Genomic DNA, 55,275 nt, shown 5'->3' with positions numbered 1-55,275 from the left:
GCTGTTTGATCTTTATATGTCCCGACACCACGGAGGGTGCGCATGACCAGCCCCATACAGACGGCAACCATTGCCGCCCTCAGCTCTGACCGTTGCTGCTGGAAAGAGGCGACCTTTAACGATGGTCTCCAGCATAGTCGGAGATTTGTCCGCGCCTATCGCAGAGTGCAGAAGGCAAGGGCCACCACCCTCAAAGACCTGCAATGCAAGGCCCGGCTGGTCCTGCTGACTTCTGATGATCCCACCAGCATGGAGGCCAGCTTGGCGCACGATGTGCTGGCTTACGTGGGGGCAAAAGCATGACCTGCAAAACGCCAGAGGCAACGCCGGATAAGCGCGATCTTATCCTAGCCGCCAGTCAGGACCTCAGCGCCATTTCTATCTGCCTTGGCGCCATAGGCGGGGATCTGATGATGAACCCCAATGCCCCTAGACGGCTGCCGGATGGGGTGGGGCATGCCCTTGAATGGCTGAGTGCTGAGATCGAGCGCCGGTGCGCTTTGATTGATGAGGAACTGTCGTGAGCGCGCGCAATATGGTTGGGGAGGGTGTCGCACTGGCGCGACAGATATGCCCTAAAATCCCACCAGAAGCTTGTATGTGACTTTTTGTCACATCTCATGTGTGAGGGCACCCAACACACGGCAAAGGTGCTGTGTACGCCAAAAAAAACGAAAACGAAGATATAATGCCTTTCCCACGCGCGTGCATCGCTGCTACATAGAGAGAAGAGAACAGAGTGAATACGACGCGGGCCTGCTGCTTTACTGGTTGAGTGGCGGGCCGTCCAAAAGAAAAGCCACCCAAGGCGCGCCAACGCCCAGAGTGGCTTTTCCGAGGATTAAGCGTCATTGCTGGACGGTACGGTGGTTGAACCGGAGCGTGTAAGCAAGGACACAAAGCCTTTTGAGAGCGGCTTGTAACCTTTTCTTACATGTACCTGCTTGCTGAGATAAAGTGTTAAGGTGGGGGTTATCCCATTTTTTAATGCATAGCTCAGCTAAACCTTCGTTCCGTTCGGCACCCATCAACCAGCCGGACGAGTGAAACATGGCCGCAGAACACAAAGATTTTCTATCTCTCACAGAAGCGCTTGCCGTACTGAATAGGGAACGCTTGGCGCGTGACGCCAATGCGCACTGTTACGCGCCGTCCACGGCTTATGGATATGCCGCAGCAGGCCGTATCCCTGCTGAACGGAGGGGCCGGGCCTATTTTGTGCGTCGGTCTGATCTGCCCGTTGTTGCTGACCGCCTGCCGCTTGGTGGCCGTTGGCCCTCCGCCTCCGTGGTATGAGGGGCAGCCACCATGAGCACAGCAGATCATAATCAGGACGCCCCTCATTACGTCTCTATGGAGGCATGGCTCGCCCGCACAGGCATGTCCCGCACGGACACGTACCGCAAGCTGGGTGAGGGCGTTTTGAAGGCCAAGAAAATTGGACGCAAAACGGTCATAGATTTCCGGGTTGGTATGGCATGGATTGAGTCCTTGCCTGACGCTGAGATCATCACGAAATAAAACGGCCACCCGTCATTTCTGAGGGTGGCCGTTCCGTGTTCTGTACAAGAAGTAATCGCTATCTCCTTATACAGAATGCGGCGTGATCTCGTCCAATGGAAATGGCGCTTGGTCCTGATTGCAGGACTAAATGACCATGACGGTTAAAAACCCGCTACGCCCCGACTCTGTACGCACGGGGCCAATAGACTTCCAGACAATCAACCGGGTCGCCCTTGCCGCGCTTCCGGCCCTGCTGGGGCGGTGGCTGCCAGACGGGAAAAAGCAGGGGCATGAATGGGTCGCCCGGAATCCCAAAAGGGGAGACAGGCAGCCCGGCTCTTTCAGTGTGAACCTGAACACGGGGCGCTGGGCAGACTTCGCCCAGGCAGATGCACGCGGCGGGGATGTGATCTCTCTTGCCGCCTATTTGGCCAGCATCACCCAGTACGAAGCCGCACAGGAACTGGCCAAAATGCTGGGCCTGAAAGGTGCTGGAGCATGAGCACGCTTTCATCCGAGCCCTGCACCCAAACGCCAGACCTGTTCGCCCCCCTGACGGAAGCGGAGAAAACCTCTGCCCCGGTCAACATGAGCGCCTTCAAAGAGGAGTGGGAGCCTGTTGTTCCAGCCCCCTCCGAGCCGGAAATACCCTCTGGCGCACAGGCTATGTGGGTTTACCGCAATGCGGAGGGGCAGCCTCTTTTTGCGCGTTTCCGGTACGACAGCATCAGCCAAGGCGGTCCTATAGCCAAAGAAGTGCGACCACTGACTTATGGCCGCCGTGTCTGGATGGATAAGCACAACCGGCGGCATGATGTAACGGGGTGGCACTGGAAGCAGCCTGCCAAACCCCTGCCTCTGTATGGTCTGGACCGGCTGGCGGCGCATTCAGATGCACCCGTGCTACTGGTAGAAGGCGAGAAAGCGGCTGATGCCGGGGCTTCGCTTTTTCCTGACTACGCTGTGATTACCTCCGGCGGGAGCACGTCCGCCACAAGTGCCGACTGGTCGCCGCTGTCTGGCCGGGATGTCACGATCTGGCCTGACAATGACGAACCGGGGGAGAAATATGCCCAAGCTGCCATTGAAGCGGCCCGCGATGCTGGAGCGCGTTCCGTACGAGCGGTGAAACTGCCTGATGCTCTGCCCGCTGGATGGGATGTTGCCGACCCATTGCCGGAAAGCATGGCAAGCGAAGCAGATGCCGCCGACACCCTCCGCGCCCTGTTGGACACCGCACCGCAGGCAGAGGCCAACGTAAAAATGCCCCCCGGTTATCGCATGACACCGCGCGGGCTGTATTTCACCCCAGATGCAACAGGTGACACGTTGCCCATGCCCATATGGGTATCCGCCCCTTTTGAGGTGATGGCCGAAACGCGCGATGAGGGCGGGACTGGCTGGGGAGTGCTTATAAGCTGGCTGGATCAGGACCGGCGGCGTCACCAGTGGGCCATCCCCAAAAAGATGGCGCATGGTGAAGGCAAAGAGATCGCCGGGGAGTTGGAAGATGCAGGCCTGAACTGCTCCATTTCTGCAACCCGGCTCCTCCGCCAGTTCATTGCATCCGTTCATACAAAAATCCGCCTTCGGTGCGTGAGCACTGGAGGATGGCACAAGACGGAGCAGGGGCCGGTCTTTGTACTGCCCAATGGCACAACGCTGGGGATCGGACGCAGGGCCGTGGCTTTCCAGACTACACGGGCCGCCTCTGGCGCTGAATATGCAACGGCAGGGGCGTTGGAGGACTGGAAGCGCGAAATTGCAGCCTATGCGGTGGGCAATAGCCGCTTGGCTTTTGCCCTCTCAGTAGCGTTCTGCGGTCCCCTTCTGGATATTATGGGCGAGCAGTCCGGGGGTTTCCACATCGTAGGCAAAAGCCAGTCTGGCAAATCCACCTCCCTGTACGCGGCGGGCTCCGTCTGGGGCAAGGGCGACCGTGACGGACAGGTGCGGTCATGGCGTGGCACCACGAACGGCACGGAGGGCATTGCTGCGGAAACCTCCGATACCCTGCTTATTCTGGATGAGATGGGGCAGGCCGACAGCCGGGAAGTCGGGGACATTACCTATATGCTGGCCAACAACACCGGCAAGCAGCGGGCGGGGCGTAATGGAGAGGCCCGCACACGCAAGACATGGCGTTCTTTGTTCCTATCCACGGGCGAGGTCACGCTTGCAACCAAGATGGGCGAGGCCGGACGCCGCGCAATGGCGGGGCAGGAAGTACGCCTGGTCAATATCCCAGCAGATGCAGGGGCCGGGATGGGTCTGTTTGAGGCCCTGCATGGTATGCCCTCCGCCGGTGATCTGGCCGACCATATCCGCAACGCAGCCCGTACCAGTTATGGAACTGCCAGCCATGCCTATCTTGAAGCTCTTGTGAAAGATCGGGCGGAGGACGAGGCAGGGTTGTCCTCAGGCATAAAAGGGATGGTGGGCAGCTTTGAGGTCGATTGCCTGCCCGGCGGCCCTGTGGACGGGCAGGTGCGCTCTGTGGTGCGCCGCTTTGGCCTTGTGGCTGCCGCTGGCGAAGTCGCAACGGCTTACGGTGTGCTGCCTTGGAAGCATGGCGAGTCCATAAATGCGGCTAAGGTCTGCTTTCAGGCATGGCTGGAAGATCGCGGCGGGACACAGGCCGCAGAAGACCGCGAAGCCATAGAGCAGGTCCGCGCCTTCATAGAGGAACACGGAGAGAGCCGCTTTACCCTTCTGGGTAGCCCTGATGATGAGGGGGAAAACCCCCATACCCGCACAAACTACCGGGCCGGGTTCCGGCGGCTGACAGAAACGCCAGATGGAGGGCGTTGGGAATATCTGGTCCTGCCCGAGACATGGAGGAAAGAGGTTTGCAAGGGAATTGACGCCAAGAGAGCCGCGCAAGCCCTGCGTGCCTCTGGCTATCTGCTGCCTGACCAGTCCGGGAAAATGTCTCAATCCGTGCGCCTGCCCAATATCGGAAAGGCGCGCGTCTATGTCGTGAGTAGCACGATCATGGGGGGCGACAATGCTTAACGGCTCTTCTGTGGAACTAAGCGCTCATTACTCCGGTGTTCCGGGTGTTCCGGTGTTCCGCTGTGCGGAAAATGGCGGAAAACAGTCGGTTTATCTTGGTGTACACTGGAACACCGGGAAATCTCTCTGGTGTTCCAAGTGTTCCGGCAAGCGCGCCGTCCTCCCTCATGGAACACCCGGAACACCTTGCAAAGAGAGTAGGTGTTCCAATTCTGCCGTAAGGAATTGGCCGGAAACTGCGCTTTCTATGGGGTGGAACACCCGGAACACGTGGAACACCGCATTTAACGACACCCGGAGGGCGCTGACATGGTGAGCCACGCCCTTCTTGATCTGTTCAGCCAGCATGACGGCGGGAAAGCCGATGTGCAGGCCGGGCCTCGCTCTGCCGCGCCCCCTCCGTCTGTGGATGATCTACTCAGTGAGGTGGAGCGTCTGGGGTGCCGGATTGATCTTGTGGACTGCCAGCCCGTTATCCGAGCCAACAGCGCGGCACTCACGCCTTCCCTGCTGGCTATGCTGAAAGAGAACCGGTCAGCCATCATCGCTCGGCTTAGTGATCGGGCAGCCCTAGCGGGGCCTTTATCCGCCAGCATCATCTCGGAACGCTCAGGCATCCGCAAAGACGCCGCCACCGGCAAGCTGCACCTGTTTGGCAACCCAAGCCCGGCATGGCTGAAAAAACAGGGGTGGGCGTGGGACGACAGGCAGCGGCGCTTTGTTGCCACTTACCCCCATGATCGAGCCGACCCGCGCCCATGCGACATGATAGGCGGTGGCCCGCCCCTGCCTGCCGACTACCCCGAAATAATCTTTGAACCCCAGGACAAAGGAGCAGCCTGACATGGCCGCGCTTTACACAACAGCATCCGCAATACCCGGCATTATTGCCGACCCCGCCACGCTGGCCCCACAGTCCGTACGGTGCCTGTGGATGCGCCCTGTCCTGAATAAAGACAGCATGGCCGCATTCCTTCCCTCCGTAGTTTTCACGGACGGCACGGATTGCCCTCTGGCGTGTGAAATGAACGATCTGCACGCCCGCCAGTTCTGCCAGCGCCTTGCGGCCATCCATGACTGGCCGGTGAAAGATGGCAGGGTATTGGAAGGGAGTGCTGAGGTGGCTGCTGATCGGGTCTTTGCCTCTCTGGATGAGGGAGACCGGATGGAAATGGATGGCAAAGGCTGGGTGAATATACCCGGCATGGGGCGGATGGCTGCCATCTTTGCGCATGAGGCGGGCTTGCCTCTTGGCGTGGCCGTTGAAGGCATCACCCATAAGCTGGCGCGTATGTTCGCGGATATTGAAGCTAAGGGGGCAATGCCGCCGCATGACGTAAAGAAAAACATGCGGGCAGCAACAGAGGCAGCCTGTGCGAAGCTGGCCGAACTGTATGGAGACGAGACACAGGGCCCGGGTGCAGGCAGCCTGTCACCTGCGCAGTTCGGTATTTTGGTTGCTGATTACCATTACAGCAAAGGAAGTACGGATGAACTGTTCCAGCGCGGCCTTACGGCGGCCCTTGAGGCGGGGGCAGAGGCATGGCGGGCGCAAGGAGAGGGAGAGGACGAAATGGATCAGAAAACAGACCTCATGCTTGATGCTTCCCTCCGCCACTGGTTCCGCCTGACGGGCCGGGCGGTAAGGTCGGTCTGAAGCGGAGGAAAAGCCATGGCCACATCCCCCAAGATCATCGCCCCCATATCGTTCGACATGACAACGGGCCGCATGACAGGCCCGGCTGGGAGCATAGTGCTTTCTCCAGCTATGAGGGCGTTAGCCTCGTGTTTTTGGCGGCACGGTGAAAAGACTGCATTCCCATTCAGTGTTGCTCAGGAAGTTCTATGGCCGGAGGGGGCCGCTTTGCCTGCGGACCCAGAACAGGTGTTCCGGCATGATCTGAGAGAGCTGCGTATCGTGACAAGAGCGCTCTCATTCGGGGGTGAAAGTGCTCTGGACTTCCGGCAGGACAAACAAAGGAACTGGCTGGTTACATCAAGAAAAACAGGGGGACGCCCCTAAGCGCTCGCGTGCGTGCATGCGCGCACTTGCTGCGGAAATCCTCGCGTGTGTGCGTGCCCGCGCGTATTGCGCGGAAAAGGTATGCTGGCAGAGCTCATGGCAGGCCTAGCGTTCGTTTTAAGATGGGGAATAAGGGGGGTAACGATTACAAGAAAACCGTTAAGCCGTTGTTTTTATTGTGATTTTTGGAAGGCTTTGGCGGAGGGGAAGGGATTCGAACCCTCGATACGACTTGACATCGTATAACGGTTTAGCAAACCGCCGCCTTCAGCCTCTCGGCCACCCCTCCGCCGAAGAGTGCAGACACGACGTTTGCATCGCTGCTTTTAGGGGGTTTGGCGCGTTCCGTCAAACCCCCTGATGCGTAATTTGGTGTTATTTTTTATCTGGTCGTTTTTACGCGTCCAGATGGGTCTTCAGGGCTTCGTTCACCATGGCCGGGTTGGCCTTGCCCTTGGTTTCCTTCATGACCTGCCCCACAAAAAAGCCGAACAGCTTGTCTTTGCCGGAGCGGTATTCGGCCAGTTTGTCGGGGTGTTTTTCCAGCACGGCGGTAATGGCCGCATCAATCGCACCCGTATCGGTAACCTGCCGCAGGCCCTTCTTTTCCACGATGGCATCGGGGCTTTCACCCGTTTCCACCATGTCTTCAAAGACCTCCTTGGCAATTTTGCCGTTAATGGTCTTGTCCGCAATCAGGTCCAGCATCTTGCCCAGTGCATCCGCACTGACCGGGCTGGTCTCAATCGTGTTGCTGGTGCGGTTGAGGGCGGCAAACAGGTCGCCCATAACCCACGTAGCTGCCAGCTTGCCGTCCCGCCCACGGGCCACGGCCTCGTAATAGTCGGCTACGGCCTGTTCGGCTATCAGCACCCCGGCATCGTAAAAGGCAATGCCGTATTCGGCCTGAAAGCGCGCGCGTTTGGCATCGGGCAGTTCGGGCAGTTTGGTGGCCAGTTCGTCCACCCATGCCTGTTCCAGCACCAGCGGCAGCAGGTCGGGGTCGGGGAAGTAGCGGTAGTCATGCGCATCTTCCTTGGAGCGCATGGTCCGGGTTTCGCCCCGGCCGGGGTCGAACAGGCGGGTTTCCTGATCCACCTCGCCCCCGTTTTCCCAGATTTCCACCTGGCGGGCGGCTTCCACCTCAATGGCCTGCATGACAAAGCGGATGGAGTTGACGTTCTTGATCTCGCAGCGCGTGCGGAAGGGTTCCCCCGCCTTGCGGACCGATACGTTGACGTCAGCACGCATGGAGCCTTCTTCCATGTTGCCATCGCAGGTGCCGAGGTAACGCAGGATCTGGCGCAGCTTGCGCAGGTAGGCCCCGGCTTCTTCGGGCTCACGGATGTCAGGCTCGCTCACGATTTCCATCAGCGCCACGCCGGAGCGGTTGAGGTCCACAAAGGACTTTGTGGGGTCCTGATCGTGCAGCAGCTTCCCCGCATCCTGCTCAAGGTGCAGGCGGGTAATGCCGATTTCGCGCACATCCCCGTTTTGCAGTTCGATGCTGATGGTGCCCTTGCCCACAATGGGGTGCTCGAACTGGCTGATCTGGTAGCCCTGCGGCAGATCGGCGTAGAAGTAGTTCTTGCGGTCAAACCGGCTGAACAGGTTGATCTGCGCGTTAAGCCCCAGCCCTGTGCGAATGGCCTGCGCCACACATTCGTGGTTGATGACGGGCAGCATGCCGGGGAATGCGGCATCCACCAGACTGACCTGTGTGTTGGGGTCCCCCCCAAAGGTGGTGGACGCACCGGAGAACAGCTTGGAATGGCTGATAACCTGTGCGTGGACTTCCAGCCCGACCACAATTTCCCACGTGCCGGTGCGGCCTTCAATCGTGTAGCTCATGCGCCTGCTCCCGCATGGACGGATGGCGTGTGCGTAAAGCCTGCCGCCGCTTCCAGCGCGCCGCCAATGGACAGCACGGTTTCTTCATCAAAATGCTTGCCAATAACCTGTAGCCCCAGCGGCAGCCCGGCATCGTTCAGCCCTACGGGCACGGAAAGTGCGGGCACGCCGGCCATGCTGGCGGGCACGGTAAAGATGTCGTTGAGGTACATCTGCACCGGGTCGTCCATGTTTTCGCCCTGTGCAAAGGCGGCGGACGGGGCGGTGGGGGTCAGCAGCACGTCCACGTTTTCAAACGCGTTTTCAAAGTCACGCTTGATCAGGGTGCGGACCTTCTGCGCCTTCAGGTAATACGCATCGTAATATCCGGCGGACAGAACATACGTGCCCATCAGAATACGGTTACGCACTTCCTGCCCAAAGCCTGCGGCACGGGTGGCTTCATACACACCATCCAGCGAGGGGGCGTCCTTGCGCAGGCCAAAGCGGATGCCATCATACCGCGCAAGGTTGGAGGAGCATTCAGCCGGGGCAATAATGTAGTAGGTGGTCAGCCCGTAGCGCGTATGGGGGAGGGAGACATCCACCACTTCGCAGCCTGCGGCCTTCAGCCATGCAATGCCCTGTTCCCACATGGCCACAATTTCGGCTGGCAGGCCGGGTGCGCGGTATTCCGCGGGAATGCCCACGCGCAGGCCCTTAACGCTTTTGCCCACGGCTTTGTGGAATGCGGGCACGGAGCGGTTGGAGCTTGTGCTGTCCTTGGCGTCAAAACCTGCCATGGCTTCCAGCATCAGCCCGGCATCGGCCACGCTGCGGGTCATGGGGCCAGCTTGGTCGAGCGAGCTGGCAAAGGCAATGGTGCCCCAGCGGCTGCACCGGCCGTAAGTGGGTTTAAGGCCAACAATACCGCAATAGGCTGCGGGCTGGCGGATGGAGCCGCCTGTATCCGTGCCCGTTGCGGCCAGCGCCATGCCTGCGGCAACCGCAGCGGAGGACCCGCCGGAGGAGCCGCCGGGCACAAGGGCGGTGGCCTCGTCCCCTTTGCGCTTCCACGGGTTTGTGGCCGGGCCAAAGGCGGAATTGATGTTGGCCGAGCCCATGGCGAACTCGTCCAGATTGGTCTTGCCAAGGAACACCGCGCCTGCGTTCAGCAGATTGGCGGTGACCGTGCTCTCATAGGGGGGCACAAAGTCGGCCAGCATCTTGCTTGCAGCCGTGGTGCGCACGCCCTTGGTGCAGAACAGGTCTTTTACGCCAATGGGCAGGCCGTCCATAATACCGGCCGTGCCGGCTGCGTAGCGGGCATCTGCGGCGTCAGCACTGGCCAGTACATCGGCTTCGGGCAGAACGGTAATGTAGGCGTTAAGGGCGGTGTTCAGGCGGCCAATGGCGTCCAGGTGAGCCTGTGCCAGCTCCCGCGCGGAAAACTTGCGGGCGGCAAGCCCGGCGCGGGCTTCGGTTAGGGTTAGACCGGTCAGCATTATTCCACCACCTTGGGTACGGTATAAAAGGGGCCAGATGTTTCGGGCGCGCAGGCCAGCAGGGCATCGCGGCAGTTGCCGTCGGTCACCTTGTCTTCACGCTGGCGCAGGGTTTCGGTTTCTGTTCCCACCATGGGCGGCACACCGGTAACATCCACTTCGGCAAGCTGGTCAATCCAGCCCAGAATGCCATTAAGCTTCTGGCGCGTGGCCTCCAGCTCGTTTTCCTCAAGCCCTATACGGGCCAGTTTTGCGATGCGTCGGGTGGTCGCAAGGTCTAGCGACATGAGAGTGGGCCCCTCTTTCTTCAGTCTGAATAGAGAATTGTACCTAGCATAATCACGCGGAAGGCAACATACCATGGGCATGACTCTTCTCACTCTTCCCCAATTAGCTGCCACCCTGCCCAGACATGCCCGCCTTCTGGGCATAGATCCCGGGCGCAAACAGGTGGGGCTGGCGCTGTCCGATGTATCCCGCATGGTGGCCTCCCCCTTCCAGACCGTAAAGCGCGGCAAGCTGGGGCAGATGGCTACCTTTATCCGTGCTGTTGCGCAGGAGCATGGGGTGGCGGGGCTGGTTGTGGGGGTGCCTCTCTCGCTCGACGGGTCGTTTGGTCCGGCGGCGCAGGCCAGCCGGGACTGGGCCATGGACCTGTCGGCCCAGACCGGCCTGCCTACCTGCCTGTGGGACGAGCGCCTGTCCTCCTCCGCGGTTAACCGGATGCTCATACAGGAGGCCGATCTGTCCCGCGCCAAGCGGGCGGAAGCGGTGGATAAACTGGCCGCCGCCTATATTTTGCAGGCAGCGCTGGACAGCATGCCCAGCGCCATCACGCCTTTCTGATTCCAGATTAGGGGCTTACATTTGCCACAAATGGTCCGCAAACCTAGGCATACAAGAGACGTTACAAGATATTTGAGAAGGAATACCCAATGACCAAGCAGTCGTTTGCTACCGCTTTAATGACCATGGTGGGTGCCGCCGTATTTGCTGTAAGCCTGCCCGCAGCCCCTGTGCATGCGGAAGAAGGCACTCTGACAAAAGCATGGAACTCCACCCGTCAGGGAACGGAAAAGGCGTGGGATAAAACTAAGTCCGGCACGACCGAGGCATGGGACAAGACAAAAGAAGGCACAACCGAAGCCTGGGACAAAACCAAGGCTGGCACCGACAAGGCTTGGGACAAGACCAAAGCCGGTACGGACAAGGTATGGGATAAAACCAAATCTGGCACGGAAAAGGCTTGGGACAAGACCAAGTCCGGGACCGAAAAAGCTTGGGACAAAACCAAAACCGGCACCACCGATGCAGCGCATGACGTAGGCAAGTGGGGCGAACGCACGGGCCAGAAAATCGGCAACACCAGCACCGCCGTCGGGCACGATATTCGTAACGGCTTTACGGATGATGACAAAAAATAAGGCCGGATAACTCTGGCCTGTAAAAAACCCCGCCCTCCGGAATGGAAAGGGCGGGGTTTTTTTATGGACTCTGCACGGCAGGCCGGAACTGTCCGCCCCGTATCAGGCGAAGGTGTCCAGCACGCTGGTGTCGTTCTGTGCGGAATCGGAGGCCGAACCGGAAGAACCACCCGTTGTGGTTTTGGAAAGGATGTCCCCGCTGGCATCCTTGACGATGGTTGTAATGGACCCATCGGCATTAAATGTCTGGCTTGTGGTGGTGGAAGAGGAAGAAGAGGAGGAGCTGCTGTTGCTGCTCCCCGAAGCGGAAGAGCCAGAAGCCGTGCTGGAGGAGGAAGACGTGCCAAACAGGCTGCTCACAGCACTGCTGCCGCTCAGATTTGAAATGGAAGAAGACATAAGGGATGCCTCGCTTATCAGCTGGTTTTAAAAACTCGGGGTATTGTCGATCCGGGGAGAAAGGGATGTCAATCTTTATCCGCCATGCCTGCCCTGCGGAGCATTAAGGGCGGAGTGCGGTCCGTGCGTTATCGGTCCGCGTTACGGACCCGCCAGAAGGTACGGTGCGCGGAGCGGAGCGTGCCCAGCCCTGTTTTTACGGCCTGCCAGTAGGCTGCAAACGCGGTCATGCGCGTGACCCCCATCGGTTTAAATTCTTTTTTAACCTAATGGAGAATCATGGCCTGACTATGACCCCGGCTGACCCGTGCAGGCAACCGCCCGTGACCGGACATACAGAAAAGGCGACTCCCCCGCCCCCGTGGGGGAAGGAGAGCCGCCTTTTGCCGCAGGTTCAGCCCCGTAAGGGGAGCTGATCAGGCTTTGGCTTCTTCGATCAGGATCTGTTCAATAATGTCCAGCCCTTCATCAAGCAGCGCGTCAGATGCGGTCAGGGGGGTCAGAATGCGGATGGTTGCACCCTGCACGCCGCAAGCCAGCAGAATCAGCCCTTTTTCGCATGCCTTGGCGCAGAGCTTGGAGGCAAAGCCTGCCCGCTGTTCCACACCTGCGTGGCGTTCAAGAACGTCAAAGGCGATCATGGCGCCCAGACCGCGCGGCATGCTGATGGGCAGCATGTCCGTGCGCTTGTGCCATGCGGTAATGCGTGCCTTCAGGCGTTCGCCCATGGCATTGGCGCGGTCGAGCAGTTTTTCCTCGTCAATCACGTCCAGCACGGCAAGGGCTGCGGCGCAGGCCAGCGGTGCACCGGCATAGGTGCCGCCCAGCCCGCCGGGGGGCACGCTGTCCATCAGGTCCGCGCGGCCAATCACGCCAGAGAGCGGCATGCCGCCTGCAAGGGATTTGGCAACGGAGATCAGGTCCGGTTCCACGCCGGAGTGTTCAATGCCAAACAGCTTGCCGGTACGGCCAAAGCCGCTCTGCACTTCATCGGCAATCAGTTTAATGCCGTGCTGGTCGCACAGGGCGCGCAGGTGCTTGAGCAGTGCTGTGGGGGCTACACGGAACCCGCCTTCGCCCTGCACGGGTTCAATAATAATGGCGGCCACATTGCTCGGGGCAATATCGGCAGCAAACAGGAAGTGCAGCATTTTCAGGCTGTCTTCCACCGTAATGTCATGGTCGGGGAAGGGGACATGGTACACTTCGCCCGGCAGCGTGCCAAAAGGTGCCTTGTAGGGCAGTACCTTGCCGGTCATGGCCGAAGCCAGCAGCGTGCGGCCATGGAACCCGCCACAAAAGGCGATCACGCCATTACGGCCGGTAGCGGCACGGGCGATCTTGACCGCGTTTTCGGTTGCTTCCCCACCCGTGGTGAAGAAAATGGTCTTGGCCGGGCCGGAGAAGGGCGCGCGCGCGTTCAGCTTTTCGGCCAGTTCAATGTAGGATTCGTAAGCCGAAACCTGAAACGCCGTGTGTGTAAAGCGTTCGAGCTGCTTTGCCACCGCAGCCATCACCTTGGGGTGGCGGTGGCCCACGTTCAGCACGGCAATACCGCCTGCAAAGTCAACGTAGCGGCGGCCTTCCACATCCCACAGCTCCGCGTTTTCGGCCCGGTCGGCAAAAACGGGGGTGGAGGTGGAAACCCCGCGCGGCACGGCGTTGTTACGGCGGGCCAGCAGGTCTTTGTTGGTGGTGCTCATGTCAGGTTTGGCTCCGGTTGGCGGTCATATGGTCCGGCCCGTGTTTGGGGCGGGACAAACATGTTCGTTCCGTAAGTGGTTTTATTGCACGCGGGGAGGCGCTTTTTTGGTGCGTGGGTGGTGATGAAAAATCAACACCCGATCCTTCGGCGCCAGACCCGTTCTTCTGGCAGTTTATGCCGGAGGGGGCAGGGGGGTGTCCGCCTCCTGCGCAACCTGTTCCATCAGCCATGTGCGGAAGGTGCGCAGGGAGGGTTTTTCCCACATCTGTTCGGAGGCGCGCAGCACGTAGGCCCCCAGCGGTGTGGCCTTGAGTGGGGTTTGTGTGGGCTGCACGCGCACCAGCCGCCCGCTAAGCAGGTCATCACCAAGCAAAAACGGGTTGCCAAGGGCTATACCCTCCCCCGCGCGGGCGGCGGCCAACGTAATATGGGCCTGCCATAACCTGCCTGCGGTGGGAATGGTGGCGGCCTGAACCCCTTGTGCTGCAAACCAACGCCGCCATTCCGTATCGTCCTCCTCATGCAGCAGGGGGGCGTCCAGCAGGTCTTCGGTTGTGTGGGGCTGGCCGCCAAGGGCCTGAATGCACTGGGGAGATGCGACGGGAAAAACCGGCGGGCGGGCAATGGCCATATGCCGGATGGTGCGTGGTTCTGGCGTTGTGCTGCCATCGCGCACATAGCCGATCTGGGCATGGTTGGTGGATTCCACACCGCTGATGTGGAAGGCCGCACTGGCATCCACCGAGCGGAGCTGCACCTCCATGTGCGGGTGCAGTTTGCGAAAGGCGTAAAGCCGGGGCAGCAGCCAGTGGTAGGCAAACCCGTGCACGCAGGTCACGGTCAGGGGGGCGACGCGGTTGCGCATATCTGCCGTGGCCGTGGCCAAACCGTCCAGCAGGGGGGCTATGCGGTCGTAATAGGTCTGGCCTGCCTGGGTTAGCCCGCCAGTGGTCTTGTCGCGCAGGGTGATGCCCAGAGAGAGTTCAAGGTCGCGGATATGGCGGCTGATGGCGGCGTGGTCCACGCGCAGCTCCGTGGCCGCCCGCCGGATGCCACCCGTGCGGGCGAAGGCGACAAAGGCGTTCAGGGCGGACAGGGGGGGAATACGGTAGCGTGGGTCCATGGGTCTGGTGTGCTGGGTCATGTCCGGGGTGGCTGGCCCGCCATTGGAGGGTAAATGGCCCAAAAAGCAAGCGCCTGCCCCATGTTTGCCTCTGGCCATGTTGGGGCGGTATGGCGCGTGGGTGGGGTTTTTGCGTTGCAAATCGGTTAAAATATAGGCTATTGCGCAGTTCATTATAGCCAACGGTCCCGCGCAAGCGGAATAAAAGGGAATGCCGTATTCTCCCCCTGTGGGAGATCAGTCGGCGACTGCCCCCGCAACTGTAGGCGGAGAGTATCTGGCCCGAGCGGTGTTGTGCATCGCTGCCACTGGTTGCCCCGCAACCGGGAAGGTTGGGCCCGATGCGTTGATCCGCAAGTCAGGAGACCTGCCGTTGCCGCTCATGCCTTGATCGCCGGACGGGGGTGCCGGAGATGGATGCTCGACCATGCTACTTTATCCCTGACGGCCCTTTTTCCCATACGCGCATTTCATTCAACAGCACGCCCCGCTCCGGGGTGGGGAAAACAGGCTTGATTCCATGATTTTTTTACAAAAAACAGCCCGTATGCTCTGGCGTCTGGCGCTTTTGTGCCAGTCCGTAGGTGTTGCTGGTGTGCTTTTGCCCGCAGCCGCATTTGCGCAGAATGCGGAGACGCAGCTGGAGCAGGACCGCCGGCGTCTGGGCAATTCCGGCCCTCTGGTATCCGAGGTTGACCCTGCTACGGTGCGTGACAGCATGCGCGCGGCAGAAGCGGCTGCCTCCAGGAATGATGAAGACCACCCCGACCTGAGCGACCACCTGCTGGGCAATATGTGGGGCGCACGTGACTGGATGGCCCGCCACGGCATTACGCTCGACATTCAGGAAGTGGATGAACTGTGGGGCAATACCTCAGGCGGCACCGCATCGGCAGCCGATGGGGCAAATGGCTCGGGCACCGGCCCGGCCTATGACGGCATGACCATGCCAACCCTGACCGTGGACCTGGAAAAACTCATCGGCCTCAAGGGCGGTATTTTCAATATCAGCGCACTCCAGCTGCGCGGGCGCTCGATCTCGCAGGATCATCTGGGCGTGTTCAACCCCGCATCCGGGTTTGAGGCAGACCGCTCCACCCGCCTGTTCGAGCTGTGGTACCAGCAGTCCTTCCTTGGCGGCAAGCTCGACGTCAAGATCGGGCAGCAGGATCTGGATACCGAATTCCTGATCAGTGATTACGGCAGCCTTTACCTCAACTCCAACTTCGGCTGGCCCATGGCGCCATCGGTCAACCTGTATGGGGGTGGACCGTCCTGGCCGCTGGCATCCCCCGCCATCCGTATCCGCTACCGGCCCACGGACCAGTTTACCGTCATGTTTGCCGCAGCGGATGATAACCCGCCGGGCAACCGCTACAACTCCACCGCCATCCAGCAGGCCACAGGCTCGGATGCAGGGCAGACCAACGACCCGACCAGCCAGAATGCCAACAACAATGCCTCGGGCACCCAGTTCAACATGGGCACGGGGGCGCTGCTCATGACCGAGCTGCAATATGCCATCAACCCCCAGCCCGATGACATGTCCAAGGTCACCAAGGACCCCGGCCTGCCCGGTATTTACAAGCTGGGTGGTTTTTACGACACCGCCAAGTTTGCAGACTACCGCTACAACAAGAACGGGGGCTCGCTGGGAACAGCGGTGCTGAACGGCAGCACCAACCAGCGTGACCTGACCCCGCGCTGGGACCGTGGCAACTGGATGGTTTACGGCATTATCGACCAGATGATCTGGCGTCCCTCGCTCCAGTCTCCCCAGTCTGTGGGTGTGTTTGCCCGTGCCACGGGCAATGGTGGTGACCGCAACCTGATCAGCTTTGCCGTGGATGCGGGGATCAACCTCAAGGCCCCCTTCAAGGGGCGTGACAACGATACGGTGGGCGTGGGCTGGGGCATTGGCCGTGCCTCTTACGGGCAGCGCCAGTTTGACCGGGACTCCGGCACACACCGGCAGGGGAATGAAAACCATCTGGAAGTCACCTATCAGGCGCAGGTCATGCCCTGGTGGGTCATGCAGCCGGACTTCCAGTATGTCTGGAACCCTTCGGGCGGGATCCCCCTCTCGTGGGGGGATTCACCCAAACGGATCGGGAACGAGGCCATCTTCGGCCTCCACTCCAGTATTACTTTCTAATGACCCAGCAGGCAGGGGGAATGACGCAGGAGGATGGCGGACCGTCGGTTAAAACTCTTGCCGTGTGATGCCATAATTCTATGATGCACCCACGACAACCATGAGAGTACGCAGTTTTTTCTGACCGACCCGCACACGTTTTGCGTTGTGCCACCTTGCCAAGAAAGAAAAGGATAACACCATGAACACATCCGTTCATACAAATGCCCCCGCACTGGTGGCCGATGCGGGTATTCCCCTGCGTGAGATTCTGCCCTGGGGCGTGTTCGGCCTGATCATGGCAGCACTGCTGATTTACTTTGTGGGTGCGGAACAGGGTGCCACTTCCCTTATTTCTGGCCATTCCGTGCATGAATTCGTGCATGACGGCCGCCACCTTCTTGGCTTCCCCTGCCATTAAATAACTAGGCGTCAGGAAAGAACTCATCTCATGGTTGGTCGTCTTCTCGCCCGCGGCATGGTCGCGGGTATTGTGGCTGCGTTGTTGACCTTTGTGTTTGCCAAACTGTTTGGCGAGCCACAGGTGGCTCTGGCCATTGCCTTTGAATCCGCACAGGACGCCGCAGCAGGTATCGCGCCTGAGCCCGAACTGGTCAGCCGCTCGGTGCAGGCATCCTATGGCCTGCTGACCGCAGTGCTCATGTATGGTGCGGCCTATGGTGGCGCGTTCGCCATTGTGTTTGCTCTGGCTTACAAACGCCTGAACCTGTCCAGCCCGCGCGTACTGGCGCTGCTGCTTGCGGGTGTTGGCTTTTTAACCTTTGTCCTTATCCCCGACCTTAAATATCCGCCCAACCCACCCGCTGTGGGGCTGGAGGAAACTATTGGCCTGCGTACAGCCATGTATTTTGCCATGGTGGGGATTGCCATTGCCATTTCCATGATCTCGCTGCTGGTCGGTCGGGCGCTGGTGGCATCTCTGGGGCGCTGGAACGCGGCCTTGTGCGGCATTGCCCTGGGGCTGGCCCTTGTGGTTCTGGCGCAGTTCGGTCTGCCAGACATTAACGAGGTCCCGGGTAATTTCCCCGCCATTGTGCTCTGGCGCTTCCGCGAGGCAGCCATTGGCATGCAGCTTGTCATGTGGTCCTCTCTGGGGCTGGTTTTTGGCGCACTGGCCGAAAAACTGTTGCAGTCCCCGCGTGCGCAGGCGCGCTAACGCTAGAACAGCCTTTATGCCGGTATAAAAAAAGGGCCACGCAACTGCGTGGCCCTTTTTGTTGGAGCGTATGGCTTTGCCTGAACAAGGCCACACGTCCTTCGGATTAGAAAGTAATACTGGAGTGGAGGCCGAAGATGGCCTCGTTCCCGATCCGTTTGGGTGAATCTCCCCATGAGAGAGGGATCCCGCCCGAAGGGTTCCAGACATACTGGAAGTCCGGCTGCATGACCCACCAGGGCATGACCTGCGCCTGATAGGTGACTTCCAGATGGTTTTCGTTCCCCTGCCGGTGTGTGCCGGAGTCCCGGTCAAACTGGCGCTGCCCGTAAGAGGCACGGCCAATGCCCCAGCCCACGCCCACCGTATCGTTGTCACGCCCCTTGAAGGGGGCCTTGAGGTTGATCCCCGCATCCACGGCAAAGCTGATCAGGTTGCGGTCACCACCATTGCCCGTGGCACGGGCAAACACACCCACAGACTGGGGAGACTGGAGCGAGGGACGCCAGATCATCTGGTCGATAATGCCGTAAACCATCCAGTTGCCACGGTCCCAGCGCGGGGTCAGGTCACGCTGGTTGGTGCTGCCGTTCAGCACCGCTGTTCCCAGCGAGCCCCCGTTCTTGTTGTAGCGGTAGTCTGCAAACTTGGCGGTGTCGTAAAAACCACCCAGCTTGTAAATACCGGGCAGGCCGGGGTCCTTGGTGACCTTGGACATGTCATCGGGCTGGGGGTTGATGGCATATTGCAGCTCGGTCATGAGCAGCGCCCCCGTGCCCATGTTGAACTGGGTGCCCGAGGCATTGTTGTTGGCATTCTGGCTGGTCGGGTCGTTGGTCTGCCCTGCATCCGAGCCTGTGGCCTGCTGGATGGCGGTGGAGTTGTAGCGGTTGCCCGGCGGGTTATCATCCGCTGCGGCAAACATGACGGTAAACTGGTCCGTGGGCCGGTAGCGGATACGGATGGCGGGGGATGCCAGCGGCCAGGACGGCCCACCCCCATACAGGTTGACCGATGGCGCCATGGGCCAGCCAAAGTTGGAGTTGAGGTAAAGGCTGCCGTAATCACTGATCAGGAATTCGGTATCCAGATCCTGCTGCCCGATCTTGACGTCGACGCGGAAATCTCACGGAAGGGTTGTACATCGGGTTAGATTATGAAAAAGTCTGTTTTGCACAAAAGAAATTTCCATAATCATCAAGAAAACCCGATGCAGACAGAGTGTAGCGCAGGCGCGTATGAATTTCCAGCCTCCTATGGACGGCGTGTTGTAGCCCGTTTTGACGGGGGTCGCATGAGTTCGGATGGCGGTGTCATCCTGGTAAAGCAGGTCGATGATAGTCTGGGGTTCAGTCGCCGTTTTGCTGCATGTTTTCGCGATGAGCGGCATCCTGCCTTTGTGGAATACCGGGTTGAAGACCTTGTCCGTCAGCGGATCATGGGCCTGGCACTGGGCTATGAAGACCTTAATGACCATGACGCTTTACGTCATGATCCTGTCATGGGTCTGGCCTCGGGCCGTCTGTCAGGAGGCCGGGCAAACTGCGCAGCATTGGCTGGCAAATCTACACTGAACCGCTTGGAGCGCAGTGGGCACAAGGCAGATCGTTACTGTCGGATCATTGCTGATCATGAGGCCATGGCTACCCTGTTCGTCACGCTCTTCCTTGACCAGCATGAGCACGCACCCGCCCGGATCGTTCTGGATGTGGATGCCACCGATGACCGTATCCATGGCCATCAGGAAGGCCGCGCCTTTCATGGATATTACGGCCATAACTGCTATCTTCCCCTGTATGTCTTCTGCGGGGACCATCTCCTCAGCGCTACCCTGCGCACGGCAGACAGGGACCCGGGGAAGGAAGCACTGGCAGACATCCGCCGGATCGTGGAGCAGATCAGGAGCCGTTGGCCCCGGGTGCGTATCCTGGTGCGTGGGGACAGCGGTTTCGCCCGGGACAGTCTGATGACATGGTGCGAAGACAACCACGTTGACTTCCTGTTCGGGCTTGCAGGCAACACCCGCCTGTATGACCGGATTGCCTCTTTGTCCGCTGAGGTTCGTGACGAAGCCGCCACGACAGGCAGAGCTGCGCGCGGTTTCGCCTCCTTTGACTGGATCACAAAGGACAGCTGGACGCGCCGCAGGCGGGTCGTGGCCAAGGCCGAATGGCGCCACGGCAACCGCTATCATCGCTTTATTGTCACCACGCTACCGCAGGGAATGTCCGACCCCCGCCATCTCTACGAACAGATTTACTGCGCACGCGGGGATATGGAAAACCGCATCAAGGAATGCCAGATGGATCTGTTCTCAGACAGGACCTCGTCCCACACCATCCGGGCCAACCAGCTCCGGCTGTGGTTCTCGGCCGCTGCCTATGTCCTGCTGACCGCTCTGCAAAGACTGGCCCTTGGCCAGACCAGCCTGGAGGCGGCGACCTGTGGCACCATACGCGCACGACTGCTCAAAATCGCGACACGTGTAACGCTCAGCGTCCGTCGGATTGTCCTGTCCATGCCGGACATGTTCCCCTGTCAGCATGAATTCGCCCTCGCTCATGCACGATTGCGAAGGCTCCGGCAGGCCATCTGAAGAAACAGACAGTGCACAGACCACATAGCTTCCACCAACACTGCCTTCTCAGGCCGTGACACCCTCACTGCGTTCAGAACCCGCCGCCAGAAGCAGAATATCGTCAATATTCCAGATCGGGCTCCTGTGGGATGACTGAATTCTACAAAATGACCCGAAATTGCCTCAAGTGTGAGAAATCCGCGTCGAGCTTGCCGCCAAGGAAGGACTGCTGGTACCACAGCTCGAACAGGCGGGTGGAGCGGTCTGCCTCAAACCCGGATGCGGGGTTGAACACGCCCAGATGATCCTGCGAGATCGAGCGCCCGCGCAGCTGGAGTGCGCTAATATTGAAAATACCGCCCTTGAGGCCGATGAGTTTTTCCAGGTCCACGGTCAGGGTTGGCATGGTCATGCCGTCATAGGCCGGGCCGGTGCCCGAGCCATTTGCCCCATCGGCTGCCGATGCGGTGCCGCCTGAGGTATTGCCCCACAGTTCATCCACTTCCTGAATGTCGAGCGTAATGCCGTGGCGGGCCATCCAGTCACGTGCGCCCCACATATTGCCCAGCAGGTGGTCGCTCAGGTCGGGGTGGTCTTCATCATTCTTGGAGGCAGCCGCCTCTGCCGCGCGCATGCTGTCACGCACCGTGGCAGGGTCAACCTCGGACACCAGAGGGCCGGAATTGCCCAGACGCCGGCGGTCCTGCTCCAGCTGCGTCTCCGCATTCTGCGCAAATGCGGCCGTGCTGGAGAGTAGGGATAAAGCAAGTGATACAAAAACAGTTTTTGAAAATGCTCTGCTTTTGTGCCCGCTACCCGGTGGGGTGCGGCGCGGCGCCAGACAGGAGGTTGACATTGGGTTGCATCCTATATGCGAATAATTATCAAAAACACTAATATGGGAATGGGGGATAAGTTAAATATGTTTTAATTGCAACCCTGCAATACAAAAAAGGGCAGGGATTTGGCACAATCCCTGCCCTTTTCACCAGAAATCAGAAAAGATTATTTCTGGGGGTAGTTAAACGTAAAGGTTTCGGTAAACGGTGCCCAAAAGCCGGGTGTGCCGGTTTCCTTGTCTGTGTGGTGCAGGAAGCCGTTGGTTTCGGGCGAGCTGTAGCGGAACACAACCGTATAGGTGCCCGGGCCATCCATTTTGACATTGTTGGCGTAGTGCGCACCATCTTTTGCAGTCATGGCGTGCAAAATGCCTTCATTTTTCCAGTTGGACCCTTTTTTGGTCAGCGTGTAGTCCACGCCAATGTAGGGGATCCATGCACCATCGGCAAAACCCCAGGGGTTATCAGCAGTTGCATGCACGTCGGTTTCCAGATGGATGGTGTCTGCACCCATGGCCATGTCTTTGGGCATGGGGGCCATTTCCACACCAATCAGGTAGTTGGCGGCAATTTCCATATCATGGGCCTGCACGGGGCCACCAACGGGGTATTCACGCGCCATGGCCGGTGCGGCATAGGCGGCGGAAATGGCGGTCAGAACGGAAAAAGCTTTGATACAACGCTTCATTTCAGGTCTCTATGATCAGAAGTGCCTCAAGGCACAGGGTTGAAAAAGTGGGGTTTTATGGTGAGGGGGAGGGGTGTGGGCGGGTGCGCACAAAGCGTTCTGTTACCAGCAGGCATACAAGGGTCAGACCCCAGACCAGAATCTGGATCCCTGTTGGCCTGTCGGTGTAACCGGCAAGGGCTTTGGCCGTGCGGCCAGCAAGGCTGCCATCGGACAACAGCCAGGATGTATCCCAGATGTCGTAACCCAGTGCCGGAATCAGGTCATCCGATGCGAGCAGGGCCGCGGCCTGAGAGGCCATGCCAGCCGCCAGAAGGGAGACCAGAATATTGGTAACGGCAAAAAGATGCCGCAAGGGAATAATGATCAGCCCGCGATACAGGGCGTAAGACAGGGCAGCACCACCCAGAACGCCCAGCAGGCCACCGCTGAGCAGGGAAAACGCGCCAACATGGGTGGATACGGCAATACCGTACAGGAACAGGACAACTTCCATCCCCTCGCGCAGCACGGCTACGGCGACCACGGTTGCCATGGCTCCAAGGGAACGGCTGCCGGAGGAGACGGCAGCACCCATCTGCTGCATTTGCTGTGCGAGCTCGCGCCCGTGCTTGGCCATCCAGATGACATGCCAGGAGAGCATGAGCACGGCCAGGCACAGAATGGCGGCGGAAAAAATGTCCTGCCCGTTGCCTGAAAATGCGGTGGAGAGCGCACCGGCAAAGGCTGCGGCAATGGCGGCGCCGGCTACACCTGCGGCCACACCGCCAGCTACCCACCAGCCGCGCCCGGCAATGCCCCGCGTTGCCGCAAGAACAATGCCAACAACCAGACCGGCTTCTATAACTTCACGGAAAACAATGATCAGACTGCCAAGCATGGTTTACGGCTTTGCTTCTGCTGTGACTGTTCCCTTGGCATGATCGGGGTGATAGTCATCAAAAAAAGTATATTGTCCGGGGTGCAGGGGGCCTGCATGGACACGAATTTTTGAGCCGGGGACAATAATTTTTTCAAATTTCATGTCATAGCTCTCAAGCTCGTCTGTCGTGCTGTCCTGGTTTTCCAGTTCAATGATAAACCGTTCACCAGCAGGCACGCTCAGATGATCAGGTTCAAAATGATGATCTTTGAGTGTAAGGTGGAAAACGGTTTGCGCCTGAGCCTGTACGGGAGGAAAAAGATACATCCCGGTTAAAAGGGGGAGGGCCGCAAAAAGCCGTTTCATTTTCTGATTCTCCACTTGTCTTGACTGTTTGGGTTAGTGAGAATCATTATTAAAGTCAATGTTTATACCGATCGGTGAATTGTAAGCTCATGTCGAATCATCCTCTGGCTTTTATGCGTCTGCCAACCGACCTGCTTATGGCGCTCGATAGCCGGACGTTCCATTTCTGGTTCCAGCCGGTGCATTATCTGGTCAGAATGCTGCATATTCTGAGCATGGCCGGGTTTTTTGGCATGGAGTTGCTGTTCGCGCTTGCTGTTGTCCAGCAGATGGACAGGGATGCACTGGTCAGGCTTTCGCGCTTTATGCTGCGTCCTTTGCATATTAGCTATGCCATAGCCATGCTCACGGGCTTTGCCCTGTTTTTTTACGATCCGGTGCATATTGGCGCACGCGCCTATATTACGCCCAAGCTTTTGGCGCTGGTCGTGTCGGGGCTGCTGGAGTGGTACGGCCATAAGGCCCTGTACTGGCCGATCATGAAGGGGCGGGACGAAAAAGTTTCCTTGTGGTGCAAGGTGTTTTGCTTTTCCGCCTGTCTGGTCTGGGTGGTGGTGATCGTGTTCTCGTGCCTCAATACAGAGAGCGCACCCAAGGTATTCCTGCGGCATTATTTTTAACGGGTGCTGTTAAAAAATATGGAGAACAGGCAAGCCTATTCTCCATATTTATAAATATTCAGGCAGTTATATGCCGGTATTCATTATTCGGCGGCAACATACACCTTGCCGCCCGCCTGCCGGAACTCCTCATTCTTCTGTTCAATGCCCGCAAGGCGCGCGGCATCTTCCTTCAGGTCCTGGCTGATCCGCATGGAGCAGAACTTGGGGCCGCACATGGAGCAGAAATGCGCCGTCTTGTGCGCATCGCGCGGCATGGTTTCATCATGGTACGCGCAGGCCGTATCGGGGTCGAGCGAGAGGTTGAACTGGTCCTCCCAACGGAAGGAAAAGCGTGCGCGGCTCAGGGCATCATCCCGCAGCTTGGCTCCCGGGTGCCCTTTGGCCAGATCGGCCGCATGGGCGGCAATGCGGTAGGTGATCACCCCGGTTTTAACATCATTCCGGTCGGGCAGACCCAGATGCTCCTTGGGGGTGACGTAACAGAGCATGGATGTGCCAAACCAGCCGATCATGGCCGCCCCAATGGCCGAGGTAATGTGGTCGTAACCGGGGGCAATGTCCGTTGTTAACGGGCCAAGCGTGTAGAACGGGGCTTCGTCACATTCGCGCAGCTGCTTGTCCATGTTCTCCTTGATCTTGTGCATGGGCACATGGCCCGGCCCTTCGATCATGACCTGACAGCCCTTGGCCCATGCAATCTTGGTCAGTTCGCCCAGTGTTTCCAGCTCGGCAAACTGTGCTGCGTCGTTGGCATCGGCAATGCTGCCCGGACGCAGGCCATCACCGAGCGAGAAGGAGACGTCATACGCGCGCATGATGTCGCAGATGTCTTCAAAATGTTCGTACAGAAAGCTTTCGCGGTGGCCGTTCAGGCACCAGCTCGCCATGATGGAGCCGCCCCGTGAGACAATGCCCGTTACGCGGTTGGCGGTCAGCGGCACGTGTTGCAGGCGCACACCGGCATGAATGGTAAAGTAGTCCACGCCCTGTTCGGCCTGCTCGATCAGCGTATCGCGGAAGACCTCCCAGTTCAGTTTGCTGACATCCCCGCCCACTTTTTCCAGCGCCTGATACAGCGGCACCGTGCCAATGGGGGTGGGGGCGTTACGCAGGATCCAGTCGCGGATGTTGTGAATATTGCGGCCCGTGGACAGGTCCATGACCGTATCGGCACCCCAGCGGATGGACCAGACCAGTTTTTCCACTTCATCTGCCGCGGAGGAGGTAATGGCCGAATTGCCGATATTGGCGTTGACCTTGACCAGAAAGTTGCGCCCGATCACGACCGGTTCAAGCTCGGGGTGGTTGATGTTGGCCGGAATAATGGCGCGGCCACGTGCAATTTCTTCCCGCACAAATTCAGGGGTCACAAACTCGGGCAGGGCGGCGTTAAAGGAGTTGCCGTCCTTGAGCTGTGCGGCCGCTTCGTCCAGCGCCTTCTGGCGGCCCAGATTTTCGCGGTGTGCCACATAGATCATTTCCTCGGTAATGATCCCGGCTTTGGCAAATTCATACTGGGTAACGGGTTTGCCTTCAGCACCCTTGAGCACTGTGTGCGGGGCCGGGCAGGGCTGGACCAGATAGCTGCCCTCGGCCCCGCCGTTGTCTTCCGGGCGGATGCTGCGCGGGGTTGTGGCGGTCAGGCTGCGTTTGGCAAGCCATGCGCTGCGCAGCTTGGGCAGGCCCGTGCGCACATCAATTTTGGCGGTGTGGTCCGTGTAGGGGCCGGACGTATCGTACACCCGCAGGGGCGGCTCGTTGGCAGCCGGGTCGAGTGCGATTTCACGGAACGGTACGCGGATGTCGGGGTGCCCGTCGGGGCTGGAATACACCTTGCGTGACCCGCGGATAGGGCCAGTGGTGACCTGCCCGGGGGCTGGAGCAGCCGTGTTGGCCGGTTTGGGGTTGCCGCCCTGTGTGGGCTGTGTGGTGGTGGCAGACATGCTTCAAAGTCTCCTCAGGCGCGAGGAGGACAGGCCCGTCAATAAGGAGCGCGACCACTGCTGGCAACGCCACGCACAGGTTGGCGGGGCGTTTGTTCCTTAACAGGCACCAGTCCCTCCGCCGGTATGAGCCGGATCAGGTTCCCCGCCAGAACCCTATGTTGCTGGCGGCAGGGTCGCCACGGTGCCCTGCGATGGACGCAGTGCAAAAAGTGGCCTCTCAGTTCCTTGGCCCGGAACCCCCCTTGGTTATGTGCAAGCAGATAGCCAGAGGTGTGCCTGTGTCAAGCATTTACACCAATATGTGACCCAATGCGGGGGACAAACACGGGGAATGCATAAAAGGAATGGGGGCTGGGGCGGCTGTAAAGCGCTGCTTTTGCCACACGTTTGGCAGATGGCATGCAACATCCCAATTACTATAATAAATAGAAATTAGTAAGATATGCAAGTTTTTTCGAGTATGTCATGATTGTGTCATGCAGACAGAAAGAAATAAAACGCTTGATGCGGTAAAAAATCTCGAAATATCCCCACGTGCTCATTACGTCTTGTGGATAGCGGCATTTGTGTCTGCCATATGCGGCGGTCTTTACGGATACGACACGGGAATTATTTCCGGCGCACTTCTCCTTATTACCAAGGACTTCCACTTAACCTCCGTACAGGAAGAAATGGTAACTTCGGCCATTCTGGTCGGGGCGGTCATTGGGGCTGTTGGGGTTTCCTGGTTTTCCGAGCGGTACGGACGCCGGATTTCGGTCATGCTGGTTACGGCGGTGTTCGTGCTGGGGGCCATTGCCTGTTCCTATGCCTCTAGCGTGACCATGCTGGTGATCGACCGCGTGTTCCTTGGCTTTGCGGTCGGTGGGTCCACGCAGGTGGTGCCGACCTATATTTCGGAACTCGCCCCCGCGGCCAAGCGTGGTAATCTGGTAACCCTGTTCAACGTGGCCATCGGCATTGGTATTTTCATGGCCAACCTTGTGGGCTTTACCATGCGGGACGCATGGGGCTGGCGGCCGATGATCGCCATTGCCGCCATTCCTGCGGCTGTGGTGTTCGTGAGCATGTTCTTCCTGCCCAAAAGCCCCCGCTGGGTGGCCGAGAACGAGGGCATGGTTTCTGCTGTCAAGCAGCTTGGGCGTGTGCGTACATCGCGCAAGGTTATCCAGCGTGAGATCAGCGAAATCCGCAAGAACGTGCTGGGCATGGATGAGGATGAACGGGGCTGGAAAGGCCTGCGTCTGCCTTGGGTGCGTCCAGCACTGGTGGCGGCACTGGGTATTGCGTTCTTTACGCAGGCCGGTGGGCTGGAGATGATGATCTACTATACCCCTACCTTCCTTTCGGATGCCGGGTTTAATAGCTCATCAGCTCTGCTGACCAGCCTTGGCGTTGCCATGGTCTATCTGGTCATGACCCTGCTGGGCTGCCTGTTTGTGGACCGTATTGGCCGCCGCCGTCTGGTGCTGATCATGGGGCCGGGGTCCGTGCTCAGCCTTATCGGGCTTGGCATCATGTTTGCCCTGCACCCCGATAAGGGCAGTGTCGGGAGCTGGATGATCGTTGTATTCCTGCTGCTGTTCATGGTGTTCAACTCTGGCGGTATTCAGGTCGTGGGCTGGCTGCTTGGGGCGGAACTGTTCCCCCTGCCCATGCGCGCGGTTGCCACCAGCCTGCACGCCGCCGTGCTGTGGGGGGCCGATCTGCTGGTGACGGCAACAGCGCTCTCGCTGGTCCAGCTGGTTTCCCTTGGTGGAACCATGTGGATTTACGCCGCGGTTAATCTGGCATCGGTTGTTTTTGTTTATTTCTGCGTGCCCGAAACCAGTGGGGCCACGCTGGAGGATATTGAGATGGCCCTGCGTGATGGTGAGTTTGTGCCACGGGCCGAGAACAACTACGCCATCCCCCAGTATGAGGTGGAGGAGGACGCTGCTCCCGCCCCCATCCAGCAGGCCAGTAGCCCGGCCTGAAAAGTGCTTTAACCTTGCCCCCGCCATAAGTCGGCGGGGGTCTAACAAAAAAGGCCGGCCCATACTCTGGACCGGCCTTTTTGCATAAGCTGTTCAGGTTATGGCGGCTTAGTGCGTGCGCGCCATAAACTGTTCCAGCCAGTGAATGGTGTAATCCCCGCTCTGGAAACCGGGGTCTTCCAGAATGGCGCGGTGGAGCGGAATAACGGTTTTAATCCCTTCCACCACAAACTCGTCCAGTGCGCGCTGCATGCGGGCAATGGCCTGCGCACGCGTGGGGGCATGGACGATCAGCTTGGCAATCATGCTGTCATAGTACGGGGGTACGCGGTAGCCGGTATAGAGCGCGCTATCCACCCGCACACCCAGACCACCCGGGGGGTGGTACACAGCCACAGTGCCGGGGCAGGGGGCAAAGGTGGTCGGGTCTTCGGCGTTAATGCGGCATTCAATGGCATGGCCGGAGAATGTGACATCTGCCTGCGTGTAACCAAGCTTTTCGCCTGCTGCCAGGCGGATCTGCTCGCGCACCAGGTCCACATCGCACACCATTTCGGTAATGGGGTGTTCGACCTGGAGGCGGGTGTTCATTTCAATAAAGCAGAACTGCCCATCCTGGTACAGGAACTCCAGCGTGCCTGCGTTACGGTAGCCCATGCGCGAGAGCGCTTCGGTTGCCGTGCGGCCAATGGCATCACGCTGTTCGGCGGAAATGGCGGGGGAGCCTGCCTCTTCCAGCACCTTCTGGTGGCGGCGCTGGAGCGAGCAGTCACGCTCACCAAAATGGACCACGTTGCCATAGTTATCGCCCAGAATCTGGAGCTCGATATGGCGCGGGCGGTCCATGTATTTTTCCATGTACACCGCATCGTTGCCAAACGCTGCGCGCGCTTCGGTGCGGGCCATGCTCCATGCATCGGACAGTTCATCGGCAGAGTGGGCAACCTTCATGCCGCGTCCACCACCACCGGCGGCAGCCTTGATCAGCACGGGGTAGCCAACGCGGCTGGCCACTTCGTGCGCTTCTTCAAGGTTGGCCAGTTCCCCGTCCGAGCCGGGGACCAGTGGCACGCCAAGAGCGAGCATGGTGGTCTTGGCGGTAATCTTGTCACCCATCATGCGGATATGTTCCGCCGTGGGGCCAATAAAGACCAGACCGTGGGCTTCCACCGTTTCGGCAAAATCCGCGTTTTCGGACAGGAAGCCGTAGCCGGGGTGAATGGCTTCCGCCCCGGTTATGGTCGCAGCGGACAGGATGGCCGCCACATTCAGGTACGAATCGCGCGAGGAGGCGGGGCCAATGCACACAGCCTCATCCGCCAGACGCACATGCATGGCATCGGCATCAGCGGTGGAGTGGACCGCCACGGTTTTGATCCCGAGTTCCCGGCAGGCGCGCAGGATACGCAGGGCGATCTCGCCACGGTTGGCGATAAGGATCTTGGAGAACATTACTCGATAATGGCGAGTGGCTGGCCAAATTCGACCGGGTCGCCCGAAGCAACCAGAATGGCCTTGAGCGTGCCGCCCTTGGGAGCCTTGATCTGGTTGAAGGTCTTCATCGCTTCAATCAGCATCAGGGTCTGCCCTGCGGTCACGATCTGCCCTTCGCTTGCAAACGGGGGGGAGGAGGGGTCGGGCGTCAGGTAGGCCACGCCCACCATGGGGCTGGGCACCGCACCGGGATGGCGGGAAAGGTCAGCCGGGGCGGCACTTTCCACCACTGCGGGGGCTGCGGCCACGGGGGCTACAGGGGCCACCGGCGCGGGGGCTGCTGCCTGCACGGTTGCGGGGGCACGGGCCACGCGAATGCGGCGGTCTTTTTCAGACACCTCAATTTCGGTCAGTCCGGTTTCAGTCAGAATTTCGGCCAGAGCCCGAATGGCATCCGCGTCCACGAGCAGTCCGCTCATTGGTCATCCTCATCCAGAATAAGATCAGTCATTGCCTGCAAGGCCAGAGAATACCCGCCAACACCCAGCCCGCAGATAACGCCGCTGGCGGCGCGCGAAACGTAGGAGTGGTGGCGGAATGGCTCGCGGCGGTGAATGTTGGAGATATGGACCTCAATTACCGGCAGGTCCGTAGCCAGCAGTGCATCCAGCAGGGCGATGGAAGTATGGGTATAACCTGCGGGATTGATAATAATGCCTTTGGCCCGCCTGCGGCACTCCTGCACCCAGGAGATCAGCTCGCCTTCAATGTTGGTCTGGCGGAAGTCTATGGCCAGTCCCAGCTTTTCGGCGGTCTGTAGGCACAGCTGTTCCACGTCGTCCAGCGTTGCCCGCCCGTACACTTCGGGCTGGCGCTGGCCAAGCATGTTCAGGTTGGGGCCGTTCAGCACAGCAATGAGAGGTCTTTCCATGACAGACGGGGCCGTAGCACGATGCGCCCGCGTATCCAAGAGAAAGCGGCACGAAAAGTGGTCCCATACCCCCCGACCCTACATTTTGCCTTGGCTGCAGGGGGGCAGGGTGCGTCATATTTTTGCCACGCGGGCGGGCAATACAGGGTGGGCTACCCGTAGTGGTGGTTGAAAAAGGTTGCCTTTGGGCTGCTAAAGCGCCCATTAGGGAATGGTCTATCACGGAAACGGAGTTAACAGGCGGATGTCAGCCCTGCGCCGGGCACTTCTTGGAAGTGTGTTTGTCACAACCTCTCTGTTCGCGCTCCCCGCAGCCCACGCGGCCACGGCGGAAGCACCAAGCGGCACTGCATGGGCCGAGTCCGTGCATAAAGCCCTTGCCGCGCGCGACGCGCAGGACGTGACCGATACTGACTCTGCCTCGGGCCACAAGGTTTCCCAAAAAGGGATGGCAAGCTGGTATGGCGCACGCCAGCACCTGCGGCGCACATCCTCTGGCACAAGGTTTGACAAGAACCGCCTGACCGCCGCCCACCCCACAGCCCCCCTTGGCAGCAAGCTGCTTGTGACATCGGAAGAGACCGGCCGCTCTGTTGTGGTCACGGTTAATGACCGCGGGCCTTACAGCCACGGGCGGATTATTGATCTTTCGCAGGCCGCTGCCGCGCAGATTGGCATGCTGAACTCTGGCGTGGCGCATGTGAGTGTGCAGGCCGCAACGCCTGAAGAAGTGGCCGCCGCCCCCGAAGTGGGCACAGCCCCTGCCCTGAGCGCACCACCCAAGCCGCAGTCTGGCAAGCGTGGGCGTCCGCTGCACCTCCAGCGCAAGCGCTTTGGTCACCCGTAAATAACAAGCACTTTATTGCCTCGCTCGGGCCGGGCGCGCAGCCTGTTTACAGGTCTGCGCGTGGTGCCTGCGGGCAGTCCGTGGGGGTTGCGGGTTTGCTGGCCAGCATGGAATCGGTTTCAGGCGGGTGAATAAGCCCTAGGGCATAGCCTTCCATCTGAGCGTTCAGTTCCGCCCCCATCAGCACCACCCATGCGGTGACAAAAAACCACATCATGATGGCAATAAACGCGCCCAGTGGCCCGTAGGTCGCGTTGTAGCTGGCCAGATGCGCCACGTAGTATGAGAACCCGAGCGAAGCCATGATCCACGTAATGGTGGAGGCCAGCGCACCGGGCAGCACCCAGCGCCATTGCGTATGCCGCTTGCGGTCCGGCCCAAAGCGGTACAGGGCCGACAGGGCCAGTGTTTCAAACGTAAACATGACCACCGGCCCGCTCCACCGTGCCAGAAACTCAATGGAACCGGGCGGGGTGGGAATATGCAGGATGGCAGGCAGCGTTAAAAACAGCGGCATGGCTACCAGCAGGGCCAGTGTGAGCACAGCCCCCAGAATACCAGACAGGGTCATGGCGAAGGCGGTGGCCTGAAAAACCAGAAAATTCCGGTTCTCACGCGTGTTGTAGGCAATGTTTAAGGCCGACAGAATGGAGCGCGTGGCAGCCGAGGCAGACCACAACGCAACCGAGAGCGAGATGATCAGGTTTACGGTCAGGGAGGACGGGGGCTCGGCCACCAGTGTCTGCACCCGGTCATAGAGCAGGTTGAAGGCGCTGGGGGGCAGCAGGTTGCGCAGAATATCCATCTGCGGGGCCACGGTCTGCACGTCAAACACCAGCCCGTAAATGGAGATCATGGCGCTAATGGCTGGGAACAATGAGAGGGTGGTATAGAATGCACACCCTGCTGCCACCAGCGTGGTCGGCCCGAACACAAGGTTCTTGAACGTGTTGGAGACAATGGTCCGCCAGTCTTTGCGGCACATGGCCCACGGGCTGGCAAAACGCAGCTTGGCGACCTGCACGGGAGCACTCCCGGTACGGTGGGGGAGCGGGGAACGGTCCGACTGCCAGAGAGCCTGCATGAATCCAGAAAAATCCTTGATCTGTGGTCCGGCCCGATTGCGGTATCGGGCGCTCCACGTGCGCACCATGGATTCGGCCAGCGGGGGGCCGGTTGTGGAGCCTGGTAAGGTTTACTTCACAATGGGGCGCACAAAGACTTTGCATGAAAAAAGCAGCGGAAAAGCGTGAAGCAACCGTAATGTTTCCAAGTCTTATCGGGGGTTGGGGGGAGATGCCAAGTTTTTTTGTTTTATCTGGATTTTTTACTTGCGCTTGTGTCGGTTTGGCCGCATATGCACGCCCCTACGCAGCAACGCACGTGCCACTGGCCCTCTGAGGTTACGCAACGACGTCAAGCGTTCTGGCTAATCGGGACCTCTTTGCAGGTCTGCCTTTCGCTGGTCCGTTAGACCGTTTCGCAACGTCCTTCCCCGCTGTACAGGCGGGGGAGCCTGATACTGGGGGAGTGGGGACATGAATCCCAAAATCACCCGTTTTCTTGCCGAGCAAAAACCGGCAACGCCCTGCCTTGTCGTCGATGTTGACCAGGTGGAAGCCCGTTATCGCGCGCTGGGCAAAGCCCTGCCGCTCGCGCGCATTTACTATGCCGTCAAGGCCAACCCGGCCATGCCTATCCTGACCCGTCTGGTCGGGCTTGGCTCCTGCTTTGATGCCGCATCCTGGGAGGAAGTCTCCCTCTGCCTGGAGGCAGGGGCGGACCCCGAAGCCATTTCCTTTGGCAACACGGTTAAAAAAGTGTCGGCCATTCAGGCAGCCTACAAGGCTGGCGTGCGCATGTTTGTGTTCGACTGCCGCGAAGAGCTGGAAAAAATTGCCCAGCACGCACCGGGCAGCCGCGTATACTGCCGCCTGCTGGTGGACAATTACGATGCGGAATGGCCGCTCTCACGCAAGTTTGGCACCACGGTCGAATCCGCCCGGGACCTGATGCTTGAAGCCCGCAAGCTGGGGCTGGACCCGTATGGCCTGTCCTTCCATGTCGGGTCGCAGCAGCTTTCGGCCGAGGCTTACGAAGCCGCCATTGCCCGCGTGGCCAGCCTGTTTACGGACCTGAGCGATGCCGGGCTGGACCTGCGCATGATCAACCTCGGCGGGGGCTTCCCCATCCGTTACCGTGAGGATGTGCCCGAGATCGACCATTTTGCCGGGGCGATCTGCCGCGCCATGACCGAGCATTTTGGCAATGCATTGCCGGAAATGCTGGTTGAGCCGGGCCGCTTTATTGTGGGCGAAGCAGGCGTTGTGCATACCGAGGTGGTGCTGGTGAGCGCACGCGGTCGGCAGGACGGGCCACGCTGGGTGTACCTGGACATCGGGCGCTTTGGTGGTCTGGCGGAAACGGAAGGCGAATCCATTCGCTATGCCATTCGCACCGCGCGCGATGGTTCCCCCACGGGGCCGGTGGCGCTGGCGGGGCCAACCTGCGACGGGGCGGATATTCTGTACGAAAAAAGCCACTACGACCTGCCGCTGGACCTGTGCTCGGGCGAACTGATCGACCTGCTGGGGACGGGGGCTTATGTTTCCACCTATTGCTCCACCCGCTTTAATGGCTTTGCTCCCCTGAGCGAGTATTACATCTGAGCGCACGCCTTACGGGGTGTTTGCAAGCGGTTTTCCCCTTCCTCCGCCGGGCTGTGCTGGCCCGGTGGGGGAGGGGTTTTTCTTTTATGCCTACCCCCTGCCGTAAAGACAGCCCTGTATTGTGCGTGCAGCCCTTTGCAGACGCCCCGATGCGCTTAAACATTGCCCCAGATACAGGCCCATGATCAGGGGTCTGGATAAAGGGAGTTATCATGACACGAATGGGTATGCTGCTGGGTACGGTTCTGGTGGCAACGGCTGTTGCAACACCTTTGTATGCACAGCAGGCGCAGTCTGGTGCCGTCGCGTCCGGCACGGTTGCACAGTCCGCAGCTACGCAGGATTTCAGCCGTCTTTCCGATGATGGCAGCATGGCGTTCGAATATCTGACCCTCGCACGGAACGCCATTTTTGATGGTGATCTGGCCGGGGCCAAGGCCCTTATTGCCAACGCCCAGCAGGCACTGGCCACGGCCCGCTCGGATAACACCGCCTTCCAGAAAGCCGCTGCCGAACTGATGCCGAGCAAAACCGGCCAGTCCCGCCCCCGCCCCAATGCGCCCACAACGCAGCAGGTGGCATGGCTGCCAATTGATGGCGAGCTGGTACTGAACGCCAACGCCGAGGAAACATCGGAAAAAACCGCTGTTGTGGCGGCTGCCAACCGACACCTCAAATCCGGTAATCCGGCCCGTGCGGCTGAAGTGCTGCGCGTGACCAGCGTGGATGCGGATTACGTTATTGCCGCCGTGCCGCTGGACCAGGTGACGCAGGACGTGGCCCGCGCAGCCAAGCTGATTGGCAAAGACCCCTACAAGGCCAGCGAAGCCCTGCGTGATGCGCAGGAAGCCGTGCGTTATGCCTCGGTAGATATTCAGGCCGTGTCCAACCCGGCCACCAATGCCAAGGCCGCACCGGCCCCCGCAGCCCCGGCGGCTGCTCCGGCAAAATAAGCATACAGGCCGGTCCGCATTGGCCGGACGGGTTCAAAAAAAGGGGGGCGGCCACACAATGGCCGCCCCCCTTTTTTGTGGTGTGGCTTACTCCGCTGCTGCGCGTAACCCCGCCCCTGCGGCAAGGGGGCAGAGCGGGAGCGTGCCTGCAACAAATGCCCCCAGCAGTTCAAGGTCTGGCTGCCAGGGCAGGCCGTTGGAGGCCGCATCTATGGCGGCTGCGCCAAAAATAAGAGCGGGTGTGGCCAGCGGCAGGGTCAGCAGGGGGAGCAGCACGCCACCCCGCCGCGCGCCCAGCACAATGGATGCGCCCATCCCCCCGATAAGCGAGAGCACGACAGACCCCAAAAACAGCCCCCCCAGCAGCACCGGCAGGGTGGAGGAGGGCAGCCCCAGCATGACCGCAAGCGGAACCGCAGCCAGCAGCAGCGGCACGCCGGTTGTCAGCCAATGGGCGGTTATTTTGGCCAGTGCCACCAGTGCGGGCGGCAGGCCAAGCAGGAGCAGCTGGTCCAGAGAGCCATCTTCCAGCTCCGCGCCAAACAGGCGGTCCAGCGGCAAAAGGGCGGCCAGCAGGGCACAGACCCAGATAATGCCCGGCGCCATATGGCGCAAAAGCTCGGGCGAGGGGCCAAGAGCCAGCGGGAATAGTGTTGCCGTTACTACAAAAAACAGCACGGCCCCCAGCGTGTCCGCCCCGTGGCGCAGGGCCAGCCGCAGGTCCCGCATGACAATGCCCCAGAACAGCCGGTTCATGCGTAGTCTCCCTCAAACGCGCCAAAGGGGCGGGGGTCGGCGGCACCGGGCAGGTCCAGTGCGCAGGTGTTGTCCAGCGGCAGGGGAACATGGGTTGTCGCGATCAGGATTCCGCCTCGCGCACGGTGGGTGGCCATGGCACGGCCCAGCAGGGTTATGGCGGCCGAATCCAGCCCCAGACTCGGCTCGTCCAGCAGCCAGAGCGGTGCCTGTGCGAGCAGAACGCGGGCAAGGGCGGTGCGGCGCTTCTGCCCGGCAGAAAGCAGGCGGGCGGGCAGGTCGGCCAGCGCGCACAGGTCCATGGCCTCCAGTGCATCGGCCATGCTGGCGCCGGGGCGGGTGAACAGGTGCAGGTTTTCGCTCACGCTCAGGCCGGGTTTTAGTGCGTCCTGGTGGCCAATATAGGCCACGCGCTCCGCATGGGCGGCGCGGTCATCAAAAATGGACTGGCCATTCCATGTCAGTTGCCCCGAATCCGGTTTGCGTAGCCCGGCCAGCACACGCAGCAGGGTGGATTTGCCCGCGCCGTTGGGGCCGGTCAGCAGCATGGCGTCCCCCGCATGCAGGGTCAGGCTTACGCCATCGAGCACCAGACGGTCCCCGCGGAACACGCAAAGGGAGTCCGCCTCCAGCACCGTACCGGTGGGGGCAGGGGGGCCAGATGGGGCGCTGGCACGGGGTTCAGACTGGCTCACGGAGATGGGACTTCTCCTTTTTGTTACCGTAATCACACAAAAAGCGGGATTGCTCGCGCGGTCGTGGTCACTCCCCCGCTTGTGCCTTTTATTAGTGCCGGTATGTTCTAGCCCCAACGGGATATCAAGCCGGTTGTCCGAAGAGCGGACACGCACGCAACGCCGTGCGGAACAATACGGAACACAACGGTGTCCTGAACGCATCACCAGCCATCGGCTGTGATCGGGGAGAAAGCGACGATGAAATCGGTTGGCCACGACTCACTCAAAACAGGCCGCACCCTTGAGGTTGACGGCAAGACCTACCACTATTTTTCCATTCCCGAAGCGGCAAAAACCATTGGCGACGTAAGCCGCCTGCCGGTTTCGCTCAAGGTTCTGCTGGAGAACATCCTTCGGTTTGAAGATGCGCGCTCCTACAGCGTGGAAGACGCAAAATCCATTGCTGGCTGGTTGCCCAAAGGCAGCAGCACCAAGGAAGTGCCCTTCAAGCCCTCCCGCATTCTCATGCAGGACTTCACGGGTGTTCCCGGCGTTGTGGACCTTGCAGCCATGCGCGACGGTATTGTTAACCTCAAGGGCGACCCGCAGAAGGTCAACCCGCTGGTGCCGGTCAACCTTGTGATCGACCACTCCGTGATGGTGGACTTTGCCGGGACCGATGAAGCCCTGCAGGAAAACATCACCCTTGAGTTCGAGCGCAACGCGGAACGCTATGCCTTCCTGCGCTGGGGCCAGGAAGCGTTCGAGAACTTCTCCGTGGTGCCGCCTGATACGGGTATCTGTCATCAGGTGAACCTTGAATACATCGCGCAGGTGGCATGGACCGCCAACGTGGGTGGCAAGGACTACGTGTACCCCGATTCGCTTTACGGCACGGACAGCCACACGACCATGATCAACGGTCTGGGCGTTCTGGGCTGGGGTGTTGGCGGGATCGAGGCCGAAGCTGCCATGCTGGGCCAGCCCATTGCCATGCTTATCCCCGATGTGATCGGCTTCAAGCTGATTGGCAAGCTGCCCGAAGGGGCTACGGCCACCGATCTGGTGCTGACCGTAACCCAGATGCTCCGTAAAAAGGGTGTTGTTGGCAAGTTTGTGGAATTCTTTGGCCCGGCTCTGGACCACCTGCCCGTTGCCGACCGTGCCACCATTGCCAACATGGCCCCCGAATACGGCGCAACCTGCGGCTTCTTCCCCGTGGACGAACTGACGCTGGACTTCCTGCGCCAGACCGGCCGCGACGAACACCGCATTAAACTGGTCAAGGAATACCTGCAGGCGCAGGATATGTTCCGCACCGAAAAAACGCCCGAACCCGTGTTTACGGATGTGCTGGAACTGGACCTGAGCACGGTTGTGCCGTCTCTGGCTGGCCCCAAGCGCCCGCAGGACCGCGTGGAACTGAAGAGCGCCACCACCGCGTTTGAAAAAGAACTGACTTCCTCCCTTGGTGTTCCCGCAGCCGAAGCCAACAAGAAGGTTCCGGTCGCAGGCACCAATTACGAGCTGGGCAGTGGCGATGTGGTCATTGCGGCCATTACCTCGTGCACCAACACCTCCAACCCGGCGGTGCTGATTGCTGCCGGTCTGGTGGCCCGTAAGGCACGCGCTCTGGGCCTGACCCCCAAGCCGTGGGTCAAGACCTCGCTCGCACCCGGCTCGCAGGTTGTGACCGACTACCTCAACCGCTCCAACCTGACCGCAGACCTGGACGCCATGGGCTTCAACACGGTTGGTTACGGCTGCACCACCTGCATCGGCAACTCCGGCCCGCTGCCCGGCAACATTGTGGACGCGATTGAAAACAACAACCTGGTTGCTGTTTCCGTCCTGTCCGGCAACCGTAACTTTGAGGGGCGTATTTCCCCCAACGTGCGCGCCAACTACCTTGCCAGCCCGCCGCTGGTGGTTGCCTACTCGCTTCTGGGCACCATGCGGCAGGACATTACTACAGCCCAGCTTGGTACTTCCAAGGATGGCAAGCCGGTGTACCTGAAGGACATCTGGCCTTCCAACAAGGAAATTGCCGACCTGATCGCCTCGTCCATCACGCGCGAAGAGTTCATCAAACGCTACGCCAACGTGGGCAAGGGTACCAAGGAATGGCAGGGCCTCAAGGTTGCCACCGGGTCCGAAACCTACAAGTGGGACCCCAAGTCCACCTACGTGCAGGACCCCCCGTACTTCAAGAACATGGCGGTTGAGCCCACGGCTCCGGGCAACATCAGCGGTGCGCGTATTCTCGCCCTGCTGGGTGACAACATCACCACCGACCATATCTCCCCCGCTGGTTCCATCAAAAAGGACAGCCCTGCTGGCCGCTACCTGATCGAACACGGTGTGGAACCCAAGGACTTCAACTCCTACGGGTCCCGCCGCGGGAATGACCGGGTGATGGTGCGCGGCACGTTCGCCAACATCCGTATCAAGAACGAAATGGTGCCGGGCACCGAAGGGGGCTATTCCAAGCACTACCCCGACGGCAAGGAAGGCGCGATTTACGACGTGGCCATGGAATACAAGGAAGCGGGCGTGCCGCTGGTTGTGTTCGGTGGCAAGGAATACGGCATGGGCTCCTCGCGCGACTGGGCTGCCAAAGGCACCCTGCTGCTGGGCGTCAAGGCCGTGATCGCGGAAAGCTTTGAACGTATCCACCGTTCCAACCTTGTGGGCATGGGTGTTCTGCCCCTGCTGTTCAAGGAAGGCACAACCCGCCAGACCCTGGGTCTGAAGGGGGATGAAGTGATCAGCATTTCCGGAATTGACAAACTCACGCCCCGTATGGACGTGATTATGACAATTACAAGAAATGACGGTTCCAAGCAGGAAGTACCGCTGCTTTGCCGGGTCGATACTCTGGACGAGGTAGAGTATTATAGGCATGGTGGCATCCTTCAGTACGTCTTGCGAGGGATGACGAAAGCTGCCTGAGAACCCATCCGTTCAAGGTGAACGTCTTAATGCCGGCCCGGTGCAAACCGGGTCGGCTTTTTCTATGAATGACCCCGTAGTTCTGAGTGCGGAACAGTTGCACAAGGACTTTGGCGAGGGGGAAGTCCTGTGTGGCGTGTCCATGCAGGTCCGCAAGGGGGAGCTGGTGTCTATCATCGGTCCTTCGGGTTGCGGTAAATCCACCTTCCTGCGGTGTCTCAATTTTCTGGAAATACCCGACCGTGGCACGGTAACGGCCATGGGGGTGACCATTGCGCGCAATGGTGGCCCGTGGCGGAGCGCGGATGAGCATATGGCCCATCGGCTGCGGACCCATGTGGGCATGGTGTTCCAGAGTTTTAATCTGTTTCCGCACCTGAGCGTGCTGGATAACGTGATGCTGGCCCCCCGCGTGGTCAAAGGCGGTAACGCCGAAGCCGACCGGGAAGAGGCCATGGCCCTGCTGGAAAAAGTGGGGCTGGCCAAGGTGGCGCAGCGTTACCCTGTCTCGCTCTCTGGCGGTCAGCAGCAGCGTGCGGCCATTGCCCGCGCTCTGGCCATGCGGCCCGAGATCATGCTGTACGACGAACCCACCTCCGCTCTGGACCCCATTGTGGCCGAGGAGGTGCTTAACGTCATGCGCACACTCGATGATGAGGGCATGACCCAGATTATCGTGACCCATGACATGCGCTTTGCCGAAGTCGCGTCCGATACGGTGGTGTACATGGATGGCGGGCATGTGATTGAGGCCGGCCCGCCAGAAGTCCTGTGCGTGAACCCCGAACATGAACAGACCCGCCGCTTTATGAGGACCGTCCTGTGATGAACACCGCACAGCCCCGCCCTCGCCGCCTGCTGGGCGTCCTGTCTGGCCTGTTTGCAGCGCTGCTGGTGCTGGCAGCCGCCCCCGGCGCCGCCCCGGCTGCCCACGCGCAGAGCAAGCCGTTCCACTGGGCCGCCGATTCCTCGGCCGATGTGCCCTACACGTTCCATGACCTCAAAGACCAGAACAAGCTGACGGGCTTTGAATATGACCTGATGCAGGAACTCAGCCGCCATATGGGCGCGCCGCTGGACTTCATCAACAACGACTGGGACGGGCTTATTCCCGGCCTGCAACGTGGCCTGTACGACATGGTCATCTGCGGGATCGAGATGACCGATGAACATGCTGAAGGCATTGACTTCAGCATCCCCTATTACGTGACCTCCGAACGGCTGGTGGTGCGCCGCAAGGGCAAGCAGTTTACTACACTGGCAGACCTTGAAGGGCACAAGGTTGGTACAATCAAGGATACGCAGGCCGAGCGTATGCTGACCAACAACACCAAAATATCCCTGAGCACCTATGATGAAGAAACAGATGCCTTCATGGATCTGGTCAATGGGCGCACGGATGCCATCCTGATCGACGGCCCCATTGCCAAATATTATGGGGATACCAACCCAGACCTGCATATTGTAGGCGAACCCATTGGCCGGGTGCAGTACGGCATTGCCTTTGCCAAAGGCCAGAACACGGAACTGCGCGAGCGGGTGAACGCAGCATTGCAGGTCATGCAGCAGGACGGCAGCCTGCACCATATCCTGACACGCTGGGACCTGTGGACGCCAGAAATGGCGCAGCTCACCAACGACCACACCCAGCCCAACGTAACCCCCGCAGCATGGAACAACTATGTGGCCGAGTTGCAGGGCAAGGGCGGGTTGCGCGTCAAGCTTGAACGCTATGCCGGGTTTGTGCCCCAGCTGGTCCGGGCGGCGGGGCTGACCCTGCTGGTTTCGCTGTGCGCCATGGTTGTTGCGGTTGCACTGGGGCTTGGGCTTGCGCTGCTGCGCCTGTATGGCCCGCGCCCGCTGGCATGGCTGGCCGCAACCTATGTGGAGATTGTGCGTGGCACGCCGCTGCTTATTCAGGTGCTGTTCATTTTTTATGGCCTGCCTGAATTTGGTATCAGCATGTCCCCCTTTGTGGCCGGTGTGGTCAGCCTTGGGCTGAACTATGCGGCATACGAGGCAGAAAACTACCGCGCCGGTCTGCAATCGGTGGCCCATGGGCAGATGGAAGCAGCCCTTGCCCTGAACATGACCCACCCGCAGGCCCTGCGTTATGTGCTGGTGCCGCAGGCGTTCAGGCTGGTTATGCCGGTCATGACCAACGACTTTATCTCCCTGCTCAAGGATTCGTCTCTGGTCAGCGTGATCACCCTGACAGAACTGACACAGACCTATATCCGCCTGTCCTCTGCCTATTTTGACTATTTTGGCACGGGGCTCATGGTGGGTGCGGCCTACCTGCTGCTGGGTCTGCCCTTTGTGCGTCTGGCTCGTCTGGCGGAAAAACGCCTTGCCATGCCCCATACCCGCCGCCGTTAAGGCTGCGGGGCTGCGGCCATGCCTATAGCTTTAATGCGCTATAGGCATGGCCGCTTCTTGTTCTGTCTATGTTGTATCCAACCTAACCTTGCTGCAATAGGGAAGGTGATAAGCTCGTAGCCTGACACAGCATGCTGGTTACAGGGCGGGATGGTTGGAGCCCAGATTTTCGGCACACTCTGAACTGTCTCACCTGTTGTTGTCGGCAGCACTGGAGAAGGCTAGCCGCCTACACAGGAAACGGTGCCGACCTCCATGGATCTTCTTTCCGCACTTCACAGTTTTGTGCGTGTTGCCGCTACAGGCTCATTTTCCGCTGTCTCGCGCGAGACAGGGGTCAGCCAGCCTACAATTTCGCGCCATATTGCCTTGCTGGAGGCGCATTACGGCACCACGCTGTTTGCGCGTACAACCCGCAGCCTGACCATGACCGAGGACGGTCGCAGCCTGCTCCCCCATGCCTATGAAGTGCTGGAAATACTGGAAACGGCAGAAACCGTTCTGGGCCGCAGGCGTGCTTCGGTCTCCGGTCTTGTGCGTCTGGGGGTGACCACGGCCTTTGGTCTGTGCCTGACCCGCAGAATGGGCGAGCTGCTGGACCGCCACCCCGACCTGTCGGTGGAAGTGGTCATGCGCGACTCGTTTGGGGATCTGGTGGAAGAAGGGCTGGATCTGGCCGTGCGTGTGGGCGAAATTGCTGAGGGCACGCTCATCGCCCGCAAGCTGGGGCTGGTGCATAAGTGGCTGGTGGCGTCCCCCGCCTGCCTGCAACGCCACAACATGCCAGAGCACCCCCGCGCGCTCACGGAATACCCCGGCGTTGTGTATAATTACGGTTCCAGCCGTCTGGACTGGAACTTTGAGCGGGATGGGGAAGAAAGCGTTATTGCCCCCGCCGCCGTGTTCCGTGCCAATAGCAGCGAAGCCGTAATGTACGCGGTGGAAGCCGGTATTGGTGTTGGCCTGCTTCCGGCTTTTCAGGTGCGGGATGCAGTGGCCAGTGGCCGTCTGGTCCGCCTGTTTGCGGACTGGAACATTCCCGGCCTGCCTTTTTATGCCGTGCATACCGGCCCGCGCACCCTGCCGTTGCGGACCCGCACGGTCATGGATTTTCTGGTCGAGGTTTCAGCCGACCTGCTGCGTGATGGCGGGCTTTTATCCCCCGTTCTGTAAGGGGGAATAAAAGGGGCGGCCCAGACAGTTGCTCCGGGCCTGCCCGACCTAGCCGTGAAAAGCCGGGTCAATGGCCTCTGTCGAGGGCGGGGCGTTCTGGGGTAGCTTGTTCTCAAACCCATGTAGGAGCGTTGGCACCCAGCCGCGTAGCCAGGTGTTGGTGCGCTGGACAAAATCCGTGACCGCAGCCGAGTCGGACATCCCCGCGCGAGACCAGTTCTCCGGCGCGCCCGGAACGCGGCGGGCTCCTGCTTCTGCCGGGCTGAGCAGCGTATGCACGCTCATAAAATCCACACCCGTACCGGATTTGCTTTTTTCCACCAGATTCCAGCCTGCATCGACCAGAATGGGGGGCAGGTCAAAACCCATGATGGTCAGGCGCTGCACGGCGGGTGGGATGTACATCTGGTCACTCAGGAGTGTCTGCAGCGGTTCGTTGGACGTCAGGAACAGGTTGTTCACCACCCGTATGGGGGTGGTCATCCAGCATTCGCTGCGGTTGCCATCCTGCGGGGCGGCTTCGTTCATGAAGTTGAAGGAGCTGTGGCATTGCGCCTCAATCATGCTCATGGCGGCAATGGGCAGGGACTGCGTGGTGGCCTGCGCAATAATCAGCCCGGTTACAATGCCCTGAGCGGAGCGGACATACAGGGTTGTCAGCACTTCCCCGTGGGCCACATCATCCTGAAAGTTCACAACCGGGTGCCATTTGCCCGCAGGCAGGGGAAGCTGCCGGCCGGCAAAAACAACCGAGCCTTCAAACTGTGCATCCATGGGGGGGATGGAAACCGTGCGCTGGTCCTCATCGGGGTGCAGGGCATCGCTCGCCTCGGTGCCGCCGAGGGAGGAGGGGAGCATGTGCCGAATCCTGCTGCTGAGCGCGCCATAGCCCGGCACGCTGGAGGCTAGCCAAGGTGCGGGGAACAGAACGGACAGTGTGCCGCACACGCCTGCGGTTATCAGTGCGGTGCGCCATAACGGGGCACGGTGCCACAGGCGGGTAAAAGCGGTCATGCGGTAGCCTTGGTTATGTGGGCGGCGTTGGAGGGGGGCTTGCCGGGGCAGGCGGTCAGGGGGTCAGGCGGGCATGCAGCCCGTCATCACGGTTGTCGGCCACTTTGGCGACAACCGTGCCATCGTCCTCCTTGACCAGCCGGACCATGGTAGCCCCCTGCTGGCGGGCAATAATAAGGGACTCGCTGATCATGTCCTCAATAGAGCGGACCAGATCACGCGCGGAGGCGGCATCCCCCATACGGCTCTGGCGGCGCATCACATCCAGCAGCAGGGAGGCGTCAATCCCGCTGGTTTCCACCTTCAGGCCGTAGCCTTCGATCATGGCTTCAATTTCCAGCGCGCCAACACGGGCAATATCCAGCCCACGCAGGGTGCGGAAGACAAAAATACGGTCCAGACGGTTCAGCACCTCGGGGGCAAAGCCAGCCTGACGCAGGGCCTCGACCGATTCGGCACGCATGCGGTCGGGGTCATCATGCAGGCGGTCGGCAATTTCGGTCAGGGCATCGGTGGCAATGTTGGAGGTCAGCACAAAAATGGCCCGCACGGTGGAAATCTGCTGCCCGGTGGAGGCCTCGGTAATGTGGCCGTCGTTCCATGCGGTCAGGAACTTCTTGAACACATCGGGGTGGGCTTTTTCAATTTCGTCCAGCAGCACCACGGCATCGGGCTTTTCCTTCAGCCCGCCGGTCAGCTTGCCGTAGGTGTCCGAGCCGACATAGCCTTTGGGCGAGCCAAAAAGCTGGGTGGCGGCGTGGGGGCTGCTCATCTGCGTCATGTCAAAATGCAGCAGGGGGCGTTCGAGCTGGCGGGCCATCTGCTTGGCCAGATAGGTTTTGCCCGTGCCCGGAGGCCCGGCGAGCAAAAAGATGCCAACCGGCTTGCCACGCACCTGTAGCGCCAGGCGGCGGCGGAGCTGGACGGCAATATCCTCGCACACCTGGTCCTGCCCGATCACGCGGGCACGCAGGTTTGCGGCCAGTTCCTCGGCGTCTATGGTGGTTTCGCGCTGTTCACGCGCAAGCATTTCTTCCAGTTCGGCGCGATTGGTCAGTCTGGCAAGAACGTCCATGATGAATCCCCGTCGGCGTAGTAGCCCTTTGCGGGCCAGATGTTCGGCCCGAGTTTCAAACAGCAGTCCCGCAACACTCAGCACAAGGCCGGATGCCGCCAGAACAGGCCAGGCAGATGCACACCATTGCAGCACATGGGCCACGGAATGCAGGGAAAGATGCAGGCTGAGCGCGATCTGGATGCTGGCGAGCACCAGAAAAATCACCATCATCAGCGGCATCAGCCGGTTTAATGCGGGGAGCAGACCCTTCATTGCGCGATCACCGTAAGTGCAAGGGTATCCCCCTGTTTATAAAGAACGGGCAGGGGCATGGGGCCAAAGGCCGTTATGGCACCGCTGCCAATTCCCGCCGGGCCGGGTGGCGCTGCGGGAATAACCTCAACATGCCCGCTCACACTTATGGGCAGGATAACCGTTGTGGGTTTGGCCGTAAGCCCGACACTTTGCTGCCATGGGCCACAGACAAGGGTAATCATGCCGCCAGCCCCGGTGGCATCATAGACCGGCATGGCCACCAGCCGCACATCCCGCCGTTTGACCGCGGCCAGAATATCCGCCTGCTGCTGGGCGGAAAAGCTGGAGCCTGCCAGTGCCTGCGCCGCATTCTGCGGGGCAATCACATTCAGGGGCAGCCCCATGCGCTGGGAGTCGTCACCAGTAACGGACTCGGCGCCCACAGCCGGGCCGGAGGTGTTTTTGCCCGCACCATAAAAGTGCAGCCCGGCCCCTGCCATAAGCACGCAGGCCGCCATACCAATAAGCCCGAGCCGCAGATTGGAGGGTTTTTCAGCCGTCTGGGGCTGCGGCTGCCATGCCGGGTCCGGCTTGTTCTGCATGATAACGGTCAGTCTCCTTGCCTTGGGTAGTGGAGCGTTGCAGATATGTCGCAGCCAAAGCAATAAAAGCATGTCTGTGGGTTGGCGCAATGCGCAAAACTGGTCCAGCCATAATTTATTTTTTATGGTCCATCGCGCACAAACAGGGGGGCTGTGGTTTCTGCCCTTGCAGTCTGTGCCTTTGTGCACTAGATAAAGCATCATCCTTCTCAATTTGAATGACGTTTCGGGGGGTGGCCTTAGAAGGGCCGCCTTTTTTGCTTTGGACAAAGATATTTCTGCCCATTCCGGCCTTGAAGGCCGCCTGCTCGCACTGATTGCCCCTGCCGTAGAGGAAATGGGGTACGAAATCGTGCGCGTGGCAGTGCTTGGGCGTGAGCGCCCTACGGTGCAGATCATGGCTGACCGCGCAGACGGAATGTTGATCAATGTTGAAGATTGTGAGCGAATCAGCCACGCTGTAGGCGCTGTGCTGGACGTGGAAGACCCCATTCCGGGGGCGTGGACGCTGGAAGTGTCCTCCGCCGGAATCGACCGCCCGCTCACACGCGCCAAGGACTGGACCCGCTTTGCAGGGCATCAGGCCAAGGCAGAAGTTCTGGTCCCCATTGAAGGGCGGCGTCGCTTTGCCGGTATTTCTCTGGGGTCTGATGGAACAGTGGCCCGTATGCGCCTGGATGACGGCACGGAAGTGGCTCTGCCACTGGCCGAAATCCGCAAGGCGCGACTGGTGCTGACCGATGCGCTGATTGAAGACAGCGCCCGTATGGTACAGCCTGCATCGGATGCAGGTGTGGAGCAGGATGGCAAAAAAGAGCCGCCTGCTTCCAAGGTGCATTGATAAAGCTGCCTGTTTTGGAGAGCTGAGAGCATGGATACCTCCGTTTCCCGTCCTGAACTGCTGCTGGTGGCAGACGCTGTTTCACGCGAAAAGGGCATTGACCGTGAAGAGGTTCTGGAGGCCATGGAGCAGGCCATCCAGAAGGCTGGCCGCGCCAAATACGGGCACGAAAAGGACATTCGCGCCACAATCGACCGCCGCTCGGGCGAGGTTCGCCTCTCCCGCTGGACGGAAGTTGTGGATCAGGTGGAGAACGAGGACGCACAGATCGCCCTCTCCATTGCCCGCAAGTTCCGCCCCGAAATTCAGGTTGGCGAATATCTGATCGACCCGCTGCCCCCGATCGACTTCGGGCGTATTGCGGCCCAGACCGCCAAGCAGGTTATTGTGCAGCGCGTGCGTGAATACGAACGCAAACGCCAGTACAACGAGTTCAAGGACCGCGTAGGCGAAATCGTCAACGGCACCGTGAAACGGACCGAATACGGCAACCTGCTGGTTGAAATTGGCTCCGCCGAAGCGCTGCTGCGCCGCGATGAGCTGATCCCGCGTGAGACATTCCGTAACTCCGACCGCGTGCGCGCCTACATCTATGATGTGCGTGATGAACCGCGCGGCCCGCAGGTTTTCCTGTCCCGCACACATCCGGCCTTTCTGGCCAAGCTGTTTGCGCAGGAAGTGCCCGAAATTTACGACGGGATCATCGAAATCAAGGCCGTGGCCCGTGACCCCGGCTCCCGCGCCAAAATGGCCGTGATCTCGCGCGATGCCTCCATTGACCCGGTCGGGGCCTGCGTTGGTATGCGCGGCTCGCGCGTGCAGGCTGTTGTGGCCGAATTGCAGGGCGAAAAAATCGACATTATCCCCTGGAGCCCGCAGGCTGCGACCTTTGTGGTCAACGCTCTGGCTCCGGCTGAAGTCAGCAAGGTGGTGATGGACGAGGAAGCCGGGCGCGTTGAAGTTGTGGTGCCGGATGACCAGCTCTCCCTCGCCATTGGTCGGCGCGGGCAGAACGTGCGTCTGGCCAGCCAGCTGACGCGCTGGGACATTGACATCCTGACCGAAGCGGAAGAATCCGAACGCCGTCAGGAAGAATTCCGCCGTCGTAGCGGCCAGTTTGTTGAAGCGCTTGACGTGGATGACGTGATTGCTGGCCTGCTGGTGACCGAAGGCTACCATAGCATCGAGGAACTGGCGTTTGCCGACCCCGATGAACTGGTGGGCATTGAAGGCTTTGACGAATCGGTGGTGCAGGAACTGGTCCAGCGCGCCGAAGGCCACCTTGTCCGGCAGGAAGAAAAGCTGGATGAGCGCCGTCAGGAGCTTGGTGTTGCCGACGATATTGCAAATATGGGTGTGTTCACCAACCAGATGCTTGTGACTCTGGGCGAAAAGGGTGTAAAAACTCTGGACGACCTTGGTGACCTGGCTGGCGATGAGCTGGTCGAAATTCTGGGGTCGGATGCCATAGAAGAAGACGCCGCCAATGAGATCATCATGGCAGCGCGTGCGCACTGGTTTGAGGATGAAGAGGGTGCAACCCCTTCCTCCACGCCAGAAGGCGGGGCAGGCGTCTGAGGCCTTGATACAGGGTGGGTGGTGATTTCTTGCCAGCAGCAGAAGAGAAGGGCAGCCTCCGCAGGTGCGCAGTCACGCGGGAGGAAGGCATTCCGGCTCAGATGGTGCGGTTTGTTATCTCACCCTCATCCATAGTCGTCCCTGATCTGGACGCGCGTCTGCCGGGACGGGGAATATGGTTGAGTGCCCGCCGGGATGTGATAGAACAGGCCAGCAAACGCGGCGTGTTCGCACGCTCTGCGCGGATGCAGGTCAAGGTGCCGGAAGATCTTCTCTCTCAGGTGGAAGTAGGTCTGCACCGGCGGATGATAGAAGTGGTTGGGCTTGCGCGCCGCGCTGGTCAGGCCATTAGTGGCTTCGTTAAGGTGCGCGAATGGGTTATGCAGCGTCGTGCTGCTGTTATCGTTCACGCATCGGACGGAAGCAGGGAAGAACTGGACCGCCTGATTTCGGGCGGGCGGGATATTCCTGTCGTTGATGCGTTGTCGTCTGAAGAACTGGCTAAGGTTTTCGGGCGTGAACGTGTTGTGAATGTGGCGCTGGCGGCCGGCGGGCTGGCTACGCGTCTTTGTTGTGAAAACAGACGTTTTGCGGGGGTGGCCGTTGGCGATCCCCGGGTCTGCCGGACCTTTCCGGCGGATGGGTGTGAACAGGCGGGTCAATGAGCGAAGGCAAGGATCAGGATCAGGGTAAGGGGCGTTTGTCCCTTCGGCCGGCAGGGCGTCCGGAGGTCGGACGGACGGTTGATGCCGGGTCCGTGCGGCAAAGTTTCAGTCATGGCCGTTCAAAGGTCGTGCAGGTGGAAGTGCGTAAAAAACGTGGTCCTTCCCCGGCTGGCGCTGGTGGGCGCTCCGGCGGTTCCCGCGCAGGTGGCGGCCGTACCCTGACCGCAGCCGAACTGGCCATGCGCCAGCGCGTGCTTCAGGAACAGAAGAAAGAGGCAGAAGACGCCGAACGGCGTGATGCCGAGCGGCGCGAAGCCGAGAAGATTCGTATTCTTTCCGCGGCTGAAGAAGCACGCCGGAAGGAAGAGGAAGACAAGCGTCTGGCCGAAGAGCGCGCCGCCGAAGAGGCTGCTGCAAGCGATGCCGAACGCAAGGCCCGCATTGACGCGATCAAGCCGATCGAGGTCAAGGCACCTGTTGTGTCTGCCGTGCCAATTCCCGGTGAAGTAACACTCGCACCGCCTGCCGGGCGCCTGCGCCCGCTGGCTGAACGTGCGATTATGCCGGCCAAGCCGCTCAAGCCTGCCGCGCCTGCTCGCACGCCTGCTGCTGCTCCCGCAGCGGAAAAGGACGTCAGTGCCGCCCAGACCCTGCGCCTGCGCAGCGGCCGTGGCACGGAAGGCGAGGAAGAACAGCGCCGTGGCCCAGCCCGTAACAAGGCCGTGCCGCCGCGCAAGAACAGCAGTGGCCGCAAGGGTGATACTGGCGGTGGCCGCCGTGCAGGCCGGATTGACGTGCAGGCCGCGATTGAGGGGGATGACGACAAAACCCGCTCGCTCGCATCCGTACGCCGCCAGCGTGAGCGTGAACGCCGTCAGGCCGAGCTGGAACGCCTGCGTTCCGACCAGGTCAAGGTTGTGCGTGACGTTATCCTGCCCGAAACCATTACGGTGCAGGAACTGGCCAACCGTATGGCAGCCCGTCAGGGTGAAGTGATCAAGGCGCTCATGAAAATGGGTGTCATGGCCACTGTAACCCAGAGCATTGATGCCGATACGGCGGAACTGGTGGTGGAAGAATTCGGCCACCGTGTACGTCGCGTTTCCGAAGCGGATGTGGAACTGGGTATTGAGGGCGTGGAAGACACGACCGAAGATATGCTGCCCCGTCCGCCTGTGGTGACCATCATGGGGCATGTCGATCACGGCAAGACCTCCCTGCTGGACGCCCTGCGCACAACGGACGTGGCAGCGGGTGAAGCCGGTGGCATTACCCAGCATATCGGTGCTTATCAGGTTACACTGGAATCCGGTGCCAAGATCACCTTCCTTGACACACCCGGACATGAGGCCTTTACGGCCATGCGTGCCCGTGGCGCGTCCATTACGGACGTGGTGGTGCTGGTGGTTGCCGCGGATGACGGCGTCATGCCGCAGACGATCGAGGCCATCAAGCACGCCAAGGCTGCCAATGTGCCCATGATCATTGCCATCAACAAGATGGACAAGCCCGGCGCCAAGCCTGACCGCGTACGTCAGGACCTGCTGCAGCACGAGATCGTGGTCGAATCCATGGGTGGTGACGTGATGGACATTGAAGTGTCCGCACGCCAGCGCATGGGGCTGGACAAGCTGGAAGAAGGCATTCTGCTTCAGGCAGAAATTCTGGAACTCCAGGCCAACCCCGACCGTGCAGCCGAAGGTGCCGTGATCGAAAGCCGTCTGGACCGTGGTCGCGGTTCCGTGGCGTCCGTGCTGGTGCAGAAGGGTACGCTGCGCAAGGGTGACATTGTGGTTGCCGGTGCAGAATGGGGCCGTGTGCGCGCTCTGGTTGATGACCGTGGTCGTCAGGTGGAAGTGGCTGGCCCGTCCATGCCGGTGGAAATTCTCGGCCTGTCCGGGGTTCCCGCTGCTGGTGCACCGTTTGTGGTCGTGGAAAACGAAAACCGTGCCCGTGAGATTTCCGAGTTCCGCCAGCGTAAGCTGAAGGAACATCAGGTTGCCGGGCAGGCTGCGGCCCGCGGCACGCTTGACCAGATGCTGGCCCGTATTCAGGCCGGTGTGCAGAAGGAAGTCTCCGTCCTGATCAAGGCGGACGTGCAGGGTTCGGCCGAAGCACTGCAAACCACGGTGCTCAAGCTTGCTAACGAAGAAGTGGGCGTGCGCGTTCTCAATGCCTCGGTTGGTCAGATCACGGAAAGTGATGTGCAGCTTGCCAAAGCATCGGATGCGGTCATTGTTGCCTTTAACGTGCGTGCAACCTCTCAGGCGCGGCTGCTGGCCCAGCGTGAAGGGGTGGACATCCACTACTACTCCATCATCTATCAGGTGGCGGACGACGTGGAACTGCTCGTACGTGGCAAGATGGCGCCCAAGCATCGTGAAAAGTTCCTTGGCTACGCCGAAATCCGCAAGGTTTTCGAAATCAGCAAGGTTGGCAAGGTGGCCGGTTGCTTCGTGACCGATGGCGTTGTCAAACGTGGCTGTGGCGTGCGTCTGCTGCGTGATGGTGTGGTGATCCATGAAGGTGATCTGAGCCAGCTCAAGCGCTTCAAGGACGACCAGAAGGAAGTGACCAAGGGTTACGAATGTGGTCTTTCCTTTGCAGGTTACAACGATCTGCGCGAAGGCGATGTGGTGGAATGCTTTGAAAGCGAGTTAATTCCAGCATGAGTCGTCGCCACGGATCAGGCAGTAAAACAGGGGGACCGGCAGACTATCTTGCCGGTCTTTCCTCATCTGGCCCATCGCAGCGGCAGTTGCGGGTAGGCGAAGAAGTGCGGCGCGTTCTGGCTGAGCTGTTTGCGCGCACCACCTTCCGTGACCCGGACCTGTCCGATGTTGCCATTACCGTGACCGAAGTCCGGCTTGCGCCAGACTTCAAACACGCCACTGTTTTTGTCACACGGCTGGGGCGCAGCGACGTTGCGGCTCTTCTGCCCGGACTTAAGCGGGTGGCCCCGTGGCTGCGTACCCAGCTTGCCCACAAGCTGAGCATACGCACAGTGCCCGAACTGCACTTCCAGCCCGATACGGCGCTGGATACAGCGATGCATGTGGATTCGCTCCTGCGCCTGCCAGAGGTCCAGCGTGACCTTGGCAAAGCAGGCAATGACCAGCCGGATGAAGACTAAGGTCTGGCCGGTAGCCAGTCATGGCAAACAGCTTTTTAAAAACCTGCCGGGGAGCACCCTGGCAGGTTTTTTTTTTGACCCTGACCCTGACCCTGACCCTGACCCTGACCCTGTAACCTTACCCGCCCGTCTGTGCTTTTTCCTGCTGAACAACAGGGCGGATGGCAAAATTGCTCTGAATGCGCACAACACCGGGCATTCGGGATAATTCCTCCTTATGGATGCGCTCGTAATCCTGCATGTCGCGCGCTTCCACCCGGAGCAGGTAGTCGGCGTCTCCCGTCATCAGGTAGCACTCCTTTACGTCGGGGCATTCGCGGATACGGCTTTCAAAGCGGCGGAGGCATTCCTCTGTCTGGCGTTCGAGTGTGATCTGCACAATGACCGTAGCTACAGGGGGTGCGTTGCGGCGGGCGATAATGGCCTGATACCCGCGTATAACCCCTTCTTTTTCCAGCATTTTTACACGCCGCAGACAGGCCGAGGGGGAAAGCCCTATACGCTCGGCCAGTTCGGCGTTGCTCAGGCGGCCATCATGGCGCAGGTGGCGGAGAATGGCCTCGTTAATGCGGTCTGGCATGATCTGTCTTTTGTGGCCTTTTGGCGCAATATTATGCAAAAATAAAAAGCAAACACCCCAATCATGCACCACAATGGCAGGATATGCCATAAAGAGTGGGGTAAAATTCTGATACCGTAACAGAACGGATATGTGTCGTGACCCAAGCTCCCACCCCCATGCACGCTGGCTGGCCCGCACAACGCGCCGGAGCGGTGCTGAGCGTTAATCTGGATGCGGTAGCCCATAATTATCGCCTGCTTCGGGCCCGTGTGCCCAACGCGGTGTGCGCGGCTGTGGTCAAGGCCGATGCCTATGGGCTGGGAGCGGCACAGGTTGCCCCCGCGCTGGTGCAGGCCGGGGCCACGCAGTTTTTTGTGGCCCATGTGGACGAGGGGCTGGCCCTGCGCCCGCATGTTGGGGAGCAGGTGGGTATTACCGTGCTGCACGGCCCCCGGCCCGATGCGGTGGAGGCCTGTCTGGCGCATGGGCTGCGCCCGGTGCTGAACAGTGTGGAGCAGATTGGCTGGGTCCGTGCGGTGGCGCAGGCGCAGCAGCGGCGCGTGGGTGTTGTGCTGCAACTGGATACGGGCATGTCCCGCTTTGGCCTGTCCGCGCAGGATGTGGCGGATATTGCCGCCAACCCCGCCGTGCTGGACGGGCTGGACGTGCAGCTGGTCATGAGCCATCTGGCCTGTGCGGATGAGCGGGCAAACCCTGCCAACGCGGAGCAGGCGGCCCGTCTGGTGGCCTATGCTGCCCGGTTGCCGGTTTCTGCCCCGCTCAGCCTAGCTGCATCTTCCGGGGTGTTTCTGGGGCCGGATTACCATTTTGGCCTCGTGCGCCCCGGTGCCGCACTGTATGGCGTGGCCCCCCAGCCGGGCGAGCCAAACCCCCTACGCCCGGTTGTGGGGCTGAAGGCCCATGTATTGCAGACCCGTACCCTCAGCAAAGGGGACCGGGTCGGTTACGGGCTGACATGGCGGGCCGAAGGACCATGCCGGGTCGCGACCATTGCCGTAGGCTATGCGGATGGTTTTGTGCGCGCCCGTGCCAACGGCCTTGTGTGGTTCGGGGGGCAGCCCCTGCCCATACTGGGCCGTATTTCCATGGATTCCATGACGGTGGATATTTCCGCCATTCCGCCGGGCCAGCTTGAGGCCGATGGCATGGTGGAACTGCTGAACGAAACATACGGCGTGGACGACGTGGCCCGCGCCGAAGGAACGATCGGCTACGAAGTCCTGACATCGCTCGGGCATCGCTATCATCGCAATTATACACGGACTGCCTGAGGGCAGAGCAGCAGGGAAAGAGTGAGATCATGAAGGTTCTTGTTCTGGGTAGTGGTGTTGTGGGTGTAACAACCGCCTGGTATCTGGCGCAGGCAGGGCATGAGGTTACGGTTGTGGACCGCCAGCCCGGTGCCGGGCTGGAAACCAGCTTTGCCAATGCGGGGCAGGTGTCCCCCGGTTATTCTTCCCCCTGGGCGGGGCCGGGTATTCCGCTCAAGGCGGCCAAATGGCTGTTCATGAAGTACAGCCCCTTTGTGTTCTGGCCCATGCCCGACCCGCATCTGTGGAAGTGGCTGGTGCAGATGCTCGAAAACTGCAACACCCCCGCCTATGACCGCAACAAGGGCCGCATGGTGCGCCTGGCTGAATACAGCCGCGATGTCATGTGTGACCTGCGGCGTGAAACCGGCATTACCTATGATGACCGCCAGCAGGGCACCTTGCAGGTCTTCCGCACCCAAAAGCAGATGGATGGCGTGGCGCAGGATATTGCCGTGCTCCGGCAGTACAACGTACCGTTTGAGGAACTGAATACCGCCCAGTGCGTACAGGCCGAGCCGGGTCTTGCGCCTTCGGCTGGCAAAATTGTGGGTGGCCTGCGCCTGCCGGGGGATGAGACGGGCGATGCCTTCAAGTTCTCCCAGCGTCTGGCGGAAATGGCGGCAGCCGCAGGTGTGACCTTCCTGTACAACACCGATATTCGCGCAATCCGGAGCGAGAGCGGGCGGGTTAGCGGGGTGGAAACATCACGCGGGGTGCTGAATGCTGAGAGCTATGTGCTGGCACTTGGCAGTTTTTCCCCCGCTCTTGTGCGGCCTCTGGGGCTGGACCTGCCGATTTACCCGGTCAAGGGCTATTCCCTTACGGCGGATATTACCGATGCGGCGCGTGCCCCGGTTTCCACCATTATGGATGAAACCTTCAAAATCGGCGTTACCCGTCTGGGCGACCGTGTGCGCATTGGCGGCACCGCGGAACTGGCTGGCTTTAGCACCCGCCTGCGCGCCCCCCGGCGGGCCACGCTGGAACATTCGGTAACAGACCTGTTCCCCAACTGCTGCAACGTGCCCGCAGCCCAGTTCTGGACCGGCCTGCGCCCCATGACACCGGATGGCACCCCCATTATCGGCCGCACGGGGCTGGATAACCTGTACACCAATACAGGCCATGGCACGCTGGGCTGGACCATGGCCTGCGGGTCTGCCCGCGTGCTGGCGGATATTATGTCCAACCGCCAGCCAGATATTGCCTATGAGGACCTGAATCTGTTCCGCTACCGGCCCTGAGCCTGTAGCGGCACTTGCGGCACAGGCTTAAGGGCCGGGTGTTTTTGCCCCTTTCCCATGCCCCGCTTGCGTGTTCAGGCGTGTTCGGGTGGGGGCAGGTGCGCTTTTGCCGCACCATAAATATGGTAGAGCGAACTTGCTGGCATGTGGTCCACCGCTGGTGTGCCGTCTGGCCCCCTGCGGTCGATCCAGCCGCCGTGCAGGTGTGCGGGGGCAAAATCTGCAAAAAATAAGCGGGTCAGGTCGGTTTGCAGTCGGCTGTCTTCCGCAGTGCTGCCTCCTTCTGCCTGCCTGCATGCCAGCAGGCGGAGCAGCTCGGTCTGGGGCCAGATGCGGGTGCTGGTCTGGGTGAGTGTGCCATCATCCATCATGCCGTCCCGCACAAGCTGGTGGGTCACGCCATGCCGCCTGCCGGACTGGTAAAGATGTTCAGCCACATGGCGCAGTGCTGTTACGGCCTTATCGGTGGGGTTGAGGCGCGTATAGGCGCCAAGCAGCCATGC

General features: G+C 60.1%; 52 protein-coding genes, 1 tRNA gene, 2 pseudogenes and 1 riboswitch (2 of these 56 running past the window's edge). Of the genes and pseudogenes, 31 read left to right on the top strand and 24 right to left on the bottom strand.

The genetic code is table 11. The features are described 5' to 3' along the window. The 9 genes from LKE65_RS02875 to LKE65_RS02835 all read left to right on the top strand — a co-directional run. Nucleotides 1-46: the 3' portion of a hypothetical protein gene (locus tag LKE65_RS02875; RefSeq protein WP_278740383.1), read on the top strand. The gene continues 224 nt to the left of window position 1, outside the view; the window shows 46 of its 270 coding nt (coding positions 225-270); its start codon lies beyond the left edge, outside the window; the stop codon is at nt 44-46. Next, entirely contained in the window at nt 43-303 is a 261-nt protein-coding gene (locus LKE65_RS02870; protein ID WP_278740382.1) for a hypothetical protein, read from the top strand. The genes LKE65_RS02875 and LKE65_RS02870 overlap by 4 nt, the downstream gene beginning before the upstream one ends. Beyond that, a complete protein-coding gene (locus tag LKE65_RS02865) occupies nt 300-524 on the top strand; it encodes a hypothetical protein (protein ID WP_278740381.1) in 225 nt (74 codons plus the stop codon). Before LKE65_RS02870 ends, LKE65_RS02865 begins: the two co-directional genes overlap by 4 nt. Before the next feature lie 599 nt (nt 525-1,123). Next, nucleotides 1,124-1,312: a hypothetical protein gene (locus LKE65_RS02860; protein WP_278740380.1), complete on the top strand. Its 189-nt coding sequence runs from the start codon at nt 1,124-1,126 to the stop codon at nt 1,310-1,312. Next, nucleotides 1,309-1,521, top strand: coding sequence for a hypothetical protein (locus LKE65_RS02855; protein ID WP_278740378.1), 213 nt, complete (start codon nt 1,309-1,311; stop codon nt 1,519-1,521). The genes LKE65_RS02860 and LKE65_RS02855 overlap by 4 nt, the downstream gene beginning before the upstream one ends. A gap of 136 nt (nt 1,522-1,657) precedes the next feature. Further along, nucleotides 1,658-2,005, top strand: coding sequence for a hypothetical protein (locus tag LKE65_RS02850; protein WP_278740377.1), 348 nt, complete (start codon nt 1,658-1,660; stop codon nt 2,003-2,005). Beyond that, a complete protein-coding gene (locus LKE65_RS02845; protein ID WP_278740374.1) occupies nt 2,002-4,518 on the top strand; it encodes a DUF927 domain-containing protein in 2,517 nt (838 codons plus the stop codon). The genes LKE65_RS02850 and LKE65_RS02845 overlap by 4 nt, the downstream gene beginning before the upstream one ends. A 309-nt stretch (nt 4,519-4,827) precedes the next feature. After that, nucleotides 4,828-5,361, top strand: a complete 534-nt coding sequence (locus LKE65_RS02840) for a hypothetical protein (RefSeq protein WP_278740372.1) — start codon at nt 4,828-4,830, stop codon at nt 5,359-5,361. A 1-nt stretch (nt 5,362) separates the two neighbouring features. After that, on the top strand, nt 5,363-6,175 hold the full coding sequence (locus LKE65_RS02835; RefSeq protein WP_278740371.1) for a hypothetical protein: 813 nt from the start codon (nt 5,363-5,365) through the stop codon (nt 6,173-6,175). Between the two features lie 562 nt (nt 6,176-6,737). Here the strand turns inward: LKE65_RS02835 and LKE65_RS02830 are convergent. From LKE65_RS02830 to gatC, 4 genes are all read right to left on the bottom strand, one after another. After that, a tRNA-Ser gene (locus tag LKE65_RS02830) sits at nt 6,738-6,830 on the bottom strand. Between the two features lie 107 nt (nt 6,831-6,937). Continuing rightward, complete coding sequence (gene gatB / locus LKE65_RS02825) at nt 6,938-8,392, bottom strand: Asp-tRNA(Asn)/Glu-tRNA(Gln) amidotransferase subunit GatB (RefSeq protein WP_095350457.1); 1,455 nt, start codon at nt 8,390-8,392, stop codon at nt 6,938-6,940. Beyond that, nucleotides 8,389-9,876, bottom strand: a complete 1,488-nt coding sequence (gene gatA / locus LKE65_RS02820) for an Asp-tRNA(Asn)/Glu-tRNA(Gln) amidotransferase subunit GatA (RefSeq protein ID WP_278740369.1) — start codon at nt 9,874-9,876, stop codon at nt 8,389-8,391. Before gatA ends, gatB begins: the two co-directional genes overlap by 4 nt. After that, complete coding sequence (gatC, locus tag LKE65_RS02815) at nt 9,876-10,163, bottom strand: Asp-tRNA(Asn)/Glu-tRNA(Gln) amidotransferase subunit GatC (RefSeq protein WP_025828657.1); 288 nt, start codon at nt 10,161-10,163, stop codon at nt 9,876-9,878. Before gatC ends, gatA begins: the two co-directional genes overlap by 1 nt. Nucleotides 10,164-10,242: 79 nt before the next feature. Here gatC and ruvX point away from each other — a divergent pair, with 79 nt between their 5' ends. Together ruvX and LKE65_RS02805 are read left to right on the top strand one after the other, a co-directional pair. Beyond that, nucleotides 10,243-10,722: a Holliday junction resolvase RuvX gene (gene ruvX / locus LKE65_RS02810; protein ID WP_086647107.1), complete on the top strand. Its 480-nt coding sequence runs from the start codon at nt 10,243-10,245 to the stop codon at nt 10,720-10,722. An 89-nt stretch (nt 10,723-10,811) separates the two neighbouring features. After that, nucleotides 10,812-11,300: an endoglucanase gene (locus tag LKE65_RS02805; protein WP_278740368.1), complete on the top strand. Its 489-nt coding sequence runs from the start codon at nt 10,812-10,814 to the stop codon at nt 11,298-11,300. A gap of 102 nt (nt 11,301-11,402) precedes the next feature. Here LKE65_RS02805 and LKE65_RS02800 read toward each other — a convergent pair whose 3' ends face one another. The 3 genes from LKE65_RS02800 to LKE65_RS02790 form a co-directional block, all read right to left on the bottom strand. Continuing rightward, complete coding sequence (locus tag LKE65_RS02800) at nt 11,403-11,699, bottom strand: hypothetical protein (RefSeq protein WP_165926275.1); 297 nt, start codon at nt 11,697-11,699, stop codon at nt 11,403-11,405. Nucleotides 11,700-12,115: 416 nt separating this feature from the next. Then, a complete protein-coding gene (gene gabT / locus LKE65_RS02795; protein WP_095350460.1) occupies nt 12,116-13,402 on the bottom strand; it encodes a 4-aminobutyrate--2-oxoglutarate transaminase in 1,287 nt (428 codons plus the stop codon). Between the two features lie 174 nt (nt 13,403-13,576). Continuing rightward, a complete protein-coding gene (locus tag LKE65_RS02790; RefSeq protein ID WP_086647106.1) occupies nt 13,577-14,527 on the bottom strand; it encodes a LysR substrate-binding domain-containing protein in 951 nt (316 codons plus the stop codon). A 166-nt stretch (nt 14,528-14,693) separates the two neighbouring features. Next, a riboswitch (cobalamin riboswitch) is annotated at nt 14,694-14,916 on the top strand. A gap of 158 nt (nt 14,917-15,074) precedes the next feature. Here LKE65_RS02790 and LKE65_RS02785 point away from each other — a divergent pair. From LKE65_RS02785 to LKE65_RS02775, 3 genes are all read left to right on the top strand, one after another. After that, nucleotides 15,075-16,682 (top strand): carbohydrate porin, encoded by a 1,608-nt coding sequence (locus LKE65_RS02785; RefSeq protein WP_278741741.1) that lies wholly within the window; start codon nt 15,075-15,077, stop codon nt 16,680-16,682. 181 nt (nt 16,683-16,863) lie between these two features. Next, nucleotides 16,864-17,082 (top strand): CbtB domain-containing protein, encoded by a 219-nt coding sequence (locus LKE65_RS02780; RefSeq protein WP_095350652.1) that lies wholly within the window; start codon nt 16,864-16,866, stop codon nt 17,080-17,082. A 30-nt stretch (nt 17,083-17,112) separates the two neighbouring features. Further along, nucleotides 17,113-17,838, top strand: coding sequence for a CbtA family protein (locus LKE65_RS02775; protein ID WP_086647334.1), 726 nt, complete (start codon nt 17,113-17,115; stop codon nt 17,836-17,838). 106 nt (nt 17,839-17,944) lie between these two features. On the opposite strand, the pseudogene LKE65_RS02770 reads toward LKE65_RS02775, so the two are convergent. Further along, nucleotides 17,945-18,964, bottom strand: a pseudogene (locus LKE65_RS02770) (carbohydrate porin); the annotation flags it as partial. Nucleotides 18,965-19,048: 84 nt separating this feature from the next. Here LKE65_RS02770 and LKE65_RS02765 point away from each other — a divergent pair. Further along, nucleotides 19,049-20,434 (top strand): IS1380 family transposase, encoded by a 1,386-nt coding sequence (locus LKE65_RS02765; protein WP_278740367.1) that lies wholly within the window; start codon nt 19,049-19,051, stop codon nt 20,432-20,434. A gap of 184 nt (nt 20,435-20,618) precedes the next feature. Here LKE65_RS02765 and LKE65_RS02760 read toward each other — a convergent pair. The 4 genes and pseudogenes from LKE65_RS02760 to LKE65_RS02745 all read right to left on the bottom strand — a co-directional run. Beyond that, nucleotides 20,619-21,272 (bottom strand): annotated as a pseudogene (locus tag LKE65_RS02760) (carbohydrate porin); the annotation flags it as partial. Between the two features lie 149 nt (nt 21,273-21,421). Beyond that, a complete protein-coding gene (locus LKE65_RS02755; protein WP_086646170.1) occupies nt 21,422-21,943 on the bottom strand; it encodes an iron transporter in 522 nt (173 codons plus the stop codon). Nucleotides 21,944-21,998: 55 nt separating this feature from the next. Then, a complete protein-coding gene (locus LKE65_RS02750; protein WP_086646169.1) occupies nt 21,999-22,823 on the bottom strand; it encodes an FTR1 family iron permease in 825 nt (274 codons plus the stop codon). 3 nt (nt 22,824-22,826) lie between these two features. Next, nucleotides 22,827-23,186 carry a cupredoxin domain-containing protein gene (locus LKE65_RS02745; RefSeq protein WP_278740366.1) on the bottom strand — a complete coding sequence of 120 codons (360 nt, stop codon included), beginning with the start codon at nt 23,184-23,186 and terminating at the stop codon, nt 22,827-22,829. A 74-nt stretch (nt 23,187-23,260) separates the two neighbouring features. Here LKE65_RS02745 and LKE65_RS02740 point away from each other — a divergent pair, with 74 nt between their 5' ends. Further along, entirely contained in the window at nt 23,261-23,791 is a 531-nt protein-coding gene (locus LKE65_RS02740) for a hypothetical protein (protein ID WP_086646167.1), read from the top strand. A gap of 83 nt (nt 23,792-23,874) precedes the next feature. On the opposite strand, the gene thiC is transcribed toward LKE65_RS02740, so the two are convergent. Continuing rightward, the gene (gene thiC, locus LKE65_RS02735) at nt 23,875-25,737 is read right to left on the bottom strand and encodes a phosphomethylpyrimidine synthase ThiC (RefSeq protein ID WP_086646166.1); all 1,863 of its coding nucleotides are present in this window, start codon (nt 25,735-25,737) and stop codon (nt 23,875-23,877) included. Nucleotides 25,738-26,216: 479 nt separating this feature from the next. Between thiC and LKE65_RS02730 the strand changes: the two genes are divergently transcribed. After that, complete coding sequence (locus LKE65_RS02730) at nt 26,217-27,716, top strand: sugar porter family MFS transporter (protein ID WP_278740365.1); 1,500 nt, start codon at nt 26,217-26,219, stop codon at nt 27,714-27,716. A 108-nt stretch (nt 27,717-27,824) separates the two neighbouring features. Here the strand turns inward: LKE65_RS02730 and accC are convergent, their stop codons facing one another. The 3 genes from accC to aroQ are packed head-to-tail and all read right to left on the bottom strand — an operon-like array spanning nt 27,825 to nt 30,081. Continuing rightward, complete coding sequence (gene accC / locus LKE65_RS02725) at nt 27,825-29,168, bottom strand: acetyl-CoA carboxylase biotin carboxylase subunit (RefSeq protein ID WP_086646164.1); 1,344 nt, start codon at nt 29,166-29,168, stop codon at nt 27,825-27,827. Next, nucleotides 29,168-29,629 (bottom strand): acetyl-CoA carboxylase biotin carboxyl carrier protein, encoded by a 462-nt coding sequence (locus LKE65_RS02720; RefSeq protein ID WP_086646163.1) that lies wholly within the window; start codon nt 29,627-29,629, stop codon nt 29,168-29,170. Before LKE65_RS02720 ends, accC begins: the two co-directional genes overlap by 1 nt. Continuing rightward, nucleotides 29,626-30,081, bottom strand: a complete 456-nt coding sequence (gene aroQ / locus LKE65_RS02715; RefSeq protein WP_086646162.1) for a type II 3-dehydroquinate dehydratase — start codon at nt 30,079-30,081, stop codon at nt 29,626-29,628. Before aroQ ends, LKE65_RS02720 begins: the two co-directional genes overlap by 4 nt. A 244-nt stretch (nt 30,082-30,325) precedes the next feature. Between aroQ and LKE65_RS02710 the strand changes: the two genes are divergently transcribed. Continuing rightward, entirely contained in the window at nt 30,326-30,928 is a 603-nt protein-coding gene (locus LKE65_RS02710) for a septal ring lytic transglycosylase RlpA family protein (protein WP_165925646.1), read from the top strand. A gap of 46 nt (nt 30,929-30,974) precedes the next feature. Here LKE65_RS02710 and LKE65_RS02705 read toward each other — a convergent pair whose 3' ends face one another. Beyond that, entirely contained in the window at nt 30,975-32,012 is a 1,038-nt protein-coding gene (locus LKE65_RS02705) for a YihY/virulence factor BrkB family protein (protein ID WP_086646160.1), read from the bottom strand. A 454-nt stretch (nt 32,013-32,466) separates the two neighbouring features. On the opposite strand from LKE65_RS02705, the gene LKE65_RS02700 reads away from it, so the two are divergent. Next, the gene (locus tag LKE65_RS02700) at nt 32,467-33,597 is read left to right on the top strand and encodes a type III PLP-dependent enzyme (protein WP_086646159.1); all 1,131 of its coding nucleotides are present in this window, start codon (nt 32,467-32,469) and stop codon (nt 33,595-33,597) included. A gap of 212 nt (nt 33,598-33,809) precedes the next feature. After that, a complete protein-coding gene (locus LKE65_RS02695; RefSeq protein ID WP_278740361.1) occupies nt 33,810-34,550 on the top strand; it encodes a YfdX family protein in 741 nt (246 codons plus the stop codon). 87 nt (nt 34,551-34,637) lie between these two features. Here the strand turns inward: LKE65_RS02695 and ccmB are convergent, their stop codons facing one another. Beyond that, nucleotides 34,638-35,306, bottom strand: coding sequence for a heme exporter protein CcmB (ccmB, locus tag LKE65_RS02690; protein ID WP_278740360.1), 669 nt, complete (start codon nt 35,304-35,306; stop codon nt 34,638-34,640). Next, complete coding sequence (gene ccmA / locus LKE65_RS02685; protein WP_369823030.1) at nt 35,303-36,001, bottom strand: heme ABC exporter ATP-binding protein CcmA; 699 nt, start codon at nt 35,999-36,001, stop codon at nt 35,303-35,305. The genes ccmB and ccmA overlap by 4 nt, the downstream gene beginning before the upstream one ends. Nucleotides 36,002-36,241: 240 nt before the next feature. Here ccmA and acnA point away from each other — a divergent pair, with 240 nt between their 5' ends. The 4 genes from acnA (at nt 36,242) to LKE65_RS02665 (ending at nt 42,487) form a co-directional block, all read left to right on the top strand. After that, entirely contained in the window at nt 36,242-38,935 is a 2,694-nt protein-coding gene (gene acnA, locus LKE65_RS02680; RefSeq protein ID WP_086646156.1) for an aconitate hydratase AcnA, read from the top strand. A gap of 64 nt (nt 38,936-38,999) precedes the next feature. Beyond that, nucleotides 39,000-39,761, top strand: a complete 762-nt coding sequence (locus LKE65_RS02675; RefSeq protein WP_086646155.1) for an amino acid ABC transporter ATP-binding protein — start codon at nt 39,000-39,002, stop codon at nt 39,759-39,761. Next, entirely contained in the window at nt 39,761-41,314 is a 1,554-nt protein-coding gene (locus LKE65_RS02670) for an ABC transporter substrate-binding protein/permease (protein ID WP_165925695.1), read from the top strand. The genes LKE65_RS02675 and LKE65_RS02670 overlap by 1 nt, the downstream gene beginning before the upstream one ends. Before the next feature lie 255 nt (nt 41,315-41,569). Then, the gene (locus tag LKE65_RS02665) at nt 41,570-42,487 is read left to right on the top strand and encodes a LysR family transcriptional regulator (RefSeq protein WP_086646153.1); all 918 of its coding nucleotides are present in this window, start codon (nt 41,570-41,572) and stop codon (nt 42,485-42,487) included. A 48-nt stretch (nt 42,488-42,535) separates the two neighbouring features. Here LKE65_RS02665 and LKE65_RS02660 read toward each other — a convergent pair whose 3' ends face one another. The 3 genes from LKE65_RS02660 to LKE65_RS02650 are packed head-to-tail and all read right to left on the bottom strand — an operon-like array spanning nt 42,536 to nt 45,415. Beyond that, nucleotides 42,536-43,501 carry a hypothetical protein gene (locus tag LKE65_RS02660; RefSeq protein WP_278740355.1) on the bottom strand — a complete coding sequence of 322 codons (966 nt, stop codon included), beginning with the start codon at nt 43,499-43,501 and terminating at the stop codon, nt 42,536-42,538. A gap of 55 nt (nt 43,502-43,556) precedes the next feature. Beyond that, on the bottom strand, nt 43,557-44,831 hold the full coding sequence (locus LKE65_RS02655) for an AAA family ATPase (protein ID WP_086646151.1): 1,275 nt from the start codon (nt 44,829-44,831) through the stop codon (nt 43,557-43,559). After that, a complete protein-coding gene (locus LKE65_RS02650; protein WP_086646150.1) occupies nt 44,828-45,415 on the bottom strand; it encodes a hypothetical protein in 588 nt (195 codons plus the stop codon). Before LKE65_RS02650 ends, LKE65_RS02655 begins: the two co-directional genes overlap by 4 nt. A 262-nt stretch (nt 45,416-45,677) precedes the next feature. On the opposite strand from LKE65_RS02650, the gene rimP reads away from it, so the two are divergent. From rimP to rbfA, 5 genes are read left to right on the top strand one after another with little or no spacing between them, the layout of a single operon-like run. Then, nucleotides 45,678-46,256, top strand: a complete 579-nt coding sequence (gene rimP / locus LKE65_RS02645; RefSeq protein ID WP_086646149.1) for a ribosome maturation factor RimP — start codon at nt 45,678-45,680, stop codon at nt 46,254-46,256. A gap of 30 nt (nt 46,257-46,286) precedes the next feature. Then, nucleotides 46,287-47,834 (top strand): transcription termination factor NusA, encoded by a 1,548-nt coding sequence (gene nusA, locus LKE65_RS02640; RefSeq protein WP_278740350.1) that lies wholly within the window; start codon nt 46,287-46,289, stop codon nt 47,832-47,834. A 14-nt stretch (nt 47,835-47,848) separates the two neighbouring features. Further along, a complete protein-coding gene (locus LKE65_RS02635) occupies nt 47,849-48,499 on the top strand; it encodes an RNA-binding protein (RefSeq protein WP_086646147.1) in 651 nt (216 codons plus the stop codon). Next, entirely contained in the window at nt 48,496-51,171 is a 2,676-nt protein-coding gene (gene infB / locus LKE65_RS02630) for a translation initiation factor IF-2 (RefSeq protein ID WP_086646146.1), read from the top strand. Before LKE65_RS02635 ends, infB begins: the two co-directional genes overlap by 4 nt. Continuing rightward, complete coding sequence (gene rbfA, locus LKE65_RS02625) at nt 51,168-51,632, top strand: 30S ribosome-binding factor RbfA (protein WP_086646145.1); 465 nt, start codon at nt 51,168-51,170, stop codon at nt 51,630-51,632. The genes infB and rbfA overlap by 4 nt, the downstream gene beginning before the upstream one ends. 118 nt (nt 51,633-51,750) lie before the next feature. On the opposite strand, the gene LKE65_RS02620 is transcribed toward rbfA, so the two are convergent. Next, complete coding sequence (locus tag LKE65_RS02620) at nt 51,751-52,212, bottom strand: Lrp/AsnC family transcriptional regulator (RefSeq protein WP_086646187.1); 462 nt, start codon at nt 52,210-52,212, stop codon at nt 51,751-51,753. A 128-nt stretch (nt 52,213-52,340) separates the two neighbouring features. Here LKE65_RS02620 and alr point away from each other — a divergent pair, with 128 nt between their 5' ends. Further along, on the top strand, nt 52,341-53,486 hold the full coding sequence (gene alr / locus LKE65_RS02615) for an alanine racemase (protein ID WP_408744079.1): 1,146 nt from the start codon (nt 52,341-52,343) through the stop codon (nt 53,484-53,486). A 29-nt stretch (nt 53,487-53,515) separates the two neighbouring features. Beyond that, entirely contained in the window at nt 53,516-54,772 is a 1,257-nt protein-coding gene (locus tag LKE65_RS02610; protein ID WP_278740347.1) for a D-amino acid dehydrogenase, read from the top strand. A gap of 74 nt (nt 54,773-54,846) precedes the next feature. Here LKE65_RS02610 and LKE65_RS02605 read toward each other — a convergent pair whose 3' ends face one another. Further along, a protein-coding gene (locus LKE65_RS02605) for an AGE family epimerase/isomerase (RefSeq protein ID WP_278740346.1) crosses the window boundary here: on the bottom strand, nt 54,847-55,275 show its end. 738 nt of this gene lie beyond the right edge of the window; only the last 429 of its 1,167 coding nucleotides appear in the window; the start codon falls outside the window, past its right edge; the stop codon is at nt 54,847-54,849.

The organism is Acetobacter fabarum (assembly GCF_022483405.1).
GTDB classification, from domain to species: Bacteria; Pseudomonadota; Alphaproteobacteria; order Acetobacterales; family Acetobacteraceae; genus Acetobacter; species Acetobacter fabarum.
Note: the sequence above shows the minus strand (reverse complement) of the source record. Positions and strands in the feature narration are given on the sequence as shown.

What these genes read in the sequence shown, in the direction of transcription:
- LKE65_RS02870 (WP_278740382.1), top strand. Translation starts at nt 43, where the DNA reads ATGACCAGCCCCATACAGACGGCAACCATTGCCGCCCTCAGCTCTGAC.
- LKE65_RS02865 (WP_278740381.1), top strand. Translation starts at nt 300, where the DNA reads ATGACCTGCAAAACGCCAGAGGCAACGCCGGATAAGCGCGATCTTATC.
- LKE65_RS02855 (WP_278740378.1), top strand. Translation starts at nt 1,309, where the DNA reads ATGAGCACAGCAGATCATAATCAGGACGCCCCTCATTACGTCTCTATG.
- LKE65_RS02850 (WP_278740377.1), top strand. Translation starts at nt 1,658, where the DNA reads ATGACGGTTAAAAACCCGCTACGCCCCGACTCTGTACGCACGGGGCCA.
- LKE65_RS02845 (WP_278740374.1), top strand. Translation starts at nt 2,002, where the DNA reads ATGAGCACGCTTTCATCCGAGCCCTGCACCCAAACGCCAGACCTGTTC.
- LKE65_RS02840 (WP_278740372.1), top strand. Translation starts at nt 4,828, where the DNA reads ATGGTGAGCCACGCCCTTCTTGATCTGTTCAGCCAGCATGACGGCGGG.
- LKE65_RS02835 (WP_278740371.1), top strand. Translation starts at nt 5,363, where the DNA reads ATGGCCGCGCTTTACACAACAGCATCCGCAATACCCGGCATTATTGCC.
- gatB (WP_095350457.1), bottom strand. Translation starts at nt 8,392, where the DNA reads ATGAGCTACACGATTGAAGGCCGCACCGGCACGTGGGAAATTGTGGTC.
- gatA (WP_278740369.1), bottom strand. Translation starts at nt 9,876, where the DNA reads ATGCTGACCGGTCTAACCCTAACCGAAGCCCGCGCCGGGCTTGCCGCC.
- gatC (WP_025828657.1), bottom strand. Translation starts at nt 10,163, where the DNA reads ATGTCGCTAGACCTTGCGACCACCCGACGCATCGCAAAACTGGCCCGT.
- ruvX (WP_086647107.1), top strand. Translation starts at nt 10,243, where the DNA reads ATGACTCTTCTCACTCTTCCCCAATTAGCTGCCACCCTGCCCAGACAT.
- LKE65_RS02805 (WP_278740368.1), top strand. Translation starts at nt 10,812, where the DNA reads ATGACCAAGCAGTCGTTTGCTACCGCTTTAATGACCATGGTGGGTGCC.
- LKE65_RS02800 (WP_165926275.1), bottom strand. Translation starts at nt 11,699, where the DNA reads ATGTCTTCTTCCATTTCAAATCTGAGCGGCAGCAGTGCTGTGAGCAGC.
- gabT (WP_095350460.1), bottom strand. Translation starts at nt 13,402, where the DNA reads ATGAGCACCACCAACAAAGACCTGCTGGCCCGCCGTAACAACGCCGTG.
- LKE65_RS02790 (WP_086647106.1), bottom strand. Translation starts at nt 14,527, where the DNA reads ATGGACCCACGCTACCGTATTCCCCCCCTGTCCGCCCTGAACGCCTTT.
- LKE65_RS02785 (WP_278741741.1), top strand. Translation starts at nt 15,075, where the DNA reads ATGCTCTGGCGTCTGGCGCTTTTGTGCCAGTCCGTAGGTGTTGCTGGT.
- LKE65_RS02780 (WP_095350652.1), top strand. Translation starts at nt 16,864, where the DNA reads ATGAACACATCCGTTCATACAAATGCCCCCGCACTGGTGGCCGATGCG.
- LKE65_RS02775 (WP_086647334.1), top strand. Translation starts at nt 17,113, where the DNA reads ATGGTTGGTCGTCTTCTCGCCCGCGGCATGGTCGCGGGTATTGTGGCT.
- LKE65_RS02765 (WP_278740367.1), top strand. Translation starts at nt 19,049, where the DNA reads ATGCAGACAGAGTGTAGCGCAGGCGCGTATGAATTTCCAGCCTCCTAT.
- LKE65_RS02755 (WP_086646170.1), bottom strand. Translation starts at nt 21,943, where the DNA reads ATGAAGCGTTGTATCAAAGCTTTTTCCGTTCTGACCGCCATTTCCGCC.
- LKE65_RS02750 (WP_086646169.1), bottom strand. Translation starts at nt 22,823, where the DNA reads ATGCTTGGCAGTCTGATCATTGTTTTCCGTGAAGTTATAGAAGCCGGT.
- LKE65_RS02740 (WP_086646167.1), top strand. Translation starts at nt 23,261, where the DNA reads ATGTCGAATCATCCTCTGGCTTTTATGCGTCTGCCAACCGACCTGCTT.
- thiC (WP_086646166.1), bottom strand. Translation starts at nt 25,737, where the DNA reads ATGTCTGCCACCACCACACAGCCCACACAGGGCGGCAACCCCAAACCG.
- LKE65_RS02730 (WP_278740365.1), top strand. Translation starts at nt 26,217, where the DNA reads ATGCAGACAGAAAGAAATAAAACGCTTGATGCGGTAAAAAATCTCGAA.
- accC (WP_086646164.1), bottom strand. Translation starts at nt 29,168, where the DNA reads ATGTTCTCCAAGATCCTTATCGCCAACCGTGGCGAGATCGCCCTGCGT.
- LKE65_RS02720 (WP_086646163.1), bottom strand. Translation starts at nt 29,629, where the DNA reads ATGAGCGGACTGCTCGTGGACGCGGATGCCATTCGGGCTCTGGCCGAA.
- aroQ (WP_086646162.1), bottom strand. Translation starts at nt 30,081, where the DNA reads ATGGAAAGACCTCTCATTGCTGTGCTGAACGGCCCCAACCTGAACATG.
- LKE65_RS02710 (WP_165925646.1), top strand. Translation starts at nt 30,326, where the DNA reads ATGTCAGCCCTGCGCCGGGCACTTCTTGGAAGTGTGTTTGTCACAACC.
- LKE65_RS02705 (WP_086646160.1), bottom strand. Translation starts at nt 32,012, where the DNA reads ATGCAGGCTCTCTGGCAGTCGGACCGTTCCCCGCTCCCCCACCGTACC.
- LKE65_RS02700 (WP_086646159.1), top strand. Translation starts at nt 32,467, where the DNA reads ATGAATCCCAAAATCACCCGTTTTCTTGCCGAGCAAAAACCGGCAACG.
- LKE65_RS02695 (WP_278740361.1), top strand. Translation starts at nt 33,810, where the DNA reads ATGACACGAATGGGTATGCTGCTGGGTACGGTTCTGGTGGCAACGGCT.
- ccmB (WP_278740360.1), bottom strand. Translation starts at nt 35,306, where the DNA reads ATGAACCGGCTGTTCTGGGGCATTGTCATGCGGGACCTGCGGCTGGCC.
- acnA (WP_086646156.1), top strand. Translation starts at nt 36,242, where the DNA reads ATGAAATCGGTTGGCCACGACTCACTCAAAACAGGCCGCACCCTTGAG.
- LKE65_RS02675 (WP_086646155.1), top strand. Translation starts at nt 39,000, where the DNA reads ATGAATGACCCCGTAGTTCTGAGTGCGGAACAGTTGCACAAGGACTTT.
- LKE65_RS02670 (WP_165925695.1), top strand. Translation starts at nt 39,761, where the DNA reads ATGAACACCGCACAGCCCCGCCCTCGCCGCCTGCTGGGCGTCCTGTCT.
- LKE65_RS02665 (WP_086646153.1), top strand. Translation starts at nt 41,570, where the DNA reads ATGGATCTTCTTTCCGCACTTCACAGTTTTGTGCGTGTTGCCGCTACA.
- LKE65_RS02660 (WP_278740355.1), bottom strand. Translation starts at nt 43,501, where the DNA reads ATGACCGCTTTTACCCGCCTGTGGCACCGTGCCCCGTTATGGCGCACC.
- LKE65_RS02655 (WP_086646151.1), bottom strand. Translation starts at nt 44,831, where the DNA reads ATGAAGGGTCTGCTCCCCGCATTAAACCGGCTGATGCCGCTGATGATG.
- LKE65_RS02650 (WP_086646150.1), bottom strand. Translation starts at nt 45,415, where the DNA reads ATGCAGAACAAGCCGGACCCGGCATGGCAGCCGCAGCCCCAGACGGCT.
- nusA (WP_278740350.1), top strand. Translation starts at nt 46,287, where the DNA reads ATGGATACCTCCGTTTCCCGTCCTGAACTGCTGCTGGTGGCAGACGCT.
- infB (WP_086646146.1), top strand. Translation starts at nt 48,496, where the DNA reads ATGAGCGAAGGCAAGGATCAGGATCAGGGTAAGGGGCGTTTGTCCCTT.
- rbfA (WP_086646145.1), top strand. Translation starts at nt 51,168, where the DNA reads ATGAGTCGTCGCCACGGATCAGGCAGTAAAACAGGGGGACCGGCAGAC.
- LKE65_RS02620 (WP_086646187.1), bottom strand. Translation starts at nt 52,212, where the DNA reads ATGCCAGACCGCATTAACGAGGCCATTCTCCGCCACCTGCGCCATGAT.
- LKE65_RS02610 (WP_278740347.1), top strand. Translation starts at nt 53,516, where the DNA reads ATGAAGGTTCTTGTTCTGGGTAGTGGTGTTGTGGGTGTAACAACCGCC.